The following is a 55,910-nucleotide window of genomic DNA, read 5'->3' as shown; positions in this document are numbered from 1 at the left end:
GGAAATGGGGATTTTCTCGGGCTCGTCCATCAGCGTCAGCAGCATGAAGACTTCATCGCCGAGCTGGTAGGACTTGTTGGTCGGCACAAACAGGCCGCCGTTGTTGATGAAAGGCATGTAGGCGGAATACAGCACCGCCTTGTCCTTGATGGTCAATGACAGGATGCCGTTGCGGCCCCCGGCAACTGCGTCGTTCATGGACTGCCCCCGATGGATGACCGCTTCATGGTAGCACCCCCTTCGCCGCCGAGGAAGCTGCGCTCCAGGGGCACCAGCAGGCTTTCCAGGGCGAGCTGGGGATTGGGGTTGGCACCGGCGACCGCACTGCGCCGCAGGGCGGCAAGCTCGTCCAGCACCCGCAGCCAGTCCCGGCCACCGCCGCGCAGCTGTTCGCGGCTCGCCCCGCGCAACTGCGACAGCAGCAGCGCCTCGATCTCGTCCAGCGCCTCCAGCAGGGGCCGCTCCCCGAGTGCCGCCGCCACCTGGGGCAGGCGAGCGCGCCCCTGCAGGTAGTCCGCGAGCAGTGTGCGCCGCGCACCCAGCGCCTCGGCGGCGTCACTGCGAAACAGGGCTTCGGCGCGCAGCGGGCGGCCAGCGGCCAGATCCAGGAGCGCCTGACTGCGCTCGCGCTGGCCGGTCAGCGGGTCCAGCCAGTCCAGGGCCTGGCCCGCCTCGGGCAGGGGCAGGGACAGACGCTGGCAGCGAGAGCGCACCGTCGCCGGCAGCGCGTGCAGGCGGTCCGTGACCAGGATCAGGAAGGTGTCTTCCGCCGGCTCCTCCAGGCACTTGAGCAGGGCGTTGGCGGCGGCGGTGTTCATGCGGTCGGCGGGGACCAGGGTAATCACCTTGCGGCGACCGAAGCCCGCGGTGCGCCAGGCAAAGGCGATCACCTCGCGAATCTGGTCCACCCGGATCACCTGCCCCTTGCCGCTGGGACCCACCCAGAGCCAGTCGCCGTGGCTGCCGGCGCGGCTGTGACGACAGGCCGGGCACTCGCCGCAATTGGCCGCATTGCGGGGCGCGTGGCAGAGCAGCCAGCGGGAGAGCGCAACCGCCAGACGCTGCTTGCCGACCCCCTCGGGGCCACTCACCAGCAGGGCGTGGGGCAACTGGTCGGCGACCAGCTGCGCCTGCCAGCGGGACCAGGCCTCGGCCTGCCAGGGCAGCGGCACGCTGATCGCGGGCAGGTTCTCCGGGCTCACGCGGGCAGACCGTGGTGAGCCGGCCAGCAGCTCATCAGCTCATCGCAGATGCCCTGCAACTGCGCCTCGACCGCGGGCAGCGGCTGGGCGGCGTCCACCAGGTGGTAGCGGCCACTGCTCTCCCGAGCCAGGCGCAGGTAGGTGTCGCGGACGCGCTGGAAAAAGGCCAGGGCCTCGCGCTCGAAGCGGTCGGTCGCGCCGCGCTGGGCCAGGCGCGCCAGGCCGACCTCGGGGGGTGCATCCAGCAACAGGGTGTAATCCGGCCGCAGCTCCCCCTGGACCAGGTGCTCGAGACTGCGCACCAAACTGGCATCGAGACCGCGACCGCCCGACTGGTAGGCGTAGGTGGCGTCGGTAAAGCGGTCGCAGAGCACCCAGCGCCCCGCCGCGAGGGCGGGCCGGATCACCGCTTCCAGGTGCTGTGCCCGGGCGGCAAAGATCATCAGCAACTCCGCCAGGGGCGCCACCGGCTCTTCCCGGGGGCTCAGGAGCACCTGGCGGAGGTCCTCTCCCAGTGGGGTGCCACCGGGCTCCCGCGTCACCACCAGGTCGACGCCGCAGGCCCGCAGACGGCGCTCCAGGAACGCCATGTTGGTGGACTTGCCCACGCCTTCCACACCTTCCACGGTGATGAACAGGCCTCGTGTTCCGTGCATGCGACTCCCTTGCTTGCTGTGTTACTGGCTGGACGGGGGCGGCGAGGAACGGTAGTCCTCGCGACGCGAAAGCTGGTATTTACGCACGGCCCGGCGATGGGCTTCAAGGGTGCTGCTGAAGACATGGCTGCCGTCGCCCCGGGCCACGAAGTAGAGCGACTCCCCCGCCGCCGGTTGCAGGGCGGCGCGAATGGCGGCGCGTCCCGGCAGGGCGATGGGTGTCGGCGGCAGGCCGTGGTGGCGATAGGTGTTGTAGCGGTTGCCGGCATCCTCGAGGTGACTGCGACGCAGATTGCCGTCGAAGCCCTCCCCCAGTCCGTAGATGATGGTCGGGTCCGTCTGCAGGCGCATGCCCCGCTGCAGGCGACGCACGAAAACCCCGGCAATCTCGCCCCGCTCCGCCGGCACGCCGGTTTCCCGCTCGATGATCGAGGCCAGGATCAGCGCCTCATAGGGGCTTTCCAGGGGCAGGCCCTCGGCGCGCCCCGCCCAGGCCCGGGCCAGCTCATCCTCCAGCGCGCGGTGCGCCCGCGCCAGGATCTGCAGATCGCTGTCGCCGCGCTCGTAGCGCCAGGTCTCCGGCAGAAACAGCCCCTCGGCCGCCGTGTGGGGCGCCACCAGCGCGAGCAGGGCCGGGTCCTCCGGGCCGCTGAGTACGACCCGCAGTGCCGGGGCCGCCGCCAGTCGCTGCAGGGCCTGGACCAGGGTGATGCCCTCGGGCAGAGTCACCTGGTACTGCACCACACGCCCGCTGGCCAGCAGCGCCAACAGCTCGCGCACCGACAGGCCCGGGCGCAGGCGGTACTCGCCATGGCGGATCCGCGCGTCATCGCCGCTGAAGCGCCCCCAGGCCCGCAGCAGCCAGGGTTGCGGCAGCCAGCCGGTCGCCTGCAGCCGACGGCTGATCGCGGCCAGGCTCTCGCCCTGCTCGATCACAAATAGCGCGCCGTCCTCCGGCAGGGGAAGCGGCGCATCCAGGCGCCGGTCAAGCCAGATCAACAGCAGGGCGGCGGCCAACATCGCGGCCAGCGCCAGGACCAGCGCGACCCGCAGCAGGCGGCGGAAAAGTGGGTTCATCGATCCAGGCGTTCCGCGTAGGCTGCCTGCAGTTGCCGGGTCACCGGCCAGTCGTCCCAGCAGCGCTCCGCCAGTCGCGACACCGCCCGCAGTCCGACCACCGCATTGCAGAGAAACAGCTCGTCGGCTGCCGCGAGGTCGGCCGGCCCCAGGGCCACCGGCTCCGCCTGCAAGCCACAGGCCTCTCCCAGCTCCTCGAGAATCAATTGACGACGGGTGCCAGCGATGCCGGCCTGCTCCAGGGTTGGCGTCAGCAGCCAGCGGTCGCGGACCAGGAAAAGATTGGCGCTGGTGGTGGATATCACGTCGCCCCCCTGCCCCAGCACCACCACGTCGTCGCAGCCGCGCTCGCGGGCCTCGCCTGCGGCGAGGACCTGCTCCAGGCGGTTGAGGTGCTTGATGCCGGCCAGGGCCGGCTGGCTGCCCCAGCTCAGCTCGGCCACCTCCAGTTCGGCGGCGGCCAGGGGGATCCGCGGGTCGCGGGCCAGCGCCTGGCAGCTGATAATGCAGCGCAGCTGCGCCGGCTCCGCCGGGACGTAGCCGGGCTCGCCGCCACCGCGCGTCACGGTGAGGCGCAGGCGGTGCCAGCCCTCCGAGGCACTGCCCTCACAGGCGGCCAGCAACTGGGCCTCCAGGGCAGGCAGGCTGTGCTCGGGAAAGCCCAGGCGAGCCATACCCCGCCGCAGGCGCTGCCAGTGCAGCCCCTGGAGCAGGGGGCGACCGGAGGCCACCAGCAGGGTCTCGAACAGCCCGTCGCCATAGAACAGGCCGCGGTCGGGCAGCGGCAGTGCCGCCGCCCGCTCGCCGTCAACCCAGTAGGCGGTTTCCGGCACCCGCGCCCTCCCCGGCCTCAATCCAGCTGGCTGAACAGCAGCGACCCATTGGTGCCACCGAAGCCGAAGGAGTTGGACAGCGCGTGGCGAATCCGGCGCTCCTGGGCGGTGTGGGGAACATAGTTGAGCGTGCAGCCCTCGTCGGGGTTGTCCAGGTTGATGGTCGGCGGCGCCACCTGGTCGCGCAAGGCAAGCACGGAGAAGATCGCCTCCACCGCCCCGGCGGCCCCCAGCAGGTGACCGATCATCGACTTGGTGGAGCTGACCGCGACATTGCCGGCGGCACTGCCCAGTACCGACTCGATGGCGCGGCTCTCGGCCACGTCACCCGCATTGGTCGAGGTGCCGTGGGCGTTGATGTAGTCCACCGCCGCCGGATCCATGGCGGCGTCCAGCAGGGCGTTGCGCATGGCTGCCGCGGCGCCGCGGCCGTCCTCTGGCGGCAGGGTCATGTGGTAGGCGTCGCCACTCATGCCAAAACCGGTGAGCTCGGCATAAATCCTGGCGCCGCGGGCGCGGGCCGCCTCGTATTCCTCCAGCACCATGACACCGGCGCCGTCACCGAGGACGAAACCGTCGCGGTCGCGGTCCCAGGGCCGCGAGGCGGCCTCGGGGTCATCGTTGCGGGTGGACAGGGCGCGGGCCGCGGCAAAACCGCCCAGGCCCACCGGGGTGGTGGCCATCTCCGCACCGCCCACCAGCATGATATCGGCGTCGCCCTGGGCGATCAGCCGCGCACCCAGGCCGATATTGTGGGTACCACTGGTACAGGCGGTGACGATGGCGAGGTTGGGACCCTGCAGGTTGTAGCGCATGGAGAGATTGCCGGCGATCATGTTGATGATCGAGCCCGGCACGAAAAAGGGAGAAATCTTGCGCGGACCCGAATTGGCCACGATTTCGCTGTTTTTCTCGATCTGCCCGATGCCGCCGATGCCGGAACCAATCGCGGCGCCGGCGCGGGGCGCCATCTCCTCGCTGATTTCCAGCCCGGCATCCTGCATCGCCTGGATCCCGGCGGCCATGCCGTACTGCACAAAGACGTCCATCTTGCGGGCGTCCTTGGCACTGAAATAGGGCTCGATATCGAAATTGCGCACACTGGCACTGAAGCGGGTGCTGTAGGCGGAAACATCGAAGGCCTCGATGGCTGCCGCACCACTCTTGCCGGCGAGAATGTTTTCCCAGGTTTCCGCCACGGTGAGCCCTACCGGCGTCACCATGCCCAGGCCCGTGACTACAACGCGTCTGCCTTTCACGGCGCGTACTCCTTGCAAACCAGATTCGGGGTGGCCCCAAAAAAGAAAAGCCGCTCCAGACTAGTATGAAACGGCTTTCCGGGTACTGCTTATGAGCAGGATGAACTCAGGCGAGGTTATCTTTGATGTAATCGATCGCCAGTTTCACGGTGGTGATTTTCTCGGCTTCCTCATCGGGGATTTCGGTTTCGAATTCCTCCTCCAGGGCCATCACCAGCTCAACCGTATCCAGGGAGTCTGCGCCGAGGTCCTCGACAAAAGAGGCTTCCGTGGAGACTTCTTCTTCCTTCACGCCAAGCTGCTCTGCGACGATCTTCTTAACGCGTTCTTCGATGCTGCTCATCTTGTTGGTCACTCCTGATATTTCAGTGCTTTTTTCAAACCTGGTCACCCGGCCCGAGCGCGCATTTTACTCGGTTTTGGGACCGAGTAATAACTTTTTTTGCCCGCGGCCGCTTACCGGGTCATGCCATATTCATGCCACCGTTGACGTGAATGGTCTCGCCGGTGATATACCCGGCCTGTTCGCTGCACAGGAACGCCACCAGGGCGGCGATCTCCCGAGCCTCACCCAAGCGCCCCAGGGGTATCTGGGACAGCAAGCTCTCCCGCTGTGCCTCCGGCAGGTCGCGGGTCATGTCGGTGTCGATAAACCCGGGCGCCACGCAGTTCACGGTAACCGAGCGCGAGCCCAGCTCGCGGGCCAGCGCCCGGGAGAAACCCTCGGCGCCGGCCTTGGAGGCCGCGTAGTTGCTCTGCCCGATGTTGCCCATCGCCCCGACCACCGAGGTGATGTTGACGATACGCCCCCAGCGCGCCTTGGTCATGCCCCGCAGGCAGGCCTTGGACACACGATAGAGGGAAGACAGGTTGGTATCCAGTACCGCCTGCCATTCGTCGGGCTTCATGCGCATGAGAATGTTGTCGCGGGTGATGCCCGCGTTGTTGATCAGTACCAGCGGGGCGCCAAAGCGCTCGGCAATCCCCTTGATGGTCTCGTCCACTGCCGCGGCATCCGCGACATCGAGGGTCAGCCCGGCACCCGGCCAGTTGCCCGCCTTCAGGTACTCGGTGATGGTTTCCGCGCCACTCGCGGTGGTGGCCGTACCCACCACGGTAAACCCGGCCTCCGCCAGGGCTTCCGCGATGGCCCGACCGATGCCCCGGGTAGCGCCGGTGACCAGTGCAACCTTGTCCGCTTGACTCATTCCTTGACTCCTTCCTGGCCGCCCAGTGCGGCGAGTGCCTGCTGCAGCGCCTCGGGCTCCTCCAGACTGAAACTTTCCAGCGACTTGTCGATGCGCCGGTTCAGACCGCTGAGGACCTTGCCCGGGCCGCATTCCACCACCTGGCGCACGCCGCTGTCTACCATCGTCTGCACACAGCGGGTCCACTGCACCGGGCTGTAGATCTGTTCCACCAGCAGCGCGCGGATACGCTCGGGGTCCGCCTCGGTCTGCGCATGCACGTTGTGCACCACCGGGACCAGCGGGGTCGCGATGCGCACATCCGCCAGCACCTGCTCCAGCTGTTCGCCGGCGGGCTTCATCAGAACGGTATGGAAAGGCGCGCTGACCGGCAGCGGCATGATGCGCTTGGCACCGGCGGCCTTGAGGGCTTCGCCCGCCGCCTCGACCGCGGCGGCGTGACCGGCGATCACCACCTGGCCCGGGGAGTTGAAATTGACCGCCGCGACTTCACCGCGGCCGGCATCCCGCACCTCGGCGCAGAGCGTGTTGATCTGCTCGTCATCCAGACCGATCACCGCCGCCATCGCGCCCTCGCCCACGGGTACCGCCGTCTGCATGAAGGCACCGCGCTGGCGCACCAGCCTGGCGGCGTCGCCGAAGTCCAGCGCGCCGGCACAGACCAGGGCGGTGAATTCCCCCAGGCTGTGGCCCGCCATGATCGCGGGAGTCGGGCCGCCCGCGGCCACCCAGGCGCGCCACAGGGCGACACTCGCTGTGAGCAGCACCGGTTGAGTGGTTTCGGTGAGGTTGAGCGCCTCCTGCTGGCCGTTCTGGACCAGATCCCAGACGTCGTAGCCGAGGGCGTCGCTGGCTTCGCGAAAGGTCTCGATGACAACCGGACTGGCCTCCGCGGCGGCGGCCAGCATGCCGACTTTCTGGGAACCCTGCCCGGGGAAAACAAAGGCACTGGAAGAATGCGTGGTCAAAATATCAGTCTCCGGAGCTTGCAGATACACGAACGGGAGCCGAAGCTCCCGTTGCGCATGGTATCAAATCACCTGCCTGGCGTGCTCTCGCGCGCCGGGCGGTCTCAGTCGTCGCTACCGGTGCTGACGACTTTCTTGCCGCGGTAGAAACCGTCGGCGGAGACGTGGTGACGGCGATGGGTCTCGCCGCTGGTCTGGTCGACGCTGAGGGTCGGGCCGGTCAGGGCGTCGTGGGAACGGCGCATGCCGCGGCGCGACCGGGATTTCTTGTCCTGTTGAACTGCCATGGGTTACTCCTGATGTGTATCGCCGCGCTTTAATTGCGCCAGTATGTCAAAAGGGTTGGGCCGCTTTTCCGCCCCGTCGTCGGCTTCCTTCTCCGCCTCCGTGGGCGCTGCATACTCGGCCAGCAGCGTGTTGCAATCCGCCTGCTCGTGGTAGCTGAAGGGCGGCAGGGCCAGAATCAGCTCCTCCGTCACCAGCGCCCGCAGGTCGCACTCCTCTTCCCCCTGGACCAGCGGGTCCAGATGCGACGGCAGGTGTCGCGCCTGCTCGTCGGTCCAGACCACCGCCAGCTCGCTGTCACTGCGGAGCGACAGCGGCATCGGCCGCAGGCAACGCTGACAGATCACCGAGACCCGGGCCTCGATGACAATGTGCAGCACGAAGCGACCCTCCTCGTCCCGGGATAAATCGAGACTGGCCTGGATCTCTCCGTCGTCGCCCGCCAGCAGCTCGCGAAACCGCGGCAGGTCGCGCGGCTGCAGGCTGCCCTGAACCGTCACGCCGCGCGACGCGGCCTTGCGCACATCCAGCGTGCCGGGAAGGGGTGCATTCAACATGGGCGCGCATCATAGGCGCGCTTTCACGCTTTGTCAAAAAAAACGATAGAATACAACCAGTTCAGGAAATCCTTCACAAAACAGGAAAATCCGTGCCCGAAACGCTCATTCTCGCCTCCACCTCCCCCTATCGGCGCGCCCTGCTGGAGCGCCTGCAGCTGCCCTTCCGCTGCGTGGCCCCGGAGGTCGACGAGAGCCCCCTGCCGGGGGAGTCGGCAGAGCAACTCGCCCTGCGCCTGGCCCGGGCCAAGGCCCGCGTGGTCGCAGACCGTTTCCCGGAGGCCCTGGTCATTGGCAGCGACCAGGTGGCCTGCCTCGACGGCCAGCTGCTGGGCAAGCCCGGCGCCTACCCGCGCGCCCGGGAGCAACTGCGGGCCAGTAGCGGCCGCAGCGTGGCATTCCACACCGGCCTGGCCCTGGCCCGCCGCGCGCCGGCCTTTGACCGGGCGGTGGTGGTGCCCTTCCGGGTGCACTTCCGCACGCTGAACGACGGCGAAATCGAGCGCTACCTGGCCCGGGAGGCCCCCTGGGACTGCGCCGGCAGCTTCAAGTGCGAGGGCCTGGGCAGCGCCCTGTTCCAGCGCCTGGAAGGCGACGACCCCACCAGCCTCGAGGGCCTGCCCCTGATCGCCCTGTGCGCCCTGCTACAGGAGGCCGGTCACGCGGTTCTCGACTGAGCCAGCCCCGCCACCACCGCTTCCAGCTCGGACAACCGATCGACAATCGCCACCGGGTGGTGGGCCCCGAGAGCCGCGTGGTCGTGCACCCCGTGGCTGATACCCACGGAAGCCATGCCCAGGCGGCGCGCCATGTCCAGGTCGTAGATCGAATCGCCCACCATCAGCGCCTGCTCCCGGGGCCGGCGCCGCTCGCGAAGAATTTCCGAAAGCATCCGCGGATCCGGCTTGGAGGCGGTTTCATCGGCACAGCGGGTGCTCTCGAAATAGCCCTGCATGCCCAGCCCCGCCAGCACCCGGTCGAGTCCGCGGCGCGTCTTGCCAGTGGCAATGGCCAGCTCGCAGCCGCTCCCGCGCAGGGCCTCGAGCAGCTCCAGCGCGCCCGCGTAGAGTCGCGCCGGACCGGGATCTGCCGCCACGTAGCAGGCCGAGTAGGCCGCCGCCAGCGCCTCCCGGTCCCGCTCACCGTGTTCCGGGTAGAGCACCGCCACGGCCTGGGGCAGTCCCAGCCCGACGATATGCCGGACGGCGGCCTCCGAAGGTATCGGCAGCGCACACTCCCGGGCCGCAGCCTGCATCGCCGCGACAATCTGCCCCAGGGAGTCGCAAAGGGTCCCGTCCCAATCAAATATAACCAACATAATTAATTACTTGCGAAGCTTTTCGAGAATTTGCTCGAGATCATCATCCAGGGGCGCCTGCAGGGCAATCCGGCCCACTTCCGGCAGCGAGAAACGCAGACTGGCGGCATGCAAGAACAGGCGCCGCAGCCCCAGGCTGCGCGCCAGGGCCTCGCCCCGCTCGTCCTGGTACTTTTCGTCGCCCAGCAGCGGGAACCCGGCGTGCCGGGCGTGCACGCGGATCTGGTGGGTGCGCCCGGTTACCGGCTGCGCCTCCACCAGGGTGGCCTCGGCAAAAGTTTCCACCACCGCGAAGCGGGTCAAGGAGGGCTTGCCCTCCCGGGAAACCCGAACCATGCGCTCGCCGGACTGCAGGTGGTTTTTCTCCAGTGGCGCCTCGACCTGGCGCAGCCCCCGGGGCCAGCGGCCAGGGACCAGGGCCAGGTAGCGCTTTTCCACCCCCTCGCCGCGCAGCAGGCGGTGCAATTCGCGCAGCACCGCAGGCTTGCGCGCCACCAGGATCAGGCCCGAGGTATCCCGGTCCAGGCGGTGCACCAGTTCCAGATAGCGGTCCTCCGGGCGCAGCTGACGCAGGCACTCGATCAAGCCGTAGTTGAGCCCACTGCCGCCGTGCACCGCCAGACCGGAGGGCTTGTTCACCACCAGCAGCCCGGCATCCTCGTAGACGATGCGCGCGCGCAACTGCTCCGCGCGGGCGTCGGAGACCACCGGGGGCGCCCCCGGTGGTGGCTGGTGCAAGGGGGGGATGCGCAACAGGTCCCCCGCCGCCAGGCGGTAGTCGGCCTTCACCCGACCGCGGTTGACCCGGAATTCGCCCTTGCGCAGGCCCCGGTAGATACGGGTGCGCGGTACGCCCTTGAGGATCTTCACCAGGTAATTGTCCAGGCGCTGCCCGTCCGCATCCTCGCCCACGGTGAGCTGGCGAACGGAGGCGGCCTCCCCGCCGGGCTCGGCGCCGCGGGGCGCCGCAGACGGGTGGCCGGCACCGGACGAGCGGGCCTTGCGTTGCCTGGGCTCAGAGCGCCCGGCGGGGGACTTGGCGTGACGTTTCATGCTCTCCCGTAAAATCTTGACAATTGAAGCACTTAGCTTTTGCTGATATAGTCCGGGGCGTGTCGCCGCGGTTTGGCTCGAAAAGCCCCCGGCGGACGCCCCCTCTGACAGCAGGGCCTGCCGACGCAACCGCAGCGCTCCAGGGGGAACGGGCACGCGTCAGAACACACAAAACGGATGTCATGGCTGCAGCTTGCCGGGCGCGCACTATCGAGCCGCCCCGCCCAGCGCGCGATGATACGGATGAACCGCGCAGTGACACTGCCGGGAACCAGAATCAGACAAGGCTTTGGGCAGCACGGTCGCGGTCATCAGGTGACGCGACACTATCAGAAGCCGACGTATCGCGCCAGCGCGTTGCGTCGTCGCTGCCAGCAGCGCCCCGACAGGCGTTGCACAGACACGCACACCTGATTGCTCAGAGTGGTACGGACGGTACTGTCGACCCGCGTGGTCGCCCAGGTACCGGGACGAACCGACCCGAGATGCCGCCTGGCCCAAGGCCGGCGCTGACAGCTGATTCCCTCCCGGCCAGGCCTGTGCGCAACAGGTATATGGCCTACTCATGAAGAAAATGCTCATCAATGCAACCCAGCCCGAAGAGCTGCGCGTTGCCCTCGTCGACGGACAGCGACTCTACGATCTGGATATCGAAAACCGCACCCGTCTGCAGAAAAAATCCAACATCTACAAAGGCAAGATCACCCGCGTGGAGCCCAGTCTCGAGGCGGCTTTCGTGGACTTCGGCGCCGAGCGCCACGGCTTCCTGCCCCTGAAGGAGATTGCCCGGGAATACTTCCACCGCGACCCGAGTGGCGGCGAAGGCCGGATGAAGATCAAGGAGGTGGTCAAGGAAGGCACCGAGATCATCGTCCAGGTGGACAAGGAAGAGCGCGGCAACAAGGGTGCAGCACTCACCTCCTTTATCAGCCTGGCGGGCCGCTACATGGTCCTGATGCCCAACAACCCGCGTGCCGGTGGCATCTCCCGACGCATCGAAGGCGACGACCGCAGCGAGCTGCGCGAGGCCCTCAACGCTTTGGAAATCCCCGACGGCATGGGCGTGATCATCCGCACCGCCGGGGTCGGCCGCAGTGCCGAAGAGCTGCAGTGGGACCTGAACTATCTGCTGCAGTTGTGGGAATCCATCACCAAGGCCAGCGACGACCTCAAGGCCCCCGCCCTCCTCTACCAGGAGAGCAATGTCATCATCCGCGCCGTGCGCGACTACCTGCGGGACGACGTCGACCAGGTAATGATCGACTCCGAGGACGCCTATCGCCAGGCCCTGGATTTCGTCAGCATGGTGATGCCCCGCTACAAGAACCGCATCCGCCGCTACGAAGACTCCATCCCCCTGTTCAACCGTTTCCAGATCGAGAGCCAGATCGAAACCGCCTTCCAGCGCGAAGTGCGCCTGCCCTCCGGCGGCTCGATCGTGATCGATCCCACCGAGGCCCTGGTGTCCATCGACATCAACTCGGCCCGCGCCACCAAGGGCACGGACATCGAGGAAACCGCCCTGCAGACCAATCTCGAGGCCGCCGACGAGATTGCCCGCCAGCTGCGCCTGCGCGACATGGGCGGCCTGGTGGTCATCGACTTCATCGACATGCTCGCCTCGCGCAACCAGCGCCAGGTGGAGAATCGCATGCGCGAGGCCCTGGAGATCGACCGCGCCCGGGTCCAGGTCGGCCGCATCTCCCGCTTCGGCCTGCTGGAAATGTCCCGCCAGCGCCTGCGCCCCTCCCTGGGCGAGACCAGCAACATCGTCTGCCCCCGCTGCACCGGGCAGGGCACCATCCGCGACACCAAGTCCCTGGCCCTGTCCATCCTGCGCCTGATGGAAGAGGAAGCGATCAAGGACCGCAGCGCCGAAGTACGCGCCATCGTGCCGGTGGATGTCGCCGCCTATCTGCTCAATGAAAAGCGCAGCGCCCTCTCGGAGATCGAGCAGGTCAGCCGCACACGCATCCTGGTCATCCCCAACCCGAACCTGGAAACGCCCCACTTCGAAGTGCAGCGTCTGCGCGATGACGAGGTTCCCGAGGACCGCCAGGTCAGCTACAAGATCGAAGTGGCCGTGCCCGAGGCCGATGTGGTCAGCGATGCCCACGCCGCCCGCCCGCCGGCACCCCAGCCCGCGGTCCAGGGCGTGACGCCCTCTGCGCCGGCACCTGCAAACCAGCGCGACGAGGCAGCGCCCGCCGCGGCCGAATCGGCCGCCGAGCCGAAAACCGACAAGCGCCCGCCCTCACGGCAGGCGGCGCCGATGCCCGCGGCCCCCAGTGCGGCAGCCAAGCCGGGACTGGTCGGCCGTCTGATGGCGGTACTGTTTGGCGACCCCGCCGCGGATAGCGCCAAAGCGGAAGCCGAAGCCACACCGGCCCAGGCGGAAACGGAAACCAGCGGCAAGTCCCGCAGCAGCGCCCGTTCGGGGAGTGCTGACGGCGAGCGCAGCAACAACAACCGGCGCAGCCGCGGCGGCCGTCGCCGCAGCGGGGGCCAGAGCAATCGCAGCCAGGGCAGCCGCACCCAGGAGGGCCGTTCCCAGGAGGGCCGTTCCCAGGAAAATCGCGACAGCGCCCCGCGCCCAAGCAGCGACGCGACAAGCGCAGCCAAGGACAGCACAAGGGACGCCGACAAACCCCAGGCACGCGGCGACGACAGCAGCGATGAAGCCCAGGGCAACGAGCAGGCGCCCAGCAAGTCGCGGCGCCGTCGCGGCGGACGCCGGCGCCGCCCGAGCCAGAATGCCGAGGCTCGCAGCAGTGCCGACAGCAGTAGCGATAACAGCGCTGACAGCAGTGCCGACAGCAGCGCCGTGGATGACAGCAGCCAGGACGCCTCCGAGGAAACCCGGGAGCGCCCGCGCAAGCGGCCCAGCGACATGAAGCGCGCCGAGCCGCGGCGTCGCCGTCGCCCGCGCCCCGAGGCTGAAAGTGCCAGCAGCGATGATGCCAGTGACAGCAGCGCCGCTGCCAGCGAGCAGGCGAGCCCCGAGGCAAAGCCTGCCGCGGCAGAAAGCCCCCGCGAACAGGCACCGCGCCAGCGCCCCACCCAGGCCAAGGGCCCGGACGAGTCCGCTGACGACAACAGCCTGGACTTCGAGGACGGGCACATCCCCGCCGCGGCGGTGACCCCGGTGCATATCCTGGCGGCCCAGGAAGCCGAAGCCGCGGCGAGCAAGCGCTCCGAAGCGGAAGTGGCTGCCACCGCCGAAGAGGTTCATCACCAGAGCGCACGCCGCGAAGAGCAGGCCTTTGCGGCACCCGCATCTGCCGGTGAAGGTGAAAAAGCCGCCCCCCCTGCGGCGCCGGAACCCGCCCCCGCCCCTGCGGTAGAAGAGGCAAGTGGCGAAACGCCGCCCGAGGCAGCAGCCGAGGAAGTGGCCGTCGAGAAGCCGGCAGCGGAGCAGTCGGCAAAGCAGGAGGTGGTAGAGGTGGCAGAGCCCGAGGTCGCCCAAACCGCGCCGGAGGCACCTGCCGAGGCGAAAGCGGCGGTGGCGGAAACCGCAGAGCAACAGCCGGAAGCCCCGGCGGCAAGCGTGCCGCCTGCCGCCCCTGCACCGGCAGCTGCTCGCGAGAGCAAGCCGGGCCGCGCCCCGTCCGCGACAGGTCGCGCCAGCAACGATCCGCGGGTGGCCCCGCGGCAGATCGGCAAGGTGGAGATCACCACCGGTCATCCGGTGCTTTTCCGCGAAGAGCAGGCACCGCCGGCCAGCCACAGCGGCCGCGTGGTCCCGCGGGCGAGCAACGACCCCCGCGGTCCGCTGCCCGCCTCCCCGGCCAGCGCCGAGAGCTGATGCCTGGCAGACACCGGGGGCCGACATATCCTGTGTCGCGCCCCTTGTGCCCCGCCGAAGGCTCTGTATAATCACGCGCTTCCCCGGCACGCCGGGGAATCACAATTGAATACGGTGGGCTGGCTGAGTGGTCGAAAGCGGCGGTCTTGAAAACCGTTGAGGGGCAACCCTCCCGGGGTTCGAATCCCTGGCCCACCGCCACTTTGAAAACCCCAGGCACCCGAGATGCCTGGGGTTTTTTCGTTTCAGGCAGTCATGGAACCCCATCAACCCCTCTTTGAGCCCCGGTCCAAACCGGACTGCCTTGAAGGCTGCACAGTTATCGAGCGGTGGTCTTGAATTGTTCGGAAAACTGAAAGATCAGGAAGCCGATCAAGGACAAAACGATGGCGACCTCGTAGCGGTTGTAGGCCACGGAAATGCCCAGGGCTCCGGTCAACCACAGGCCGGCGGCCGTCGCAGTGCCGTCCGCCTGGCCCGACCGCTTGACGATGGAGCCCCCGCCGATAAAACCCATCCCGGTAATGATGCCGTACATGACGCGGGCTTCTGCGTCTGATCCCTCGTAGACGTCCATGCCCACCAGCATGAAAGCACAACAGGCGATGGCGACCAGGGGGAAGGTTCGCAGTCCGGCAGCCTGGTCGCGGTACTCCCGATTGATGGCGACCGGCAGCGAGAGAATGAAAGCGATACCGATTTGACGGAGGTGGAGCAGTATCAGACCGACATCCACTTCAGGCAGTAGGGAGTCCACGATTCAATTCGCGTGGCTGGCAAACCATACCGGAAACCTGTGCGATGAACCTACCAACGGGTACAGTAGCTCAGTTGCTGGTGGCTTCTTCGATTTCATCGCCAGCCTGTTCGATATCTTCACCTGCTCCCTCGATGGTGTTGCAGGCGGAAACCAGGCCCACCAGGAATACGGCTCCGAGGACAGTACGGACCGCTTTTGACCAGTAAGATGACGTCATCCCGATACTCCTCATCCTTTAATTACTGCCCGAAAATTGGCCAGGCAGGCAAGGCTCAAGCTAGCAAGCAGGACTGCGGTTTGCAAACTGCGGAAGACAGTCGGGATTGCTTCCCTCGCGCAGCACCCCAAACCCGCCAACTGGCAGTCTTTTCTGTACACTGGGTCTCAGCACGCGAAGGAGACTTTGGTTGACCGCAAGAACCCAGCGGGAATACTGGGCCTTCTATTGGCCCCTGGCGCTCACCGGTGCGGCCACGCTGCTGGGTGTGCAGTTCCAGAACGCCTCACTGGCGCGCTTCCCCGACGCCGTCACCGAACTGGCCATCTTCGCCATCGCCCAGGCGGTGTTTTCGCTGTTTGGCACCGGCCTCGAGTTTACCCAGCACCTCTCCGCCCACTTCGCCCGCAGCCGCGCCGCGGCCCGGCAGACACTGCGCTTTGTCGTCCTTCTCGCCAGCCTGCTGGCACTGGGGATAGGCTGGATTGGCGCTACAGCACCCGGCCAGGCACTGGTATCACTGGCCTTCGGCGTGGACGGGGAGATGCTGGAGCGCGTCTGCCGCTACCTGGTGTGGCTGGCGCCGGTGCTGCTCCTGCACGCATTGCGACTGTACTACGTGGGCCTGCTGATCCAGGCCCGCCTGACCGGCCAGGTCACGGCACTGAATGCGATTTACCTGGTGGCCCTCGGAGGCTGGCTGGTAACGGGCTTCGCCCTCGGCGGTTCGGCGATTTCGGTGCTGGTCAGCGCACAGGCCGCGGCCACCCTGCTCCACGCAGTGCTCTCGAGACGCCAGGCCGGACGCCATCACCCCTTGCCGGAAACCGCCGAGCTGCCCCCCTCGGCCCGACGCCTGTTGCGCTTTTTCCTGCCGCTGGCCACCACCGGGGCCCTGTTCTCTCTCAGCCGGCCGATTCTCTACGCCTTTGTCGCGCGCCAGCCCGAGGGCGTGGCCATCATCGCCGCCCTCCGCGTCGGCTTCGATTTCGCTTTCCTGTTCCAGCAGGCGGCGAACCAATTCCGGCACTTCTTCGTCAGCTTTGGCCTGGATGACCTCGCGGGCAAGCGCCGCTTTATGCGCCGTGTGGCCCTGGGCCTGACCCTGGTCATGCTGACAGTTGCCCTCTCACCGTTGGGTGACTGGCTGTTGCGTCATGGCCTGGGGATCCAGGGTGAGGTGCTGCGGCGCGCCATGGACATCCTGCTGCTGATGAGCCTGATGCCGGGCATCATCATTTTGCGCAATTACTTCCACGGCATGCTGATCGCCCGGGAGCGTACCGGGGGGATGGCCTGGGCCAGCCTCTCACGGGTCATGGTTATCGCCGCGCTGGGCGCTCTAGGGGAAGCGACCGGCACCCTCGATCACCGCTTTGCGGTTCTCGCACTGCTTGGGGGTTTCAGTGTGGAAACGCTGGTAGTGTGGTTGCGTGCCAGGGGTTCAGGCGTCCGATAAGCCGGCCCGAGATCTGGCGCACATTACGCGCGCGCTGTGCTTGCCAGCGCCCCGGCCCTTATCCAGAATCGCCCGCATCCTCTCGGCAAACAGGGAAGCCCCTCATGGACCGACGCTCGATCGCCGCAGCACTCGTGTCATTATCCATCGCACTGGCGGCGCTACCCACGTGGGCGCAGTCGAGCGGCCTGCTGGAGTACGCACCGGCCGCCCTACAGGCAGTGCCGCTTCCCTCACTGATACTGTTTCCTGTCGGTCTGTTGTTGGCTCTGCTTGGCGCACGCAAACTGGGCAAGTCCGGCACACGCCATCGTACGGGTGCCCTACTCGTCCTGTCGGGCGCCCTCCTGGCAACAACCAGTGGGCTCCACGTCACGCGGGCCATCGCCTTGAACCCTGTTATTGAGCTGACACAAGCGAGTGGCGGGAGTGTAGCGGTCCCCGAGGGCAGCCAGGATTACCGCAACGCCAGCGGAATCAGACTGGAAATTCTCGCGGTCACGCCACCCGAGACCTACTGCGTGTCAAACCAGCCGGCCAATGCCTGTGTGCCGGGACTCCAGTTGGCCACCGGTGAAACTTGCCGCACCAGCTATACCTGTACGCCGCCCCCGGTCGTGTCCGCCGTGAATGATGCCGTCTCAGTCACCAACGGTGGCACCGGCCAGGCGAACATTCTGCTCAATGATCTCGGCGTCGCGCCACTGGCGGCCGTGTCCTTCGGCGATTCGCCAGCCAACGTCGGCACCTTTCCCGCCGACGGTGTCACGGTGGGGCTGTTTCCCGCCCCCGGCGGCGGCACACTGGACATCACACTCGACGCGGCAGGCGCGCTCACTGCAACTGCCAACGGCACCACCGGAAGCGGCGCGATCACGGTCTACTACGACTTGCAGGCGGGGGACAGCACGCATGACACCGGTCAGATCGGCGTGACCTTCGGCGATACGCCTGCTGCAGCGGACGATACCGCCGCAACACTCGGAGCGGGCAACGCCTATACGGCCGAGGTTGGCCTCACCCTTTCTGTCCCCGTGGGAAATGGCCTGCTGATCAACGACACTCTGGGCACCCCCGCGGCGACCCTGACCACCTGGGGTGGTGGCGATGCCAGCGCCACGGTGGATGTCGATGCCGGCGCCAGTCGCCCCTTCGCCGGCGGCACGCTGACGGTCTATGCAAACGGTTCCTTCGACCTGGTCAACCCCACCGTACCCGGCCTCTACCAGTTCACCTACCTTCTCGAAAACGGTGTCGGCACCTCCGAGGCCCAGGTGGAGATTCAGGTCGGATCACCGGCCTGATGACGATCGGCCTCGCCCTGCGTCTCCGGTAGCCAGCGCTGCACCAGCCGCCCCGCCTGTTCCAGGCTGCGGCAGTGACTGAGCCGCCCCGCTTCCCGGCGCAAGCCCGCGCGACGCATCTTGGTGATGATACGCGCGGGCAGGCCGACCATGATCAGTCCCACGCCGTTGCGCTGCAGGTCCTCGACCACCGACTGCAGGGCGATCATCGCGGTGACGTCAATGCTCGGCACGTCGCGCATGTCCAGGATCACCACGCGCAAGCGCTTGTCCACCAGCCAGAGTGAGGAGAGTGCCCGCTCCGCGGCGCCGAAGAACAGCGCCCCATTGATGTCGTAGAGGGCCACCTCCGCCGGCAGCTCGGCGGCAAAGCTGTCCCGCTGGGGATCGACCCGGCGACCGTGGCTGAGCGAGGCCATGCGACGAATGAACAGCGCCGCTGCCAGGCCCATGCCCACCCCGACCGCAAGCACCATGTCGAAGAGGACGGTAAGCCCAAAACATACCAGCAGGATGGACACATCCCCCGCCGGCGCCGAACGCAGCGTGTGCACGAAGTGACGCACTTCGCTCATGTTCCAGGCGGTCACCAGCAGCAGGGCCGCCAGGGCGGCCATGGGCACATGGCCGAGCAACCCCGCCAGGCCGATCACGGTGAGCAGCACCACACCGGCGTGGACCACCGCGGCAATGGGGGAACGCGCACCGCTGCGGATATTGGTCGCGGTGCGGGCAATCGCCGCGGTCGCGGTGATCCCGCCGAACAGCGGCGCCAGCAGATTACCCAGGCCCTGCCCGATCAACTCGGCATTGGGGTCGTGGCGCGTGCGGGTCAGCCCATCCGCGACCACGGCACACAGCAGCGACTCAATCGCACCGAGCATGGCGATGGCGATCGCCGGCCCGAGCAGCTCCTGAACCAGACCAAAACTCAAGCCGAGTGGCTCGCCGTCCGCCCCCGGCAGCTCCCAGGGCCAGGCGAAATGGGGCAGCACCGGAGGAATGCCCGAACCCGACAGCTCCCCCATCGACCAGGTAAAGCGGGAGGCGATCGTCGCCACTCCCTCGCCGGGCAGCCAGCCGCTCTGGTTGAGCAGCGCCCCCAGCACCGCGGCGGAGCCCAGCCCCACCAGGGGTGCCGGGACGCCGGTGCCGAGACGGGGCCAGAGAATCAGCACTGCCAGGGTAAACAGCCCGACTCCGAAGGCCACCGGATCCAGGGCGTGGAGGGAGCCGGCGATGTGCAGCAGATGCAGGTGAAAGGATTCATTGCCGTGGCGTACCACCAGGCCCAGGAAGTCCGGCACCTGCAGGGTGGCAATCACCACCGCGATGCCGGTGGTGAAACCCAGCACCACCGGGTAGGGGACAAAGCTGATCAGGCGACCCAGCCGGCCCAGCCCCATGGCGATCAGGATCAGCCCCGCCATCAAGGTCGCCAGCAGCAGGCCTCCCAGGCCGTGTTGCTGAACAATGGGCAAAAGGATGACGACAAAGGCGGCGGTGGGGCCGGAGACGTTGAAACGGGAACCCCCCGCGAGGGCGATCACCGCACCCGCCACGATAGCGGTGTACAGACCGTGCTGGGGCGGCACGCCGACGGCGATCGCGAGGGCCATGGAAAGCGGCACCGCGATGGTGCCCAGCGTCAGGCCGGCCAGAATATCCCGCCACAGGTCGCGGCGGTCATAGCCCTCGGCCAGGGCGCCACGCAGGCCGGTCGCCAGTGCTGGCAGCCGCGGCAGTGTCCGGTATCGCCGCAAGATTCCCTCCTAGACCGACTACGCACAGTCCCCTATCATACGCCAATCCCCCAGCGATTGTAGGGTCTTGTAAATCCGTTGGTTTTTGGAATTTTCATGGTTATCATGGGTCCAAGAATGAACCGCACCCACGGGTGTATTCTCAAGGAGTGGTAAACATGCAAGACAAGAGCCTGTACAACCTGAATACCGCAGGCATGGATTCGGTGGTCAGCACCAACAAGGTGCTGAAGAACACCTACATGCTGCTGGGTATGACCCTGTTGTTCAGTGCCATGACTGCAGGGATCTCCATGGCCATGGGCCTGGGCCAGGGCGCCGCCCTGGTGCTGATGCTGGTCGGCTTCGGCCTGCTGTTCGTGGTCCACAAGATGGCCGATACCAGCAAGGGCCTGCTGGCGATCTTCGCCTTTACCGGCGTCATGGGCGCCTCTATCGGGCCCTTGCTCAGCTACTACCTGGCACTGCCCAACGGCCCCTCGCTGGTGATGCAGGCCCTGGGCGGCACCGCCATCGTGTTCTTCGGCCTCTCCGCTTACGCCCTGACCACCCGCAAGGACTTCTCCTTCATGGGCGGCTTCCTGGTTGTCGGCCTGCTGGTCGCGGTCGTCGCCTCCATCGCCAATATCTTCCTGGCGATTCCGGCGCTCTCCCTGACCATCTCGGCCGCGGTGATCCTGATCATGTCGGGCCTGATCCTGTTCGACACCAGCCGCATCATCCACGGCGGCGAGACCAACTACATCCGCGCCACGGTCTCCCTCTACCTGAGCATCTACAACCTGTTTATCCACATGTTGCAGCTGCTCGGCGTCTTCGGTGGTGAAGACTGAGCGCGTGTCCAAACGCCTCCGCCAGCCCCGGCTCCGGCCGGGGTTTTTCGTTGTAGCGCTACAGCCGTGAATTACACCCTGCTGATCACCGCCTCGCCCACCGCCAGCCGCAGCGGGCTCACCGCCCTGCGCTTTGCCCGGGCGCTGCTGACCCGCGGTCACCAACTGCCATTGGTGTTCTTTCTCGACGAGGGCACCCGCACCGGCACCGCGGCGGCCAGCACCCCCAGTGACGAAACCGACCTGCTCGCCGGCTGGGTCGAACTCGCCGGAGACACGACCGAACTGGTTCTCTGTGTCAGCTCGGCACAGCGGCGCGGACTGCTGGACGCCACGGCGGCACAGCGGGAGGATAGTGAGGCCACGGTGCACCCGGCCTTCCGCCTGGGCGGCCTGGGTGAACTGGTGGAAGCCCTGGCGACCAGCGACCGGGTGGTGACCTTCGGATGAGCGCCCCCCGCCCCGCTACCCTGGTGATCAGCAGGCAGCCGCCCGGACACAGCCTGGCGCGCAGTGCGCTGGATACCACCCTGGCCCTGGCGGTCTTCGACCTGCCGGTGACCCTGCTGTTGCAGGGCGATGGCGTGCTGCAGCTGCTGCCGGAGCAGGACGGCAGCGCCCTGGGCGTGCGCAGCCTGGGCAAGCTGCTGGACAGCCTGCCCCTCTACGATATCGAGCAGGTGCATGTGGATGCCGAGGCCGCCGCCCGTCACGGCCTGCTGGCCGCGGGGCTCCCGGCGCATGCCCGACTGGTTGATGCCGCCGGCCAGCGCGACCTGCTGGCAGCCCACACGCATGTCCTGGGGTTCTGAGGATGACACTGCACACACTGAACTGCCCCCCGGGGCATCGCCAGAGCGAAGCCTGTCTCGAGGCACTGGCCCCGGGTGATGCCCTGCTGCTGCTGGGGGACGGGGTCTACCACGCCCTCGGCGACAGTGACGCCGCCGGGCGCCTGGCGCATCTCCCCTGCCCGGTCTGCCTGCTGGAGGCCGAGGCGCGGGCTGCGGGGGTGCTGTCGCGGCTGGCGAATGCAGCGAGGGTGATCGACGAGGACGGCTTCGTCGCCCTCACCGAAGAGCACCCGCGCCAGCTGGCCTGGTACTAAGGGGCAAGCCCGATGCTCGATGCCTCCGCCTTCGACCGCGACGGCTTCCTGCGCGACCGCCGGCAATGGACACCGGCCCTGGCCGCCGAGCTGGCCGCGAAGGAGAACATCACCCTGAGCGATGCCCACTGGGAAATCCTGCACCTGGTGCGCGATTACTACGCGCGCTTCGACAGTTCCCCCAACATGCGCCCGCTGGTAAAGTTCTGCGCCCGGGAACTGGGGCCCGAGAAAGGCAGGAGCATCTACCTGCTGTCCCTGTTCCCCGGTTCCCCGGCACGCCTGGCCAGCAAGATCGCCGGCCTGCCCAAACCCGACAACTGCCTGTAGAGAGACCGTGAACCCAGAGCACCCCTTTGCCCAGTACGTCCGCATTCTCGGGCGCGGCCGCACCGGCACCCGCGGCCTGAGCCGCGAGGAAGCCCGCGAGGCCTTTGCCATGCTGCTGCGGGGAGACGCCGATCCGCTGCAGGTGGGCGCCTTCCTCATGCTCCTGCGGGTCAAGGAGGAGACCGGTGACGAACTGGCGGGCTTCGTCGAGGCCTGTCGGGCCCAGCTCGCGCCCGCGCGGCCCCTGGGCAGTGCCACCCTGGACTGGCCGAGCTACGCCGGCAAGCGCCGGGAGCACCCCTGGTACCTGCTGGCGGCACTGCTGCTCGCCGGGTCGGGTCAGCGGGTCTTCCTGCACGGCGGCAGCGCCCATACCCCCGGGCGCCTGTACACCGACGAGGCGATGCGAGCCCTGGGCCTGCCCGTCGCGGATACCTGGCAGGCGGTCGCCGCGCAACTCACCGACGGGGGTATCAGCTACCTCTCCCTGGGCCAGTTCTGCCCGGATCTGGATCATCTGCTGGGACTCAAACCCGTGCTCGGACTACGCTCCTGCGTCAACACCCTGACCCGCATGCTCAACCCGCTGCAGGCCCCCTACAGCCTGCAGAGCGTCTTTCACCCGGCCTACGCCCGCCTGCACCGGGAAGCCGACCAACACCTCGGCCAGCCCCATGCCATGGTCTTCAAGGGCGAGGCCGGCGAGGCGGAGATCCGCCCCCACGCCGACAACCGCCTGACCTGGCTGCACGAGGATGCGACGGGGGAAACCACCCTGCCCCGGCGCCCCGCCGACAGCCTGCCCGCCAAGCGCGAGGTGACGCCCTCGGTGGCCCCCCTGCGCCGGCTCTGGCGCGGGGAAGAAGAAGATGCGCTGGGTCTCGCGGCGACGCTGGACACCACCGCCGCGGCCCTGCTCCTGCTCCACCCGGAACAATCGCCAGAGCAGGCGCGTGAACAGGCTGTCGCGCTCTGGGACCGCCGCGACCGCGGGAGGCTGCCGGCATGCCCCTGAGCCGCTTCCAGCCCGAGCACTACAACACCCTCCTCGCCGACAAGGTGGCGAAGACCGAGGCCCTGCTGGCCCCCTTCTCACCGCCCGCCGCGGAGGTTTTCCCCTCGCCCCGGGACGCCTTCCGCCTGCGCGCGGAATTCCGCGTCTGGCACCAGGGCGATCAGCTCGACTACGTGATGTTCCACCCCGACGCGCCCCGGGACCCGGTGCCGGTCAATCACTTCCCGATTGCCGGGCCGCGCGTCCAGGCCCTGATGGCGCCCCTGCGGGAACGACTGACGGTCAGCCCCCTGCTGCGGCGCAAACTGTTCCAGGTGGAATTCCTCACCACCACCAGCGGCGACGCCCTGGTGACCCTGGTCTACCACCGTCCCCTGGAGGACGACTGGCAGCAGGCGGCGGAGCAGCTGGTCGCGGATCTCGGCATCGCCCTGGTCGGCCGCAGCCGCAAGCAAAAGCGGGTCATTGGCCGCGACCATGTCACCGAATCCCTGGAGGTGGAGGGGCGCACCTGGTACTGGAAGCAGGTGGAGCAGGGTTTCACTCAGCCCAACGGCGCGGTCAACCGGGAGATGCTGCACTGGGCCTGCCGCTCTGCCCGGGGCCTGGGCGGCGACCTGCTCGAGCTCTACTGCGGCAACGGCAACTTCACCCTGCCCCTGTCCCGGCATTTCGACACTGTGATTGCCACCGAGCTGGCCAAGACCTCGGTCCGCGCGGCCCAGCACAACCTGGCACAGAACGCCGTCAGCAATGTGCAGCTGATCCGCCTGGCAGCGGAGGAAGTGACCCAGGCAATCCGCGGCGAGCGCGCCTTCCGGCGTTTGGCGGATCTGCCACAGGCCCTGGGAGACTACGACTTGCGCACCGTCTTCGTGGACCCGCCCCGGGCCGGGCTCGACCCGGCGACCGAGGCCATGGTGCAGGGCTTCGACAACATCCTGTATGTCTCCTGCAACCCGCAGACTCTGGCGGGCAACCTGCTGCGACTGACGGAAAGCCACCGGATCGCGGCTTTCGCCCTCTTCGACCAGTTCCCCTACACCGATCACATGGAGTGCGGGGTGCTGCTGCAGCGGCGCTGATCAGCAGCGGATGCCGAAGCCCAGCAGGGCGCGCAGCAAGACTTCGTCCAGGCGCTCGGCATCCTCGCCCTTGATCGACAAGTAGGGCAGGCCCAGCTCCTCGCAGGCCGCCTGGTTGCGCAGGCGCTCCGCCATGCGCGCGGGGCTGGCGTGCTCATCCCAGCAATCGATATACACGCTGCCCTGGGGCAGGTAGAAATCCGCCACCAGGTTCTCCTCCACCGGCAGCGCGCGTCCGGTGGCGTGGGCCAGCTGCGCCAGGTAGAGCCAGTCACAGACCTGGCGCTGCAGGGCGCTGTTCAGAACGTGCCCATCCAGCGTGCAGTTCTGGCCCGACGACGTCTCGGGCACACCGGCGAAGAGGTCATCCTCCCCCGCCACCGGGCTCGGCATTGGGCGCGCGGGGGGCGCCAGCCGCGACAGTTCGCGCTGGATCACCGGGTGATCGACCAGCTCGTGGGGCCAGCTGACGTAGAAGGCGCCGCTACTCTCGCTTTCCGCCTGCTGCCCGCCCAGGCGCTTGCCGAAATCGGTCAGCTCCCAGCCCAGCAGGGTATGCACCTGCAGGCCGAGCTCCGCCAGCGCCCGGTTGATCTGGCGCGGCTGCAGCTGCGGGAAGTAACGGCGCATCTGGCTGGCGGTGACCCGCTGGCTGGATTCGATCGCCGCCAGCAGGGGGTGCTCGGCCACCCGGGCCGGCCAGACGATATAGCGGCCAAAGCGGCGACTGTTCTGGTAGCGCCCACCCATGAACTCGCCCTTGGCAGTGAGCAGCCACTGCTCGCCGTGGCGGCGGATCCACTCGTAGTCGCGCAGGGTGGCGAACAGCTGCTGCACCGGCAGCTCCAGGCGCCGGGCCAGGGCCGAGGTGGAGACAAACTCCTCGCTCTCGGCCATGTGTCAGGCGCTGGCCGCGCCGGGGTAGCGGGCAGCCAGACCGGCGTAGACCTGCTCGGCAAAGTCGGTAGCACCCGTATCCAGCGCGGCGACCACCTCCACCAGGTGCTCGTTGTCCTCGCGGCCCTGCCACTGCTTGTGGTAAGTGCCCGTCTTGTAACCGTGGTCCTGGCGGAAAAAGTTGAGCACGTTCTTGCCCACGTAAGCGGTGTACAGCGACTCGAAGTCCATGTCCGCGGCGTGCAGCAGCTCCCAGAAACGCGCCGGCGAGAAGCCGCGGGTCTGCAGTGCGTGCAGTGCCAGGGCCTCGGTGGCCTCGCGCACCCCCAGCCCCGCCGGAGCAAAGCCCGCCAGCTCATCCGCCACCGATTCGGCGATCGCGCCCGTGGAGAGACCGGGCCGAAACAGCGCCGACAGCCCGAAGTGCCAGATATCCACCACTTCCAGCCGCACCTGCTGCAGGTCCGGCTCCTGGGCCTTCCACCACTTGTAGCCGTAGTGCTCCAGCAACTCGCCACACTCGACCCACAATGCCCGGTACCAGGCAAAATCCTGGCTGATCCAGTCGGGGTGAATGCGGGTATTCATGCGGTGCTGCATGTCCAGCATGGTGGTAAGGGCTTGTTCCACAGGGGCTCCTGTTGCAGTGTCGGACAAGGCGCAGAGCATAGCAGTGACGGCCCGCCCTGACGACATCCCCGGCGAGCAGCTGTCGCCCCGGTTTCCCGCCGGGGGCGCAAGCGGCTACCCTATGAGCACACTCTTGCGGCAGACAGCGGAGGCAAGACATGGCCAGTACCCGGACAGAACGCGACAGCATGGGCGAACTGGAGGTGCCGGCAGAGGCTCTCTACGCGGCCCAGACCCAGCGCGCCGTCAACAACTTCCCGATCAGCGGCCGGCGCATGCCCCCGAGCTTTATTCGCGCCCTGTTGCAGGTGAAGGCGGCGGCCGCCGCAGCCAATGTCGAGCTCGGCGAGCTGGACGCGCCCCTCGGTCAGGCCATCGAAGCCGCCGCCCGCGAGCTGGAAGCGGACCCGGATCTGCTGCAACATTTCCCGGTGGATGTGTTCCAGACCGGCTCCGGCACCAGCACCAACATGAATGCCAACGAAGTGTTGGCCACCCTCGCCTCCCGGCGAGCCGGGACCGCGGTCCACCCCAACGACCATGTCAACCGCGGCCAGAGCAGCAACGACGTGATTCCCACCACCCTGCACGTCAGTGGCGCCCTGGCGCTCCAGCGGGACCTCATGCCCGCCCTCGACCACCTCGAGGCCACGCTGCGCCGGAAGGGCGAGCGGGTCCACGACCAGGTGAAAACCGGCCGCACCCACCTGATGGATGCCATGCCGGTGCGCATGAGCCACACGCTGGGGGCCTGGGCCGACCAGGTCAGGGATTGTCGCGGGCGTCTGGAGCAGGCCTGCCAGGAACTGCAGACGCTGGCCCAGGGGGGCACCGCCGTGGGCACCGGCATCAACGCCCACCCGGGCTTCGCCAGCGCCTTCTGCCATGCCCTGAGCGAACGCAGCGGCCTGGCTTTCCGACCGGCGGAAAACTTCTTCACCCGCATCGGTTCCCAGGACAGCGCCGTGGCGGTCTCCGGCCAGCTGCGCGGCACCGCGGTGGCCCTGATGAAAATCGCCAACGACCTGCGCTGGATGAACTCCGGCCCCCTCGCGGGCCTGGGGGAAATCGAGCTGGAGGCCCTGCAGCCCGGCTCCTCCATCATGCCCGGCAAGGTCAACCCGGTGATTCCCGAGGCGGTTGCCATGGTCTGCGCCCAGGTCATGGGCAATGACGCCACCCTGGGCATCGCCGGGCAGTCGGGCAACTTCGAGCTGAACGTGATGCTGCCACTGATGGCCGAGCGCCTGCTCGACAGCATCGAACTGCTCGCCAATGCCAGCCGCCTGCTGGCGGACCGCGCCATCGACACCTTCAAGGTGCGCGAGGCGCAGTTGCAGGGGCCCCTGTCGCGCAACCCGATCCTGGTCACCGCCCTCAACCCGATCATCGGCTACCAGCAGGCGGCGGAAATCGCCAAGCGGGCCTATGCCGAGAACCGCCCCATCATCGAGGTAGCCGAGGAGGCCACCGAGCTGTCCCGGGAGGAGCTGGAAAACCTGCTCGACCCCGCGCACCTGGCCGACGGAGGACACGCATGAAGTTAACACCAGCCAGACCGCTGGCACATCGCGGTATCGCCACTCTGGCACACGGTGCCACCGCCCTCCTGCTGGGCGGCACGCTGCTGGCCACCTCTCTGACTGAGCCAGCGGCCGACAGCACCAGCGACACAGAGCGGGCCGCGAAACAGTTCACCTACGCCTGGCCCTTTACAGAAGATGACGCCATGCGCCCCCGCGGCGGCACCTCCCGGGGCGCAGAGCTGACCCTGGCGGACGCACCCAGTGAGGCCTGGCTGTCCCTGCAGGAAGCCGGCCTGGACAAGCGCGAGCGCGACCGCCGGGCCATCCTGGCCATGGCCGGCACCTATCGCGCCAGCTTCGACTTCCTCGAGACCGTGGGTTACACCCCGGACTTCAGCCCCGCCCGCCCCTACCAGTCCTGGGGCACCGAGCATATCTATGTGGTGGCAGACCGCCCCGACTTCATCAGCCTGCAGCACATCATGGTCATGCGCTTTCGCCAGCCAGACGGCACGGTCTCCGAGCCAATGGTGATGAAACACTGGCGGCAGGACTGGCGCTACGAGGATCGCGTGATCAACGCCTATGTCGGCAACCACACCTGGGAGCGGCGGGCATTCAGCGAAGAGGCGGTCGATGGCACCTGGTCCCAGGCGGTGTTCCAGGTAGACGACTCCCCGCGCTATGAGTCTATCGGCCGCTGGGTCCACACCGGCAGCTTCTCCGCCTGGGAGAGCGAGACCACCTGGCGCCCTCTGCCCCGGCGGGAATTCAGCGTGCGCGACGATTACCAGGTCCTCGCCGGTACCAACCGCCACACCATCACCCCCAGCGGCTGGGTCCAGGAGGAAGACAACCTGAAACTGGTGCTGGGCGCGGACGGCGAGCCTCGCGACGAACTGCCTTACCTGGCGCGGGAAGCCGGCCTGGCGCGCTATGAGCTGCTGAGCGGTTTCGATGTCTCTGCCGGCGATACCTACTGGACCCACACGGGCGCCTTCTGGCAGCTGGTGCGCGAGCATTGGGCCCAGCTGTTGTCAGAGCATGAACAGTTGACCTTGCGTTCCGAGGTCGACGGTCAGCGGCTGTTTGAGGTCATGTTTAGCTATGCGGAGGGCTTGGACGGACCGGAGGCGTTTGACCGCAGCGCCGCGGAAAACTTCGTGCGGGAAACGCTGGCCAGGTTCACCGAAACCCGAGCCCCTTGATGGCGGGAAAATCCTGCGAGCCCGGTGCAAAGACCAGGCTCGCAGCTTTCTGACGCTGGAGACCGCCGGTTCTTAGGCCCGGCGGCGGAGACGACTTCCAACGAGCCCGGCAAGGCCGGCACACAGCAGGCCGAGAACCCAGAACGGCAGAGCCGGTACGGGTTGTGACGGAGCCGCATTGGCAGCGAAGAGAATCCGCTCCCAGCTCGCGTCACCATTCAGGTTGTTGTCCCCGCAGCGGTAGCCGCTTTCTATAAAGCCCCCGCCCGTGTGAATGCACATGCGCAAATCACCCTGGGAGCTGGCAACATCGCAACTGTTTCGACTGACGGTCTCGCCCCCCGGCGCAAAACCCCAGCTATAATCGTCGCTGAAGTACCACTCCACGCCGTTGGCGTTATTGGTGACGTCGCCGGTACCCGCTTCAAAGGTGACATCGGCGCGAGACGCCTGGGCCAGCAAGGTCAGCGTATCCGACCCGGTGGGTGAACAGGCCATCATCAAATCGGCACCGGGGCAGTTGGCGAGCACATCGGCGACTGCCGAAATGTCGTCACCATCAAAGCCCTCGCGGAAACACTCGGTCCAGCCGCCGCCGGTCACTGTCGAAATCGGCACGGACTGCTGCACGCCGGTCGGTAGATAGGTAGCTTGCTGCGCGAAAGCACCACTGGAAAGCATTGAGACCAGGCATGCCAGGCCTACGGCAAACACCCCTTTGATTCGCATGATGAAACCCCCTGTTGTTTGATTTGTTGTTTTTTGACTGGTTGCAGTACAAAGGCACCACCCGCAACCGATTTCCGCCACGGGGCGCCTTATGCTTCGAAGGGTACCACAGGCAAGCCGCCAGGGTATCGCCGGCAGTTCAGGAGCAAAGGGATGTGTTTTGGTGCCCGGAGCCGGACTCGAACCGGCACGATCGCAATGATCGGGAGATTTTAAGTCTCCTGTGTCTACCAATTTCACCACCCGGGCGGAGAGGCGGCGCATGATAGCACAGCCGTAAGCGACCCGGGTGGCGTCCCAGCACTTCTGCGCTGGCACCTCGCAGGGCGCCCGCCATGCTACCGGGGCCCTTCGAGCGGCGTTACACTGCGCCCATGCGCAAACTCTGGCTGACGCTTGCTGTTCTCCTGCTGCTGCTTCCACTGGCGGCTGTCGCCATCCTGTGGCTCTCCCCCACGGCCCTCACCCAGGCGCTGCAGTGGGGCGTGACGCACCTCAGCCCCTACCGCCTGGAAGTGTCCGGGCTCGAGTTGATGCCCGGGGAGCGGCGTCTGCGCTTCGATGAACTCTATTTGCACCAGCAGGGCGCCAGCGGCGCGCCTCTGCTGGCCGTGCTCGACTTCGAAGGCGAGACCCGTTTCGCCGATCTCTGGGACGGCGAGTTGCGGCACACCGAGCTGTCCCTGGGCAGTGCCATCATTTACGTGTCCGCGCGAGACGCGGCAGCCGACCCCAGCCCGCGCGACTGGCTGCAGTACCTGCGCTGGCTGCCGCGACATTTTACGGTCGACCAGCTGCACATCATCAGCGACGCCGAGGACGTCAACATTCTTCCCTTCCTGGGCTTGCAGGGTGAGCGCCGGGACCGCGGCGGCTTTGTTGCCCAGGGGCAAGCCAACCTGCCCCAGCATGCCCTCAGCCTGAGCCTGGAACTCGGTGAGGTCCAGCGCGAGGACGAAGCGGCCAGCGTGACGGTGGCGGCGGCGCTTCTCAGCCCCGATGGCAGCCGGGCCCGTGTCGAGGGCGAATTCCGGGCCCTGGTCGACGACATTGCCTACGACTTGAGCCTCGACGCCCGCTACCCCTCCGTGGCGGATTTCCTCTCGGCATTCCCGGCGGCACCCGAACTGGCGGGCTCGCTGACCCTGGCGGGGCGCGTGCGCGGGGATGCCGCGGGTTTCGCCCTGACCGACGCCCGTTTTGCCCTGGACAACCTGCCGGACTACCGCTTCGAGGCCAGCGGCAGCCTCGCCGGTGCCACCGGGGAAGACCCCGCACTCTCGCTGATTGCCAGTGGCGAACTCGCCAACATGGATCTCCTGTTGACCTGGGTCGGTGTCGATCTGAGCCCGCTGGGCAGTGCCCGCGCCAGCATCGCCCTCTCGGGCCGCCTGGGCGCCCCCGCGGTGGATCAGATGACCCTGGTGACCAGCAGCAGCGAGGGGCTGTGGCTGTCGATCAACGGCAGCTCCGGGCCGGGCAGTCTGACCAGTGTCACGGTGCCGCGCGACAGTGACTTCCGCGTCTACCTGGACGCACCGAGCCTGGGCGTCCTCCAACCCTGGCTGGGGAGCGAGCTGCCCCTGGACCCGGGCCCCTGGGAGCTGACCGGACGCCTGCGCGAGCGGGACGGACAGCTGGCGCTGGAGGAGATCCGCGGGCGGCTGGGCACGCCGGAGCGCCTGCAGCTGACGGTCGACGGCAAGATCGGACAGGTGGACCTGACACGCCCCGCCGCGGCGGACGCACTGGCCGAACTGGATCTCCGGATCGGCGCCAGCAGCCCCGACCTGCAGCGCGCCCTGGCGCCACTGGGGCTGCCCTACCCCATCCCCAACCAGCTGCAACTGCAGGCCTCGGTGACAGCCAAGGGCGAGGGCAGCGCCCTGCGACTGCAGGACGGGACCGCGCAGGTGGGCCGGGGCGATTCCCGGCTCGAACTGGAGGCGCTGCAAATGCAGCTGACGGCCGCGTCCGGCTGGCAGCCACAACAGACTCGGGCAGACCTGCAGGTAAACGTGGCCGATGGGCGGCAGTGGCGCGACGAGTTTCCCCAGCTGCCCGACTATCCCCTGGCGGCGGAACTGAGCGGAACACTGCAACAGACCGATGCGCAGCGCTTCGAGTTGACGTCGACGCAATTGCAGCTGCAGGGGCCGGGGCTGGCCCTGAGCGCCCGCGGGCAGGCCCGCGGCTTGCCGCAGGCGCCGCGGGCCAATCTGAACGTGGCGGTGGCCACACTGGACAGCGGTGCACTGCTGCCCTGGCTGGCACCGCAGCTCACCCTGCCACTGAATTTATCCAGTCTCTCCGGGGAGTTTGCGCTCGAGGCGAGCCCCGACGCCCTGGCGATCAGTGCGCTACAACTCGGCAGCACGCCTGACTCGCCGCTGGCACTGGAATTGAGCGGTGCGCTCTCCTGGCAAAACCGGGGGTGGCAGGGCGAGATCGAGGCGGCCATCGCCAGCGAGGACCGGGCATTTCTGCAGACCCTGAGCGGTCTGCGACTGGCCCCCCTGAGCAGTGACCTGCGCCTCGACCTGGATACGCAGGCGATAGCCCTGACCGGCGACGCACGCTTTGGCGCAACACCGCTGGGCATCGACTTGCGCGCCACGCTGCAGGACCTGCAGCTGAGCGGACTGGACCTGGCACTGACCGCGCCGACGGTACACCTGGCGGACCTGGGCCTGCAGGCCGAGCTGGATGTCGACGAGGGCTACCGGCCGGCGCAACGCCTGGAAGCGGTCGAGGCCGAGCGGCGCAACCTGCAGGCGCTGCTCGACCGCCTGCCGCGCTATCCCGTGACACTGACCGCGCGCATCGGCCACCTGGAGGGCGAACAGAGTCGCTTTGACGATATCCGCATCCAGCTGAGCGGGCGCGACGGCAACTTCCTGCTGCAGGAATTCGACTTCCGCTACGACGATGCCCTGGCACAACTGCGCGGGGTCGTCGACATCAGTGTCAGCCCCCCCGGACTGAGCGTTGCCGGGGACGCCCGGAGCATTCCGCTGAACAGCCTCACCCGCGACCTCGGCTTTGACAACGACATCACCGGGACCCTGCACCTGCGCACCGGCATCAGCGGCGAGGGGCTGGATCTCGACAGCCTGCTGGCCAGTGCCGACGGCAGCCTGTCCCTGGCCCTGGAGGACGCCACCATCGAGGGCGCGGCCTACGATGTGCTCGCCACCGACCTGCTGGCCTGGCTGTACTCGGGGGCGGCGATGGAGGAATCGACCGTGATCGAGTGCACCATGGCGGACTTCCAGTTCCGTGACGGGGTCGCCAGCAGCGACAACCTCTACGCCGCCTCGGCACGGATGGTGGCCACCGGTCGCGCACGTTTCGACCTGGGCAAGCGCACCCTGGATGTCGCACTGACTCCCCGCTCGCGCTCGCGGCGCCTGGAGATTCCCTCGCAGATCACCCTCAAGGGCGACATGGCCAGCCCGCGCACCTGGATTTCCCCGGTCACCACCACCCTGGACCTGACCACGGAAATCGTTTCGCTGCTGCCGCGCATGCTGCTGCGCTTGTTCGGGCTGGGCAGTGGTGACCGTTTCGCCGACCGCGACTGCCGTCTGCCGGACCCTGCCGGGGACCGCGGCGACTGAAGGCTTCGTGCTACACTGGCGCGCAAAACAAGACCGGAAACCATCCCCCATGGCAGCACCCCGCGGAGAGTTCAGCTCACGATTCGGATTCATCATGGCCGCGGCGGGCAGCGCCGTCGGCCTCGGGAATATCTGGGGTTTCCCGACCCAGGCCGCGAGCAATGGCGGCGCGGCCTTTTTGCTGATCTACCTGCTGCTGGCCTTCACCCTGGCCTACCCCGCGCTGATGGCCGAGCTGATCATCGGGCGCCACGCCCACGCCAACGCGGTCAACGCCCTGCGGCTGATCTCACCGGGCAGACTGATGCAGCGCATCGGGGTCGGCACCGGCCTGGTGGGCCTGGTGGTGGCGAGTTTCATCCTGAGTTTCTACAGCATCATCGCCGGCTGGATGCTGGCCTATACCCTGGCGTCGATCGCTGAACTCGCCGGGCTGGACGCCCTGGTCGCCTGGCTCCGGGACTTCAGTCTCGGCCGCAACCTGCTGTTCATGCTGGTATTCCTGGCGTTGACGGTGGGGATCATCTCGGAGGGGGTCAAGGAAGGGATCGAGCGCTGGTCCAGCCGGCTGATGCCGATGCTGCTGATCAGCCTGGTGCTGCTGGTGATCTACGTGCTGACCCTGGACGGCGCCATGGCGGGCCTGCGGGTCTATCTACTACCGGACTTCGAACGCGCCCTGGAGCCGGGCCTGATCATCAAGGCCCTGGGCTCCGCCTTTTTCTCCCTCTCCCTCGGCGTGGGCACCATGCTGATCTACGGCTCCTATATCAGCGATCGCGAGAACCTGCCCCTGGTCGGCGGCCTGGTCACCCTGGTGGATATCTGTATCGCGGTCACCGCCGGCTTCCTGGTGCTGCCGGCGATGTATGTTGCCCTGCACAACGGCGTGGAAATTTTCACCGCCAGCGGCGCACTGATTTCCGAGGACACCCTGATCTTCACCGTGTTGCCGGCGCTGTTCGACAGCATGGGCATCGCGGGGATTGTCGTGTCCCTGGTGTTCTTCTTCCTGATGAGCATCGCCGCGCTGACCTCCTCGATCTCCATGCTCGAGGTACCCGTCGCCTATACCATCGAGCAGCACAATGTCGGCCGCAAGCCCGCGGTGGTGGTCATCGGCCTGATTATCGCGGCGGTCAGCGCGCTGATTCTGCTCAACTTCGACAGCCTATTCGGCCTGGTGGTCACCGCCACCACCCGCTACAGCCAGCCACTGCTGGGCTTCATGTTCTGCATTTTCGCCGGCTGGGTGTGGCATCGCGACAACCTGCTACAGGAACTGCGGCGGGGTTATCCGGAGGTCGAACAGGGCTGGTTCTGGAAAATCTGGCCCTGGTACGTACGGGTCGTCTGCCCGGTCATCATTCTGGCCATTTTCGCCCAGTCGCTGACCTGAGGGCCCGCGACGCATGCCACAGCGTGCTCTCTGGACAGCGCACACCGGGCAGGCTGCTGCCAACGGGATGCTCCGCTCAGGGGCGATCCCCGCGGGCAAAACGGGAGAGGAAAAACACGCCGTAGCCAAGACTGCCGGCGACGAAGATCAAGGCCACCCAGTCACCCGTCTGCAGGTACATCCAGGCACTGAAGACCAGCATGACGGTCGCCAGTACCATGCCCACCTTGCGCGCTGTTGGCCCCACGATATGTCCTCCACAATTGGCATTTGCCCATGAACGGGTTAGGCTTGCCCGAGCTTTCCACCACGCGATGATACCATTCCCATGATGCGCTTTCTGCTCACCTTCCTGGCGATTCTTATCGGCCTGTTCACCCTGGAAATGCTGACACCGGTGCAAAACGCCGTGATCCAGCCTTTCACGGCCTCCCTCGCCAGTCTCAGCGCCGCGCTGATCACACCGCTGGATGGCGATGTGATCGCCTACGGTCGCGTGATTGCCCACACCGTCAACAATTTCGCCGTGTCGATCGAGGCCGGCTGCAACGGGGTCGAGGCCGCGATCGTCCTGATCGCCGCGGTCATCGCCTTCCCCGCACCCTGGAAATTGCGCGTGATGGCCATCCTGCTCGGGTTTCTCACCATCCAGGTAATGAACATCGCCCGCATCATCAGCCTGTTCTACCTGGGCCAGTGGGACGTGGAACTGTTCAACTGGACCCACCTCTATCTCTGGCCGGTGCTGATCATGCTCGACGTGCTGGTCGTGTTCCTGGTCTACCTGCGTGTGCTGGAGCGCCGGCGCGACAGCTCGGCGGAGGTCGCGGCATGAGTGTCTACCGCTTCGTCGGCCTGGTCATCCTGCTCATGCTCCCCTGCTTTGCGCTGTGGTATGCACTGGGCAACCTGACACCTGCCCCCGGGCTCTGGCTGGGCCAGGCACTGCTCTCCTGGAGCCTGCCGGGGGTTGTCGACGAGGTGGTGTTTCGCGGCCACGAACTGCTGGTGATGACCAACTTCGGCGAGGCTGCGGGGCAGGTCGTGCCACTGGACCGGGGTGAATACCAGCTGGGCTACCCGATCAATACCCGTGCCCTCACCTATTGCATTCCCTTCTACGCGGCCTTGCACTTCGCCGCGCGCGTGCCCCAGAGCCTGTCGCGTTTCGTCACGGCCCTGTTTGCCCTGTGGGCACTGATAGCCCTGGGGATCTTCGCGGTGGGATTGAAAAACCTGATGCTGGGCCTCGGTGACACCCTGTTCACCGAGGCGCTGTTGCCGCTGCCGCCCCCCGCGGTCATCGCCCTGCTGTTCCAGTTTTTCACGCTGATCATGCCCACCGTCGCGCCGGTGCTGTTGTGGGCCTGGGCCAGCCGGGACAGCGGCCTGCTCGAGGGCATGCTCAGGCAGCGCCGGCCATCTCCTCCCTGAGTTCCGCCGCGGACTCGCACAGGCGCGCGTAGTCCTCCGCGTGATTCTCCAGCACCGCCTCGAGCGCTTTTTCCATCAACCAGCGAGCCTGGCAGGTATAGGCGTAGATGCAGGCGTGCACCGCGGCATCGTGCCAGTTCTCCACCGAGCAGCTGGCGGAGTACTCCTCGAAATGCGAGAGCGAGCGAATCAGATCGGCGATGTGACGGGGGCATTCGCAGTCCAGGGCCGAGTCGAGCTTGCGCGCGGCACTCAACTGCAGCTCGCTGAACTGCCTGGGCTTTGCCGTCATCAGCTCGCCGAGATTGCCGTCCCCCACCCGCGCCGTCTTTTCCGCCCCCAGGCGGGCCAGCTCAAAGGCAATGAAGGATGACTCCGGCGGAAAGGTGCAACTGACGATCGACTGCTCCTCCAGGGTCTTCAGCCAGCGCTCGCTGGCAAACTCGTAGACCACAATCACCCGGTGCGCCCCCAGGCGCTCCTGCAGCTCACTCAGCTCCCGGGTCTGGCGATTGCCCAGACTGGCGCACTCCACCACCAGGGCGTCGGCGTGCTCGACCTCCGCCAGCAGCGTTTCTTCGATATCGCTCAAGGAGACACGCAGCAGCAGGGCCTCCACGGCGGCCACACAGCCCTGGTGGGCATCCAGCCACTCACACAGGCGATTGCCGACGAAGACCACCCGAGGCTTGCTTGGCGGGATCGCGCTACCGCGCCCGTCCCGGCGCTGACGCAGCAACATCTCCAGGGTCTTGCGCTCGACCGAGGCAATTTCGCCGATACGCGAGCCGCTGCTGACCAGGGCGGCAACCAGCTGCAGGTGCTCGAGATCCGCCTGGGTGTACTGGCGGCGGCCGGTGCCCGACTTGTGGCTAGCCCCCAGGCCGTAGCGCCGCTCCCAGACCCGAAGGGTGTCCGGTTTCAGCCCGGTGAGCCGGGCAACCGTACCAATACCATAGAGGGGGCGGGTTTCAACAACTGACTGTGTCATGACGTAGACCTCATCGCGGGTTTGGCAGATATACGCGCCCCCCCTCGAAACGGATTGAATGACCAGGACTTGTCGTGATTCTGGCTGGACAATGACCAGATTCAGAGCACCACCGGCCACTGCGTTCCGTATAAGGTGGTGCAAGCCTGACATGAGGGAGATGTCGTGGATAGCTGGAAAGTGGAAGGAGACGAAAGCGAACTGGAGCAGCTCTTTGCCGAGTCGCGCCGCTATGCCCTGCTGAGTGCGGAGCAGGAGCGCGAGATCGACGGCAGCAAATGGCGCGCCGTGGAGGCCCTGCAGCATGTCTTCCTGGACAGTGAGGGCGCCCGCGCCTGGCTGACGGATTTCCTCGACGCCCTCGGCACCCAGGCGCTGGAAGTCGCCGGTTTCGGCAACCGCGAGCACCACTTCCTGCTGCGGCGGGAGGCCGGACAGTACCTGCCGGGGGCGCGCCTGGCCCCGGCCCGGGAGCTGCTGCGCGCAACGCTGGCCACGCCCGGGCAACGCGGTGGCGCTGACCAGCTGGCGGAACTGGCCTTCTCGGCCAGCCTGACCGCCGGCATCGGCAACCTGATCATGCGGCACCAGGGCACCGCCGTACGCTGTGCCGTCGCCGACGCCCTGACCGACTGGCTGCCCGACGTGCAGGTGGGACACAGCCGCTACCAGCTGTCGGGGGAGGCCCGCCAGCAGTTGAAGCTGGCCCTGTCGCGCTATAACCAGGCCCGGGACACGCTGGTACTGCACAATCTGCGCCTGGTCTACGCCATCGCCGGCAAGTCGGTGGGCAAGGGCATCGCCTATCGCGACCTGATCCAGGAAGGAACGCTGGGGCTGATCCGCGCCGCGGAAAAATTCGAGGCGCGCAAGGGCTACCGCTTCAGTACCTACAGTTACAACTGGATCTCCCAGGCCATTCGCCGCTACCAGCAGGACGGCGCTGCGCTGATACGCTTTCCCAGCCACGTGCGGGACCAGATTGGCCGTGTCTACCGCGAGCGGGAAGCCCTGCGCGCCGGCTCCGGCAACGAGCCCGGCGAGGCCCTGCTGGCGGAAGCCGCCGGCATGGAGACAAAGCAGGTCCGTGCCATCCAGCAGCTGCGCAATATCACGGTGTCCCTGGACGCGCCCGCCTGGGAGGATGACGACGACACCCTGCTCGACCAGCTCACCGATCAGGGTGACATCGAGCCGGACGGACAGGCCTCAACGCGCTCTCTGCACCGCCATCTGCTGCGTGAGCTGGAGCAGCTCGACCCCACCGAGCGGCAGGTGGTGATTGCCCGCTGGGGACTCCACCGGGGGCGACCGCTGTCCCGGGCCGAGGTCGCCGAGCAGTTGTCTGTCAGTCGCGAGTGGGTGCGGCAACTGGAGCGCTCCGCCCTGGACAAGCTCGCCCGCAATCCGGCGCTGCAGGAGACCGCCCGGGACTGGGTGATTACCTCCTAATCTGGCGCCCCGCCGCCGTAGATGGCGGCGAGGGCGTCTCGGATCTGCGGGAAGCCAAACCCGAAACCCGCGTCCTCCAGGGCAGCGGGAATGACATGGGCGCCTTCCAGCAACAGCTCGTCGGCCATCTCGCCCAGGGCCAGCCGCAATACCGGCGCCGGAGCCGGCAGGGTGAGCCAGGTCCGGAAGTGCTCGCGCAGGGCATCGCACAACTGCCGCTGACTGACAGGCGCCGGCGCGGTGAGGTTGAAGGCGCCCTCGCAGGCGGGATGTGCCAGCAGGAACTGCATCGCCGACACCACATCGCTGCGGTGCACCCAGCTCAGGACCTGGTGCCCCGAACCCGGCCAGGAGGCGACACCCAGGCGGAAAGGCAGGACCATCTGCGACAGCGCGCCGCCACCCTGATCGAGCACCACCCCGAGGCGCAGGCGGCAGACCCGGGTTCCCAGCGCCGCTGCCTCCTGGGCAGCGGCCTCCCAGGCCTGGCACAGCTCGCTGCCAAAACCGCTGCCGGGTGGGCTCGACTCGTCCAGTTCACTCTGTTCCGGGTGGCCGTAGTAGCCCACGGCGCTGCCGCTCAGCAGGATCCGCGGTGGCTCCGGCAACTGCTGCAGGGCGGCGACCAGGTCCCGGGTGAGCTCCACCCGGCTGTCCCACAGGACCTGCCGCCGCGAGCGGGTCCAGCGCCCCTCCGCCAGGGAGGCCCCCGCCAGGTTGATCACGCCATCCAGGGCGGCGGCTTCGCGAACCAGGGTGTCCAGCGTGTTGACATAGCGACAGCGATCGCTCGAAGCCAGGTTCTGCTGGCGGGTGAGTATGGTCAGCTGATGGCCCTCGGCCAGCAGGCTGTCCCGCAGCGCCTGCCCGATAAACCCGGTGCCGCCCGTCAGAAGTAAGTGCATAGACTGTTCCTCCACTTTCTGTACAGTACGCAGCACCTTCGCCGTGGATCAAGCGCCGATGCCTCTCATCCGAACGCCCCCGACCCGCGTACTAGCCGCATGACTGCACTTACACTCTATCTGTTCCGCCACGACCTGCGACTGCGCGACCTGCCCGGCCTGCACAAGGCCGCCGAGCGCGGCAGGGTTCTGCCACTCTACATCCTGGATGAGGCGGCCGCCGGGGATTTCGCCCCGGGTGGCGCCAGCCGCTGGTGGCTTCACCACAGCCTGCGCGCACTGCAGACACGCCTCGCGGAGCGGGGCGGCACGCTGCTGCTGCGCCGTGGCGCCAGCGCCGACATCCTGCGCGAACTGATCGAGCGTACCGGTGCCGATGCGGTGTATTTCAGCCGCGGCTACACCCCCTGGGAGCGCGCACTGGAGGGCGAGCTGCACCGCGAGTTGACCGAGCTGGGGATCGACTGCCGGCGTTTTGGCGGCAGCCTGCTGCACGAGCCGGAACACATCGCCAACCAGTCCGGGGAGCCCTACAAGGTCTTTACGCCCTTCTGGCGCGCCTGTCGCCGCGCCAGCGAACCGGCAATGCCCCTGCCCGAGCCCGACGCGGTCGACTGGGCCGAGCCGCCCTCGCCGGGCGACGACCTGGAGGACTGGCAACTGCTGCCGGACAAGCCGAACTGGGCAGCCGGCTGGGAGACACTGTGGACACCGGGCGAGGACGGCGCCAGCGAGCGGCTGGCCCGTTTTCTCGGCGAACGCCTGGAGGATTACGCCAGCGGCCGCGACTTCCCGGCGCAGGAAAGCACCTCCCGGCTCTCCCCCCACCTGCATTTCGGCGAACTGTCCCCGCGCACCCTATGGCACGCCGTGCGCGCCGCGGCGGAGCAGCACCCCGGGCTGCACAAGCCCGCCGACAAATTCCTCAGCGAGCTGGGCTGGCGGGAGTTTTCCGCGCACCTGCTGTTTCATTTCCCGGCCCTCGTGGACAGCCCTTTCCGGCCCGACTTCCGGCACTTTCCCTGGGGTGGCAGCAAGCCCCGGCGGGAAACCTGGCAGCAGGGGCGCACCGGCTACCCCGTGGTGGATGCCGGGATGCGCGAACTGTGGCAGACCGGCTACATGCACAATCGCGTGCGCATGATTGTCGCCTCCTTCCTCACCAAACACCTGCTCACCCACTGGCAGCGGGGTGAACGCTGGTTCCACGACACCCTGGTGGACGCGGACATGGGCAACAACCTCTGCAGCTGGCAGTGGGCGGCGGGGTGCGGGGCCGACGCCGCGCCCTATTTCCGCATTTTCAACCCGGTACTGCAGGGAAAGAAGTTCGACCCCGAGGGGCACTACGTGCGCCGCTGGGTACCCGAGCTCGCCGCCCTGCCCGACCGCCATCTGCACGCCCCCTGGGAGGCCCCGGCCAGCGTACTGCAGGAGGCTGGCGTCACACTCGGCGAGGACTACCCCGAGCCCGTGGTGGACCACCGCGAGGCCCGGGAGACGGCTCTCGGGGCCTGGCAGACACTGCGGGAACGCGCACAAAACGCCGACTGAGCGGTGGAAATTTTTGCCCGTCGGGTCGATACTGCAGCGATGCCAAACCACCCGCAACAGGAGAACTGATCATGCCGACGCTCAGCACACGCCGCGCCCCCTGGCTCGCCTGCCTGGGCCTGCTGGCCCTGCCCGCCGCCGCCGATATTGCCGAGGTGGTCGATGGCGAGGGCAATCGCATGCGTTTTGAATACCAGGATCAGCAATTGCGCATCAATCCCGCCGACCAGGAGGGCTACATGATCGTGCGCGACGGGCGCACCTACGTGGTCCAGGACAGCGACGGCCAGATCATGGTGCTCGATCTGAGCCAGGCCATGTCCATGTTCGGCGGCATGGCCCGCGCCGCCACCCCCGAGACCGTGGATGTCCGGGTGGAATCCCTCGAGGCCACCGGCCGCGAAGAGACGGTCGCCGGCATTCCCGGCGAGGTCTGGCGCCTGCGCTACATCGACGAAGACGGCCAGACCCGGGAAACCGACATGGTGCTGTCCGAGGATGCGCGCGCCCGCGGCTTCCGCGACGCCGTCTTCCTGATGGCAAAATCCATCGCCGATTCCGTGGACATGGATCTCGAGGGCACCGACAAGCTGCAGCAGCAACTCGCCAGCCGCGACCTCGGTGTGCTGCGCTACGGCCAGGACATGCGCATCACCAGCCTCGACACCACCCGCGTGGACGATGCGCGCTTCGTGCTGCCGGCTGAGCCCACCGATCTCTCGGGCCTGGGTAATCTCTTTGGTGGCGGCCAGCAGGGCGGCGCCAACGGCGGTGGCCTGGGCAGTCTGTTTGGCGGCAATGGCGGCAGCGACACGGCGGAAGACGGCGGCGAGAGCGCGGACGATGCCGGCAACGCGGTGGAGAATGCCACCAAGGAAATCGGCAAGGCCTTCGGCAAGCTCTTCGGCAACTGAACCTGAGCGTGTTGCTTTTCCCCCCGCGTCCTGTATGCTCTGCGCCTTTTTTGGCCCCGGGACGCATGTTGACCACGCCGCCGTAGAACGCATCCCCTCCCCCTCGCGCCGGATTCCAGCGGAATTCCGGGCGCGACCCCCTGGCCGCGCCGCGGCTGCATCCCGAGATCCCGACCTGCGCCCCGCGCCAGGTCACCCAGCACAACAGGATACCCATGATTGCATCGATCCAGCGGGACTGGTTTTCCAATGTCCGCGCCGACCTGCTCGCCGGCCTGGTAGTCGCCCTGGCCCTGATTCCCGAGGCCATTGCCTTCTCCATCATCGCCGGTGTCGACCCCAAGGTGGGCCTCTACGCCTCCTTCTGCATCGCCGTGGTCATCGCCTTCGTCGGCGGACGCCCCGGGATGATCAGCGCCGCGACCGGCGCCATGGCCCTGCTGATGGTCACCCTGGTCAAGGAACACGGCCTGGAGTACCTGCTCGCGGCCACCCTGCTTACCGGGGTACTCCAGATCGTCGCCGGTTTCCTGCGTCTCGGCGATTTGATGCGCTTCGTGTCCCGCTCGGTGGTCACCGGCTTCGTCAACGCGCTGGCTATCCTGATCTTCATGGCCCAGCTGCCGGAGCTGACCAATGTCACCTGGCCGGTCTACGCCATGACCGCGGGCGGCCTCGGCATCATCTACCTGTTTCCGCTGCTCCCCGGGATCGGTCGCTCCCTGCCCTCGCCCCTGGTTTGCATCGTGGTGATGACCGCAATCGCCATGTTCCTCGACCTGGACATCCGCACGGTGAGCGACATGGGCGAGCTGCCGGACACCCTGCCGGTCTTCCTCTGGCCGGATGTGCCCTGGAACCTGGAGACCCTGCAGATCATTCTGCCCTACGCCATTGGCCTGGCGACCGTGGGTCTGCTGGAGTCGATGATGACGGCGGCGATCGTGGATGACCTGACCGACTCCAGCAGCGACCGCAACCGCGAGTGCAAGGGTCAGGGCGTGGCCAATATCGCCTCCGGCCTGCTCGGCGGCATGGCCGGTTGCGCGATGATCGGCCAGTCGATCATCAACGTGAAATCCGGTGGCCGCGGCCGTCTGTCGACCTTCACCGCAGGGGGCCTGCTGCTGATCATGGTGGTCTTCATGGACGACTGGATCGGCCAGATCCCCATGGCCGCCCTGGTGGCGGTGATGATCATGGTCTCCATCGGCACCTTCTCCTGGGAGTCCCTGAAAAACTTGAAGACTCACCCGCTCTCCTCCAACATCGTCATGATCGCCACAGTTGCGGTGGTGGTGGCCACCCACAACCTGGCCATCGGGGTCTTCGTCGGTGTGCTGCTGGCCTCCCTGTTCTTCGCCAACAAGATCGGCCGCTTCATGGTGGTGAAGAGCGAGCTGGAAGACAGCGAGGGCAATCACCGCCGCTACCGGGTCGTCGGGCAGGTGTTCTTCGCCTCGGCCGAAGACTTCATGGCCGCCTTTGACTTCAAGGAGGTACTGGATACGGTCACTATTGACCTGAGCCAGGCCCACTTCTGGGACATCACCTCGGTGGGCGCCCTGGACAAAACCGTGATTCGCTTCCGTCGCGAGGGAACCGCGGTCACTATAGAGGGCATGAACGAGGCCACCCGCACGGTGGTCGACCGCTTCGGCGTACACGACAAGCCAGAGGAAGTGGAAAAGCTTCTGGCGGGACACTAATCACAACGGGGGTGCGCTAGCGTGACACAACAGATTACAGCCTGCATCGACGGCTCGACCATTGCCACCGCGGTCTGCGATACCGCCGCCTGGGCCAGCAGCGTCCTCGATGCGCCGCTCAAGTTCCTGCATGTGCTGGAACGCTCGGCGTCACCCGCTGCCGGCGAGGACCTCTCCGGCGCCATTGGATTGGGCAGCCGGGAAACCCTGCTGGCGGAACTCACCGAGCTGGACGAGCGCCGCAACCGCCTGGCCATCGAGCACGGCAAGCACATCCTGGCCTCGGCCCTGGAGCGGGCCGAGGCCCAGGGCGCCCGCGAGATCAGCGCCGAACAGCGCCACGACCTGTTGCTGGACGCCCTGCTCGAGTACGAGGCGGACACCCGCCTGTTTGTCATCGGGCGCCAGGGAGAGGACCACCCGGCGCAGTCCGCGGTAATCGGTTCCCACGTGGAAAACGTGGTGCGCGCCATCCACACCCCCATCCTGATGGCGACCGGCCAGTTCTCTGCCCCCACCAGCTATATGCTGGCCTACGACGGCAGCAAGACCGCCGATGCCGCCATCGCCCGCATCGCCAGCAGCCAACTGCTGCTGGACCTGCCCGGGCACGTGGTCATGGTAGGTGACGACTCCGGGGACAACCGGGTGCGCCTCGAGCGGGCCGCGGGCACATTGACCGGCGCCGGCCACCGGGTGGAAGCCCACCTGGTCCAGGGCGGGGTTATCGAGGCCCTGATGCAGTTCCAGGAAACCCACGGCATTGAGCTGAAGGTCATGGGCGCCTACGGCCATTCACGGATTCGCGAATTCTTTGTGGGTAGCAACACCTCGCGCATGCTCGCCAGCAGTACGGTACCAGTCCTGATTCTTCGCTGAGGCAACTTCCCATGACGACATGCCACGGGTGGCTCATCACACTGCGGAACGCCCTCCTGGCGACGGCAGCACTGCTTGCCGCCGCTGTCGCCACGGCGCAGTCCAACGTTTCACTGGACAGCCCCCGGGGCAATTACCAGGGCGCCGACAACATCCACTGGTACCAGCAATCCTCGCTGATCGCCGAGGAATACCGCTCGCTTCCGCCCCTGGCCGGCAGGGAGTTCCTCTGCAACCAGGACGACAGCAGCGTCGACTGCTTTGGCGACCGTCAGAAAATCCCCCAGGATGCCTACTACGCCCAGGGCGACGTACCCGTTACCGTCTCGGTACTGGTGGACTCTCGCCAGACCCCGGGCTTCGACTTTCCCTTTCGCCGCGCCATCGATGCAGTCCGCCGGACCAACGATGCCTTCAGCCGCTCCGGTGTCAACGCGCGGCTGCTGATCAGCGGCATTCGCTATTTCGACTTCTCCGCCCGCGGCTATTCCTTCAACCCTTCGACGCTCTACGACCAGCTCTACGAGCGCGAAAGCACCTTCATCAACAATCTCGCCTACAACGACGGCGCCGACGTGTTGCTGGTGGTCAGAAATTCCGAGGGCCGAAACCCGGATGGCAGCTGTGGCGTAGCCACATTGGGCATGGCACCGCCAGCCGACTACCTGGTTCCCATGGCGATCCTGGTGGCCGAACACGGCAATCCGCGCTTCCAGGACGGCTGCTCCGAACTGGTCGCCCCCCACGAGTTCGGACACGTCTTCGGCCTGGGCCACGAGCGGAGCGCCGGTGATACCGAGCCCCACCTCCTTTTCGGGCGCCCCTACGTGAGCCCCTTCAGCGGTCGCGCCACCATCATGCGCTCCTTCAGCTTCAACCAGGTCCCTTTCTTCTCCTCGCCGCTGCTGAGGGTCCAGCGCGAGAGCTTTGGCGACCCCGACACGGCGAACGCCACCCAGGCACTCAATCAGGCCGCGACCAATACGGCCCTGTACTGGGAAATCCGTTGGGGCGATCTGCGCGAGAGCGCCTTCAGCCTGCCGGCGCCCAGCCCCGGCGAGGGGGGAGAAACGTCCACGCAGACAGCAATTCCCGGTGGCCTGCGCATACCGCCCAAGGCGATCGAAAACTGGGCCGCCACAGCGAGCGAATGAGGCAAGCGCCCTGCCGTCGCGCACCCGATTTCCAGCACCAAACTGTCCTGCGCCGGCCCCGACGTGAAAGTTGAGCACATGGCAACTACACTCGGGGAGAACCCGGAATTCAGCAGGAGGCGACAATGCGCACCCGTGACGATTCTCTGGACACCCGCCGGCGCTTCATGGCACTGGTCGGCGGTGGCCTACTCTTTACCCCGCTGTTCGGCCTGAGGGGCTGTGGCGGCAAGGAGGATGCCAACCGCCCCGTCATGGGCGCCGCTGGCGACGCCAACACCCTGACGACCAAGGGCTCCGCAGGCACGCAGAGCAACAACACACCCCCGGTGGAAGGACCAAGCTCTAGCGCCAACACCAATACCAACAACCAAAGCGCACAGCAGGCCAGCTCCCAGCCCTCAGGTGCAGACGGCTCCATGCCCAGGGTCAGTGAAGACGACCCGCAGGCCAAAAACCTGGCCTATGTTCACAATGCCGAGGATGTCATAGCCAGCGAGCAGCCTCGATACCAATCGGGCCAGCACTGCGGCAATTGCCAGCTCTACCAGGGAAGCTCGGGCGAGGAATGGGGGGCATGCCCCTTGTTTAGCGGCAAGCAGGTGAAGAAAACCGGCTGGTGCAATGCCTATGCGCCGGCGGCGGGCTGACGCTGTCTGGCCAACGATTCTGTACGCGCAACCACAAGGTCTGCGTGTCAGGGGAGATCAGTAACCGGAAAGTAATGGAGGCTCGGGTCGGAATCGAACCGGCGTATACGGAGTTGCAGTCCGCTGCATAACCACTCTGCCACCGAGCCTTGATTGTATAACGCTGCCCGGCCGGGCGGCGCAAAGCCTTGCGCTTTTGGAGCGGGAAACCGGGTTCGAACCGGCGACCTCAACCTTGGCAAGGTTGCGCTCTACCAACTGAGCTATTCCCGCGCTTTCAGACACTCACGTCAGCTGTCGTGAGGGCGCCTATTCTAGGCTCTGCGCAGCCGCTGTCAAGTTGGTTTCGCAAGGAATTGCCGCCGGACACGATCAAGACGCGTCGCGCATGACCTGCCAGGCGGCCCGCAGGTAGATCACCATCGACCACAGGGTCAGCGCGGCGGCGACATAGAGCAGCAGGTAGCACAGGGCCAGCAGCCAGCCACCGTGGATCGCCGGGTTGATCGCCAGCAGGCCGATGATCGCCACCATCTGAAAGGCGGTCTTGACCTTGCCCACGTAGGACACCGCCACCGAGGTGCGCTGCCCCAGCTCGGCCATCCACTCCCGCAGCGCGGACACCACGATCTCGCGGCCGATGATGACACAGGCGGCCAGAGTGAACAGCGGTGTGTCGTGGCGCTCCACCAGCAGCACCAGGGCGACGGCAACCATCAGCTTGTCGGCCACCGGGTCCAGGAAAGCCCCGAACGGTGTCATCTGCCCCAGGCGGCGCGCGAGATAGCCATCCAGCCAGTCGGTGACCGCGGCCAGGGTAAAGATCGCCGCGGCCACCAGCAGGTGGTGGCTGAAGGGGGTGTAAAAGACCGCCACCAGCACCGGGATCAGCAGGATGCGCAGCAGGGTCAGGGTATTCGGAATATTGACGTGCAAAGCCTTGGGTTCTCCTGTCAGCCACCGGCACCGTGCAGGTGATCATAAATCTGCTGGGCCAGCCTCGCACTGATGCCCGGCACTTTTTTCAGTTCTTCCAGGTTCGCGTTGCCAACCCCCTGGGCGCTGCCAAAATGCCGCAGCAGTTCACGGCGGCGCCGGGCGCCCACCCCCGGAATTGCCTCCAGGGTCGACTGCTGGCGGGCCTTGCCGCGGCGAGCGCGGTGTCCGGTAATGGCGAAGCGGTGCGCCTCGTCGCGCACAAACTGGATCAGGTGCAGCGCCGGCCGGTCGGCGCGCAGGTGCATCTCCTCGCGGGAGGCTCCGCGCACCAGGGTCTCAAAGCCCGCCTTGCGGGTGCTGCCCTTGGCCACACCCACCACCTCGACCGATTCGATGCCCAGCTCTGCCAATACGCCCATGGCCTGAGCGACCTGACCCTTGCCGCCGTCGATCAGCAGGAGGTCGGGCAATACGCCCTCGCCACTGCGCAGTCGCCGGTAGCGCCGTTCCAGGGCCTGCTGCATCGCGGCATAGTCATCCCCAGGCGTGATGCCCTCGATGTTGAAGCGGCGGTAGTCCGACTTGCGCGGCCCATTGTCGTCGAAGACGACGCAGGAGGCCACCGTCGCCTCGCCACTGCTGTGGCTGATGTCGAAACACTCCAGGCGCCCGGGTGTCGCCTGCAGCCCCAGGGCGGTCTGAAGGTCAGCCAGGCGCGCCCGGGTCGACTCGCTGTCGGCCAGCCGCGCCTGCAGGTTGGAGCGCGCCGTCTGCCCCGCCAGCTGCAGCCAGCGCGCCCGGGCATCCCGCACCCGGGACGCAATGCGCACGCGGCGCCCGGCGCGCACCGAGAAGGCCTCGGCGAGGCTCTCGTGCTCCTCCGGCATGACGTTGACGATGACTTCCGGGGGTATCGGCCGGTCGCCCGCCAGATAGAACTGCGGCAGGAAGGCCGTCAGCACCTCCGCCGGCGACTCGTCCAGTTTCAGCGGCGGGTACCAGGTGCGGCTGCCCAGGACCTGGGCGTTGCGCACAAACAGCACCTGGACACAGGCCACCCCGGCGGCCGTTTCCACCGCCATCACGTCGAGGTCGCCGTGACGGCCCTCGATCCCCTGGCTGGCCTGGACATGCTGCAGCTGCGCCAGCTGGTCCCGCAGTACGGCGGCCTTCTCGAAAGCCAGCTCCGCCGCCGCCTGCTCCATGTCGTCAGCCAGGCGCACCATCAGCTCCCGGGACTTGCCGTTGAGAAACAAGCGGGTCTTCTCCACCTGCTCGGCGTAGTCTTCCTCGCTGACCAGGCCGACACAGGGGCCAGTGCAGCGGTTGATCTGGTACTGCAGGCAGGGCCGCGAGCGGTTGCTGAAGAAGCTGTCCTCGCACTGGCGCACCTGGAACACTTTCTGCAGGAAGTGAAGCGAGTCGCGCACCGCGGCGGCACTGGGATAGGGCCCGAAGTAGGCGCCCTTGCGGCGTTTTGCCCCCCGGTGCAGGCTCAGTCGCGGGAAGCCGTCCTCGGTGGAGAGGAAGATGTAGGGATAGGATTTGTCGTCCCGCAGCAGGATGTTGTAGGGCGGCTTGTGACTCTTGATCAGGTTGTGCTCGAGCAGCAGCGCATCCACTTCCGTCGCGGTCACCGTGACCTGAATGTCGGCGATACGCGCCACCAGCGCCATGGTCTTCTCGGTCAAACCGCTGGCCCGGAAGTAACTGCTGACCCGGCTGCGCAGGTTGCGCGCCTTGCCGACGTAGAGCAGCCGGCCCTCGGCATCGTACATCTGGTAGACCCCCGGCCGGGTGGTCAGGTGGCGCAGAAAGGACTCGCTGTCGAACTGGCTCACGGCCCGCTCCCGTAGCAGCGCGGCTCGATCTCCAGCTCGACACCGAAACGCGCGCGCACGCTCTCGGCAATTGCCGCCGCCAGGGCCAGCACGCGGGCAGCGCTGTCGCCCCCGCGATTGACCAGCACCAGGGCATGGCGCGGGTGCACGGCAATGCCCTCGCGCTCGATCCCCTTCCAGCCCGCCTGCTCGATCAGCCAGCCGGCAGCCAGCTTGCGCCGCCCCTCCCCGGCCTCGAAGACCGGCAACCCCGGACACGCGGCCTGCAAATCCTCCGCCTGTTCCAGGCTCACCACCGGGTTCTTGAAGAAACTGCCGGCATTCGGCTCCCGCAGCGGGTCGGGCAACTTGCCCCGCCGCAGGGCCACCACGGCGTCGAAGACCGCCTGCGGCGTGATGGCCTCGATGGCCGCGGGCAGGCGATCGCGCAGGCCCGGATAGGAGACCTCCAGCGGCAGATCACGGGAGAGCTGCAAGTCCACCGCGGTGATGACCACGCGGTCGCGCAGGGCGTGCTTGAAGATGCTGTCGCGATATCCGAAGCGGCACGCCGCCCGGGACAGGGTCACTGGCTCGCCGTCGGCAATGCGCACCGCATGTACCGCGTGCACGAAGGGCGCCAGCTCCCGCCCGTAGGCACCGATATTCTGGACCGGGGCGGCACCCACGGTGCCCGGGATCAGCGCGAGGTTTTCCAGGCCGCGCCAGCCACAGGCCACCGTCCAGGCCACCAGCGGGTGCCAGGACTCCCCGGCAGCCACCCGCAGCAGGCCCCTTCGGTCCAGCCAGCGGCAGCCGCGAAGGCGCAGCAGCAACACGTGGGCGGCCAGTTCCTCGGCCAGCACCACGTTGCTGCCCTCCCCCAGCGGCAGCACGGGAAGGCCGCTCTGTCGCGCCTCTACCAGTGCCCGCTCCAGGTCCGCCGGACTGTCGATCACCGACAGGGCCGCCGCCCGGCTGCGCAGGCGCAGGGTATTGCGACGCTGCAGTTGTCGCTCAGCGTGTAGCACGGCGCTCCAGTTCAGCCAGCAGCCCCTCGCTGGCCAGCTCCACCAGGTCCAGGACATGGGAAAAACCGTCATCGCGGCCATAGTAGGGATCGGGGACCTCGCGCACGGGCTGCCCGGGGGCATAATCCAGGAACAAGCGGATGTCGCCGGCGTAGTCCAGGGGCGCCGCGTCGCGCACATCCGCCAGGTTGGATTCGTCCATGACCAGGATATGCTCGAAGGTGTAGAAGTCCTGCCACTGTAGCTGGCGAGCGCGCAGGGGAGCGAGGTCGTAGCCCCGTGCCGACGCTGCCGCCATCGCCCGCGCATCGGGAGACTTGCCGATATGCCAGCCCGCCGTGCCACAGGAGTCGACTGGCAGCAATTCGGGCAGCGCGCCGCCGGCGGCGACCCGCTCGGCCAGGCGCGCGCGAAATACCCCCTCCGCGGTGGGTGAACGGCAGATATTGCCCAGGCAGACGAAAAGCACGCCGGAGAGGGTCGCTTCGCTCATGCCCCGGCCTCCAGCTCGGCACGGACTCGCTGCAGATCTGCCGCGGTGTCCACCCCGGCGGGCACCGGCGCACAGGCCGGGGCGACGTGGATGCGCTCGCCCTGGGCCAGGGCCCGCAGTTGCTCCAGCTGCTCCAGCTGCTCCAGCTCCGCCGGTGGCCAATGGACGAAGCGGTGCAGGAACTCGCAGCGGTAGGCGTAGAGCCCCAGGTGCCGCCACCAGTGTCCGGGGGGCAGCGCTGCCGCATCCGCCGCCATCGCGTCGCGGGGCCAGGGCAGCGGCGCGCGACTGAAATACAGCGCCAGGCCGCGGTCGTCCATGACCACCTTCACCGCGTTGGGATTGCGCAATTCCTCCAGCTGCAACAGCGGCACACACAGGGTGGCCACCCCAGATTCAGGGTGCGCTGCCAGATTGGCGGCGACCTGGTCGATCACCGCCGGCGGGATCTGCGGTTCATCCCCCTGCACATTGACCACGATCGCCCCCGGCGCCAAGCCCAGCTGCTGGGCGACTTCCTGCAGGCGATCGGTACCCGAGGCGTGGTGCCCGGCGGTCATGCAGACCTCGGCGCCAAAATCGCGCGCGGCGGTGGCGATACGCTCGTCATCCGTGGCGATAACCACCCGCCCCGCAGCGCTCTGGCAGGCCTGTTCCCAGACACGCTGCACCATGGGCTTGCCGGCCAGGTCTTCCAGGGGCTTGCCCGGCAGGCGCGAGGACCCGTAGCGGGCGGGAATGACAACAATAAAACTCATGCTCTCTCCGGCGGGCTTCAGGGGGCGACCCGCAGTGCGGCCACCGCGTCGGGCAGCGCCGCGGGCAGCGTCGCGCTGATGCGCAGGTACCACTGCCCGGGGGTCGCAAATGCGCGGCATTTTACCGCGTCCTTCTCGGTCATGATAAGCGGCGCGTCATCCAGCGGCGCGAGGTCGGACGCGCTGAAGGGGTGATGATCGGGAAAAACCACTGGGCGCACGCGGTAGCCCCGCGCGCGCAGGCTGTCGAAGAACTGCTCCGGCTGGCCGATACCGGCCACGGCGTAGACCGCTTGCGGCTCGGGTGGCTGCCCGGTCTCGCCGGGGCACAGCGGATAGAGGCCGTCGACGACATAGCGCACACCGTCCGCGGCACCGTCACCGCCGCGATGGAGCACCCAGGACACCGAGCGCAGGCGCGAGGGCGGCTCCCGCAAGGGGCCGGCGGGCAGACACCAGCCGTTGCCAAGCCCCCTGACGGCGTCCATCACCACGATTTCCAGGTCCCGGTGCAGCGCGTAGTGCTGCAGGCCGTCATCGCAGATGACCAGGTCGACCGCCGCCTCGGCCAGCAGCGCGCGCACCGCCGCGGGACGGTCCGGGTCCACCACACAGGGCGCACCGGTGCGGTGGTGGATCAACAGCGGCTCATCGCCACACTCTGCGGAAAGGCTGTCCGCCCCAACCCGGTGCGGGAAGCGCGCCCCCGCGGCGGCACCGTAACCGCGGCTGACCACGCCAGGCCGCAGCCCGCGGGCCTGCAGGGCCTCGACCAGGGCGATGACGACCGGTGTCTTGCCGGTGCCACCCACACTCAGGTTGCCCACCACCACCACCGGCACGGGCGCCCGCCAGGGCCGTCCGGGGCCGCCCTGCCAGTACCAGCGCCGGGCCGCGGCCACGGTGCGAAACAGCAGCTCCAGGGGGCGCAGAAGCCACAGCCAGGGAGCGCCCGCGTACCAGGCCCGCGTGAGGCCGGATTCCAGGCCTGCCATCAGGCGGCGAATTCCTGGTGGTAGAGCTGCGCGTAGAGTCCGCCCTCCTCCAGGAGTGCCTGATGGCTGCCCTGGGCGATGATCCGGCCACCATCCATGACCACGATGCGATCGGCGTGTTCGACGGTACTCAGGCGGTGGGCAATCACGATGGTGGTGCGATTGCGCATGATCACTTCCAGCGCCCGCTGGATGCGGTGTTCGGACTCGTTGTCCAGAGCCGAGGTCGCCTCGTCGAGCACCAGCAGCGGCGCATCCTTGAGTATGGCTCGGGCGATCGCCAGACGCTGGCGCTGACCGCCACTGAGGCCGCCGCCGTCGTCACCGAGGCGAGTGTCCAGGCCCTCGGGCAGCTGGCGAATGAACTCCATCGCGTGGGCCGACTCGCAGGCGGCCTCGACCTCCTCGCGACTGGCGCTTGCCAGGTCGCCGTAGGCGATGTTGTTGTAGACCGTGTCGTTGAACAGCACCGGATCCTGGGACACCATCGCCAGCTGCCGCCGCAGGTTGTCCAGCCGGTAGTCCTGGATCGGCACCCCGTCGAGCAGGATGGCCCCGCGCTCCATGGGGTAGAAGCGCGCGAGCAGCTGGATCAGCGTACTCTTGCCGCTGCCCGAGCGGCCCACCAGGGCCACGGTCTCGCCGGCGCGTATGTCGAGGTTGATGTCCTGCAGCACATCCTCGACGCCACCGGGGTAGGCAAAGCTCAGGTGTTCGATGCGCAGGTCGCCCCGGGCCCGGGAGGTGACGTACTGCCCCCGGTCCTGTTCCTCCTCCATGTCCAGCTGGGCGAAGATGTCCTCCGAGGCAGCCAGGGCCCGCTGGATGATGCTCTGCACGCTGCTGACCTGCTTGATCGGCTTGCCCAGCTGCCCGGCGGCGGTGAGGAAGGCCACCAGGGAGCCCGCGGTAAAGCCGGCGAGAATCTCGGGGTCGAGGGCGAACCAGATCAGGGCCGCCAGGGCGATCGCCAGCATGGTCTGGATCACCGGGGTGCTCAGGGCATCGGCAAAGGCCAGCTTGAGGCTCTGGTTGCGGTTGTAGGCGCTGGCCTGCTCGAAGCGATCGCCCTGTTGCCGCTGGCCGCCGAACAGGCGGATCTCGCGGTAGCCGCCAATGCTCTCCCCGGAGACCTGGGTCACGTCGCCCATGGAGGCCTGGATGCGCCGGCTGTAGCGCCGGAAGTGCTTGCCCACCACCGACACCACCAGCGCGATAAAGGGCGCCACCAGCAGAAACACCAGGCACAGGCGCCAGTTCAGGTAGAGCATGTAGCCCAGCAGGCCGAGCACGGTCATGCCCTCGCCGATGATCACCTTCAGGGCGCGGGTGGCGGCACCCGTCACCTGCTCGACGTTGAAGGTGATCTTGGATACCAGGATGCCCTGGCTCTGGCGGTCGTAGTAGGCACTGGGTGCCACCAGCATCTTCTCGAACAGCTGGCGGCGCAGTACGTGCACCAGGTTGCGCGCCACGTGGTTCATGAAATAGGTGCCGGCGAAGTAGCCCATGGCGCGGGTGAAGGCGATGGTCACCGCCGCCAGGGGTACCGCCACCCGGGCAAACTCCAGTGCACTCTGCCCGGTTTCCCCGGCGAGCTTGTAGGCGGTACGGGAGACCACGCCGCCCTCGGCGGCGGGGCGGCCGTTGAGGGAGTCGAGCAGGAATTGCATCAGGTCGGCGAGCATGACATTGCCGAGGGAGTAGATCAGGAAGCCGCCGATGCTGAACAGGAAGAGGTACCAGTAGGGCACCACGTAGGCCAGCAGGCGCCGGTAGAGCTGCCAGTCCGAGAGGGTGCCCTGGCGCTCGGGTGCCACCGCCGGATTCATCGCCCACCTCCCGCCGGCTCGCGGGTCGCGATACTCAGGCGCGCAAAGCCCATCTGCCCGGCCGCGTCCATGGCCAGCACCACCGCCGCGTGGGGCGCCTGGGCATCGGCGGCGATCACCAGCGGCAGGGTGGTGTCCCCCGCGGAGGTGTCATAGAGCGCGGCCTGCAGGGTGCGGAAGCGCCGGTCCGCCACCGGCTTGCCGTTGACCCGGTAACTGCCGTCCTCCGCGACCAGCACTTCCACTGGCTGCGTCACCGTCTCCCGCGCTGTGCCCTCGGCCTCCGGCAGGTCGATGGTGAGCTGGGTTTCGCGGGTAAACGTCGTCGAGACCATGAAAAATATCAGCAGCAGGAAGACCACATCGATCAGTGGGGTCAGGTTGACGCCGAGCTCGGCGCTGCGCTGGCGGCGGAATTTCAAGCCCGGCCACCCGCGCGCTCGTCATTGTGCAGCGCATCCACCAGCTTGATCGACTCCTGTTCCAGGTTGATCACAATGGCGTCGATGCGCCCGCTGAGGTAGCGGTGCATGGCGAGTGCCGGAATCGCCACCACCAGCCCCGCGGCGGTGGTGATCAGCGCCTCGGAGATGCCCCCGGCCAGGGCGCTGGCGTTGCCAGTCCCCTGGGCCATGATCTCGGCAAACACCTTGATCATGCCGACGACGGTACCCAGCAGACCCAGGAGCGGGGCAATGGCGGCAATCGTGCCCAGGGTGTTCAGGTAGCGTTCCAGTTCGTGGATCACGTGACTGGCGGCTTCCTGGATACTCTCTTTCATCACGTCCCGACCGTGGCCGGCATTGCTCAGGCCCGCCGCGAGAATGCGCCCCAGGGGCGAAGACTGTCGCAACTGGCGCAGACGGTTGCCATCGAGCTCTCCGGCCTTGAGCTGCTTCCACACCGTCGCCAGCAGATGCGGCGGAGCAATCTTGCGGGGATTGAGGGTGTAGAGGCGCTCGATGCAGATGGCCAGGGCGACCACCGAGCACAGCAGGATCAACACCATCAGCCAGCCGCCCGCGGTTACCAGTTCCAGCACGTTGCCATCCCGTCTCGCCAGCCAAAAACGCATTATACGCCCCGCCCCGGCCCCGACAACAGCGCTCAGCGCCCCCACCAGAAGCGTCGCGCCAACTGGCGGTGGGCAACAAGCCGCGGGCGGGCCGCCGGTTCGATCACCCATTCCACGGCGCCCTGCGCCGCCGTGCTGTAGCTGACGATATCCCGGGCCGCGTAGCGCGCCACCACCGACGCCGCCGGGTGCCCAAAGGGATTGGCCCGGCCATGGCTGTAAACCACCTGCCGCGGGCGCACCGCTTTCAGCCAGGCCCAGGAGGAGGAGCTGGCGCTCCCGTGGTGCGGGGCCAACAGCCACTGGCTGCCCAGGGCGCTGCCCCAGTAGTCCACCAGGGCCCGCTCCCGCCGGGCATCGATATCCCCGGCAAGCAGCCAACGCTGCCCCCAGAGGGAGGCCTGCAACACGCAGCTGCCGGCATTGCGCGAGGCCGGCACTTCCCCCGGAGCCGGCGCCAGAATGCGAAACCAGATGCCCGGCCCCCAGGACCAGCTGTGGCCGGCACGACAGCGGGAAACGGCCCCATCGAAGGCGGCAGATGGCAGGTCCGCCCCCAGGAGCAGCCGGTCGATCTCCAGGGCGGCCTCGAGATCACCCACGCCCCCGGCGTGGTCGGCGTCGCCGTGGCTGAGCACCAGCTGGTCGAGGCGTCGGATGCCGCGCCCCCGCAGCACGGGTAACACCACCGACCTCGCGGCCCAGGGACTGCCGGTGTCGTAGAGCAGCGCCCGCCGTTGGTCGTGAATCAGCACCGCCGTGCCCTGCCCCACGTCCAGCGCCAGCACATGCACAGCCCCCGCGCCCGCCACCCGGTGCTCCCGCAGCGGCAGTAGCAGGGGCAGCAGCAACAGGCTGCAGGCCAGGCGCCGCGGCCAGTCAAGGGGGAGTACCAGCAGTCCGAGGCCGATCACCGCGAGCAGGACGGCACCAGGGCTCATCTGCAGGGGCAGCGTCAACGGTATCGGCATCAGGGTCTCCGCCCGCTGCATGACGGAGAGAACCAGCTCCAGTACCCTGCCCGCAGCCTGCCAGAAGCACGTGGCCAACATCGGCTGCACAGGCCACACCAGGATACCGGCGAGCACCGGCGGGACCACCGCCACCGCGGTCAGCGGTACCAGCAGCGCGTTGGCCAGGGGGGCTACCAGGCTGGCGGCGCCGAACCAGACAGCGCCGAGGGGAAACATCACCAGGCAGATAAACAGGTGGGCCAGCCCC

At 67.3% G+C, this 55,910-nt stretch carries 56 protein-coding genes and 4 tRNA genes (2 of these 60 only partly in view); 25 read left to right on the top strand and 35 right to left on the bottom strand.

The features are described 5' to 3' along the window. The 11 genes from ACYVGS_RS07745 to ACYVGS_RS07695 form a co-directional block, all read right to left on the bottom strand. On the bottom strand, positions 1-198 hold the 5' portion of the coding sequence (locus ACYVGS_RS07745) for a PilZ domain-containing protein (protein ID WP_460588092.1). 156 nt of this gene lie to the left of the window's left edge; 198 of the gene's 354 nt are visible here — the first part of the coding sequence; it begins with the start codon at positions 196-198; the stop codon falls past the left edge of the window. Beyond that, a complete protein-coding gene (holB, locus tag ACYVGS_RS07740) occupies positions 195-1,202 on the bottom strand; it encodes a DNA polymerase III subunit delta' (RefSeq protein ID WP_460588091.1) in 1,008 nt (335 codons plus the stop codon). The genes ACYVGS_RS07745 and holB overlap by 4 nt, the downstream gene beginning before the upstream one ends. Then, a complete protein-coding gene (gene tmk, locus ACYVGS_RS07735; protein ID WP_460588090.1) occupies positions 1,199-1,858 on the bottom strand; it encodes a dTMP kinase in 660 nt (219 codons plus the stop codon). The genes holB and tmk overlap by 4 nt, the downstream gene beginning before the upstream one ends. 21 nt (positions 1,859-1,879) lie before the next feature. Beyond that, complete coding sequence (gene mltG / locus ACYVGS_RS07730) at positions 1,880-2,935, bottom strand: endolytic transglycosylase MltG (protein WP_460588089.1); 1,056 nt, start codon at positions 2,933-2,935, stop codon at positions 1,880-1,882. Continuing rightward, on the bottom strand, positions 2,932-3,768 hold the full coding sequence (gene pabC, locus ACYVGS_RS07725; protein WP_460588088.1) for an aminotransferase class IV: 837 nt from the start codon (positions 3,766-3,768) through the stop codon (positions 2,932-2,934). The genes mltG and pabC overlap by 4 nt, the downstream gene beginning before the upstream one ends. A gap of 17 nt (positions 3,769-3,785) precedes the next feature. Further along, the gene (gene fabF / locus ACYVGS_RS07720; RefSeq protein WP_460588087.1) at positions 3,786-5,027 is read right to left on the bottom strand and encodes a beta-ketoacyl-ACP synthase II; all 1,242 of its coding nucleotides are present in this window, start codon (positions 5,025-5,027) and stop codon (positions 3,786-3,788) included. Positions 5,028-5,133: 106 nt separating this feature from the next. Beyond that, positions 5,134-5,370, bottom strand: a complete 237-nt coding sequence (acpP, locus tag ACYVGS_RS07715; protein WP_460588086.1) for an acyl carrier protein — start codon at positions 5,368-5,370, stop codon at positions 5,134-5,136. 121 nt (positions 5,371-5,491) lie between these two features. Further along, positions 5,492-6,235 (bottom strand): beta-ketoacyl-ACP reductase, encoded by a 744-nt coding sequence (gene fabG, locus ACYVGS_RS07710; protein ID WP_460588085.1) that lies wholly within the window; start codon positions 6,233-6,235, stop codon positions 5,492-5,494. After that, positions 6,232-7,203: an ACP S-malonyltransferase gene (gene fabD / locus ACYVGS_RS07705; RefSeq protein WP_460588084.1), complete on the bottom strand. Its 972-nt coding sequence runs from the start codon at positions 7,201-7,203 to the stop codon at positions 6,232-6,234. The genes fabG and fabD overlap by 4 nt, the downstream gene beginning before the upstream one ends. Before the next feature lie 104 nt (positions 7,204-7,307). Further along, positions 7,308-7,490 carry a large ribosomal subunit protein bL32 gene (gene rpmF, locus ACYVGS_RS07700; protein ID WP_460588083.1) on the bottom strand — a complete coding sequence of 61 codons (183 nt, stop codon included), beginning with the start codon at positions 7,488-7,490 and terminating at the stop codon, positions 7,308-7,310. A 3-nt stretch (positions 7,491-7,493) separates the two neighbouring features. Continuing rightward, complete coding sequence (locus ACYVGS_RS07695; protein WP_460588082.1) at positions 7,494-8,045, bottom strand: DUF177 domain-containing protein; 552 nt, start codon at positions 8,043-8,045, stop codon at positions 7,494-7,496. A 92-nt stretch (positions 8,046-8,137) separates the two neighbouring features. On the opposite strand from ACYVGS_RS07695, the gene ACYVGS_RS07690 reads away from it, so the two are divergent. After that, the gene (locus ACYVGS_RS07690; protein WP_460588081.1) at positions 8,138-8,722 is read left to right on the top strand and encodes a Maf family protein; all 585 of its coding nucleotides are present in this window, start codon (positions 8,138-8,140) and stop codon (positions 8,720-8,722) included. Here the strand turns inward: ACYVGS_RS07690 and ACYVGS_RS07685 are convergent. Next, positions 8,704-9,363, bottom strand: a complete 660-nt coding sequence (locus ACYVGS_RS07685; protein ID WP_460588080.1) for an HAD family hydrolase — start codon at positions 9,361-9,363, stop codon at positions 8,704-8,706. The genes ACYVGS_RS07690 and ACYVGS_RS07685 overlap by 19 nt on opposite strands. Positions 9,364-9,369: 6 nt before the next feature. Further along, the gene (rluC, locus tag ACYVGS_RS07680; RefSeq protein WP_460588079.1) at positions 9,370-10,416 is read right to left on the bottom strand and encodes a 23S rRNA pseudouridine(955/2504/2580) synthase RluC; all 1,047 of its coding nucleotides are present in this window, start codon (positions 10,414-10,416) and stop codon (positions 9,370-9,372) included. 565 nt (positions 10,417-10,981) lie between these two features. Between rluC and rne the strand changes: the two genes are divergently transcribed. Together rne and ACYVGS_RS07670 are read left to right on the top strand one after the other, a co-directional pair. Then, positions 10,982-14,221, top strand: a complete 3,240-nt coding sequence (gene rne / locus ACYVGS_RS07675) for an Rne/Rng family ribonuclease (RefSeq protein WP_460588078.1) — start codon at positions 10,982-10,984, stop codon at positions 14,219-14,221. Between the two features lie 113 nt (positions 14,222-14,334). Next, positions 14,335-14,422 (top strand) — tRNA-Ser (locus ACYVGS_RS07670). Between the two features lie 118 nt (positions 14,423-14,540). Here the strand turns inward: ACYVGS_RS07670 and ACYVGS_RS07665 are convergent. Together ACYVGS_RS07665 and ACYVGS_RS07660 are read right to left on the bottom strand one after the other, a co-directional pair. Next, positions 14,541-14,978 carry an MgtC/SapB family protein gene (locus ACYVGS_RS07665; RefSeq protein WP_460588077.1) on the bottom strand — a complete coding sequence of 146 codons (438 nt, stop codon included), beginning with the start codon at positions 14,976-14,978 and terminating at the stop codon, positions 14,541-14,543. A 70-nt stretch (positions 14,979-15,048) separates the two neighbouring features. Beyond that, positions 15,049-15,198: an entericidin A/B family lipoprotein gene (locus ACYVGS_RS07660; RefSeq protein WP_460588076.1), complete on the bottom strand. Its 150-nt coding sequence runs from the start codon at positions 15,196-15,198 to the stop codon at positions 15,049-15,051. Positions 15,199-15,388: 190 nt separating this feature from the next. On the opposite strand from ACYVGS_RS07660, the gene ACYVGS_RS07655 reads away from it, so the two are divergent. Together ACYVGS_RS07655 and ACYVGS_RS07650 are read left to right on the top strand one after the other, a co-directional pair. Continuing rightward, positions 15,389-16,657: a hypothetical protein gene (locus ACYVGS_RS07655; protein WP_460588075.1), complete on the top strand. Its 1,269-nt coding sequence runs from the start codon at positions 15,389-15,391 to the stop codon at positions 16,655-16,657. Positions 16,658-16,761: 104 nt separating this feature from the next. Further along, positions 16,762-17,961, top strand: a complete 1,200-nt coding sequence (locus ACYVGS_RS07650; RefSeq protein WP_460588074.1) for a midcut-by-XrtH protein — start codon at positions 16,762-16,764, stop codon at positions 17,959-17,961. Here ACYVGS_RS07650 and dauA read toward each other — a convergent pair. Beyond that, positions 17,940-19,724, bottom strand: a complete 1,785-nt coding sequence (dauA, locus tag ACYVGS_RS07645; protein WP_460588073.1) for a C4-dicarboxylic acid transporter DauA — start codon at positions 19,722-19,724, stop codon at positions 17,940-17,942. The two genes, ACYVGS_RS07650 and dauA, sit on opposite strands and share 22 nt — an antisense overlap. Before the next feature lie 158 nt (positions 19,725-19,882). Between dauA and ACYVGS_RS07640 the strand changes: the two genes are divergently transcribed. The 7 genes from ACYVGS_RS07640 (at position 19,883) to trmA (ending at position 24,095) form a co-directional block, all read left to right on the top strand. Further along, positions 19,883-20,557, top strand: coding sequence for a Bax inhibitor-1/YccA family protein (locus ACYVGS_RS07640; protein ID WP_460588072.1), 675 nt, complete (start codon positions 19,883-19,885; stop codon positions 20,555-20,557). 66 nt (positions 20,558-20,623) lie between these two features. After that, positions 20,624-21,007, top strand: a complete 384-nt coding sequence (gene tusD / locus ACYVGS_RS07635) for a DsrE/DsrF/TusD sulfur relay family protein (protein ID WP_460588071.1) — start codon at positions 20,624-20,626, stop codon at positions 21,005-21,007. Next, entirely contained in the window at positions 21,004-21,369 is a 366-nt protein-coding gene (locus ACYVGS_RS07630; protein WP_460588070.1) for a DsrE family protein, read from the top strand. Before tusD ends, ACYVGS_RS07630 begins: the two co-directional genes overlap by 4 nt. Before the next feature lie 2 nt (positions 21,370-21,371). Continuing rightward, the gene (gene tusB / locus ACYVGS_RS07625) at positions 21,372-21,665 is read left to right on the top strand and encodes a DsrH/TusB family sulfur relay protein (RefSeq protein WP_460588069.1); all 294 of its coding nucleotides are present in this window, start codon (positions 21,372-21,374) and stop codon (positions 21,663-21,665) included. A 12-nt stretch (positions 21,666-21,677) separates the two neighbouring features. Beyond that, entirely contained in the window at positions 21,678-21,995 is a 318-nt protein-coding gene (locus ACYVGS_RS07620) for a TusE/DsrC/DsvC family sulfur relay protein (RefSeq protein WP_460588068.1), read from the top strand. Positions 21,996-22,002: 7 nt separating this feature from the next. Next, entirely contained in the window at positions 22,003-23,010 is a 1,008-nt protein-coding gene (locus ACYVGS_RS07615) for a glycosyl transferase family protein (protein WP_460588067.1), read from the top strand. Next, positions 23,001-24,095 (top strand): tRNA (uridine(54)-C5)-methyltransferase TrmA, encoded by a 1,095-nt coding sequence (gene trmA, locus ACYVGS_RS07610; RefSeq protein WP_460588066.1) that lies wholly within the window; start codon positions 23,001-23,003, stop codon positions 24,093-24,095. Before ACYVGS_RS07615 ends, trmA begins: the two co-directional genes overlap by 10 nt. On the opposite strand, the gene ACYVGS_RS07605 is transcribed toward trmA, so the two are convergent. After that, on the bottom strand, positions 24,096-24,992 hold the full coding sequence (locus tag ACYVGS_RS07605; protein ID WP_460588065.1) for a hypothetical protein: 897 nt from the start codon (positions 24,990-24,992) through the stop codon (positions 24,096-24,098). It abuts the gene before it with no gap. Between the two features lie 3 nt (positions 24,993-24,995). After that, a complete protein-coding gene (locus ACYVGS_RS07600; RefSeq protein WP_460588064.1) occupies positions 24,996-25,622 on the bottom strand; it encodes a dUTP diphosphatase in 627 nt (208 codons plus the stop codon). Positions 25,623-25,780: 158 nt separating this feature from the next. Between ACYVGS_RS07600 and ACYVGS_RS07595 the strand changes: the two genes are divergently transcribed. Next, positions 25,781-27,163: a class II fumarate hydratase gene (locus ACYVGS_RS07595; protein WP_460588063.1), complete on the top strand. Its 1,383-nt coding sequence runs from the start codon at positions 25,781-25,783 to the stop codon at positions 27,161-27,163. Beyond that, positions 27,160-28,356, top strand: coding sequence for a DUF6607 family protein (locus ACYVGS_RS07590; protein WP_460588062.1), 1,197 nt, complete (start codon positions 27,160-27,162; stop codon positions 28,354-28,356). The genes ACYVGS_RS07595 and ACYVGS_RS07590 overlap by 4 nt, the downstream gene beginning before the upstream one ends. A gap of 72 nt (positions 28,357-28,428) precedes the next feature. Here ACYVGS_RS07590 and ACYVGS_RS07585 read toward each other — a convergent pair whose 3' ends face one another. After that, entirely contained in the window at positions 28,429-29,085 is a 657-nt protein-coding gene (locus tag ACYVGS_RS07585) for a hypothetical protein (protein ID WP_460588061.1), read from the bottom strand. A 161-nt stretch (positions 29,086-29,246) separates the two neighbouring features. Beyond that, positions 29,247-29,334, bottom strand: a tRNA-Leu gene (locus ACYVGS_RS07580). A 125-nt stretch (positions 29,335-29,459) separates the two neighbouring features. Between ACYVGS_RS07580 and ACYVGS_RS07575 the strand changes: the two genes are divergently transcribed. Then, entirely contained in the window at positions 29,460-32,705 is a 3,246-nt protein-coding gene (locus ACYVGS_RS07575; protein ID WP_460588060.1) for an AsmA family protein, read from the top strand. A gap of 49 nt (positions 32,706-32,754) precedes the next feature. Further along, the gene (locus ACYVGS_RS07570; RefSeq protein ID WP_460588059.1) at positions 32,755-34,104 is read left to right on the top strand and encodes a sodium-dependent transporter; all 1,350 of its coding nucleotides are present in this window, start codon (positions 32,755-32,757) and stop codon (positions 34,102-34,104) included. Between the two features lie 76 nt (positions 34,105-34,180). Here ACYVGS_RS07570 and ACYVGS_RS07565 read toward each other — a convergent pair whose 3' ends face one another. Further along, positions 34,181-34,351 carry a hypothetical protein gene (locus ACYVGS_RS07565; RefSeq protein ID WP_460588058.1) on the bottom strand — a complete coding sequence of 57 codons (171 nt, stop codon included), beginning with the start codon at positions 34,349-34,351 and terminating at the stop codon, positions 34,181-34,183. Positions 34,352-34,432: 81 nt separating this feature from the next. On the opposite strand from ACYVGS_RS07565, the gene xrtH reads away from it, so the two are divergent. Both xrtH and ACYVGS_RS07555 read left to right on the top strand, forming a co-directional pair. Then, complete coding sequence (xrtH, locus tag ACYVGS_RS07560; protein WP_460588057.1) at positions 34,433-34,939, top strand: exosortase H; 507 nt, start codon at positions 34,433-34,435, stop codon at positions 34,937-34,939. Further along, positions 34,936-35,538: an exosortase H-associated membrane protein gene (locus ACYVGS_RS07555; RefSeq protein WP_460588056.1), complete on the top strand. Its 603-nt coding sequence runs from the start codon at positions 34,936-34,938 to the stop codon at positions 35,536-35,538. The genes xrtH and ACYVGS_RS07555 overlap by 4 nt, the downstream gene beginning before the upstream one ends. On the opposite strand, the gene ACYVGS_RS07550 is transcribed toward ACYVGS_RS07555, so the two are convergent. Next, on the bottom strand, positions 35,510-36,529 hold the full coding sequence (locus ACYVGS_RS07550; protein WP_460588055.1) for a MerR family transcriptional regulator: 1,020 nt from the start codon (positions 36,527-36,529) through the stop codon (positions 35,510-35,512). The two genes, ACYVGS_RS07555 and ACYVGS_RS07550, sit on opposite strands and share 29 nt — an antisense overlap. Positions 36,530-36,694: 165 nt before the next feature. Here ACYVGS_RS07550 and ACYVGS_RS07545 point away from each other — a divergent pair, with 165 nt between their 5' ends. Continuing rightward, a complete protein-coding gene (locus tag ACYVGS_RS07545; protein ID WP_460588054.1) occupies positions 36,695-37,981 on the top strand; it encodes a sigma-70 family RNA polymerase sigma factor in 1,287 nt (428 codons plus the stop codon). On the opposite strand, the gene ACYVGS_RS07540 is transcribed toward ACYVGS_RS07545, so the two are convergent. Beyond that, positions 37,978-38,886, bottom strand: coding sequence for an epimerase (locus tag ACYVGS_RS07540; protein ID WP_460588053.1), 909 nt, complete (start codon positions 38,884-38,886; stop codon positions 37,978-37,980). The genes ACYVGS_RS07545 and ACYVGS_RS07540 overlap by 4 nt on opposite strands. A 99-nt stretch (positions 38,887-38,985) precedes the next feature. Between ACYVGS_RS07540 and ACYVGS_RS07535 the strand changes: the two genes are divergently transcribed. The 6 genes from ACYVGS_RS07535 to ACYVGS_RS07510 all read left to right on the top strand — a co-directional run bounded on the left by ACYVGS_RS07535 (position 38,986) and on the right by ACYVGS_RS07510 (position 45,746). After that, positions 38,986-40,440 (top strand): cryptochrome/photolyase family protein, encoded by a 1,455-nt coding sequence (locus ACYVGS_RS07535; protein WP_460588052.1) that lies wholly within the window; start codon positions 38,986-38,988, stop codon positions 40,438-40,440. A gap of 71 nt (positions 40,441-40,511) precedes the next feature. Beyond that, the gene (locus ACYVGS_RS07530) at positions 40,512-41,354 is read left to right on the top strand and encodes a hypothetical protein (RefSeq protein WP_460588051.1); all 843 of its coding nucleotides are present in this window, start codon (positions 40,512-40,514) and stop codon (positions 41,352-41,354) included. A gap of 215 nt (positions 41,355-41,569) precedes the next feature. Continuing rightward, entirely contained in the window at positions 41,570-43,063 is a 1,494-nt protein-coding gene (locus ACYVGS_RS07525) for a SulP family inorganic anion transporter (RefSeq protein ID WP_460588050.1), read from the top strand. A 21-nt stretch (positions 43,064-43,084) separates the two neighbouring features. After that, complete coding sequence (locus ACYVGS_RS07520; protein ID WP_460588049.1) at positions 43,085-43,942, top strand: universal stress protein; 858 nt, start codon at positions 43,085-43,087, stop codon at positions 43,940-43,942. Between the two features lie 11 nt (positions 43,943-43,953). Then, positions 43,954-45,096, top strand: coding sequence for a zinc-dependent metalloprotease family protein (locus tag ACYVGS_RS07515; RefSeq protein ID WP_460588048.1), 1,143 nt, complete (start codon positions 43,954-43,956; stop codon positions 45,094-45,096). A gap of 125 nt (positions 45,097-45,221) precedes the next feature. Then, positions 45,222-45,746, top strand: a complete 525-nt coding sequence (locus tag ACYVGS_RS07510; RefSeq protein ID WP_460588047.1) for a high-potential iron-sulfur protein — start codon at positions 45,222-45,224, stop codon at positions 45,744-45,746. A 75-nt stretch (positions 45,747-45,821) separates the two neighbouring features. Here ACYVGS_RS07510 and ACYVGS_RS07505 read toward each other — a convergent pair. The 12 genes from ACYVGS_RS07505 to ACYVGS_RS07450 form a co-directional block, all read right to left on the bottom strand. After that, positions 45,822-45,895: transfer RNA gene (locus ACYVGS_RS07505), tRNA-Cys, on the bottom strand. Positions 45,896-45,943: 48 nt separating this feature from the next. Next, a tRNA-Gly gene (locus ACYVGS_RS07500) sits at positions 45,944-46,019 on the bottom strand. Positions 46,020-46,118: 99 nt separating this feature from the next. Beyond that, entirely contained in the window at positions 46,119-46,682 is a 564-nt protein-coding gene (gene pgsA, locus ACYVGS_RS07495) for a CDP-alcohol phosphatidyltransferase class-I family protein (protein ID WP_460588046.1), read from the bottom strand. 17 nt (positions 46,683-46,699) lie between these two features. Then, the gene (gene uvrC, locus ACYVGS_RS07490; protein ID WP_460588156.1) at positions 46,700-48,463 is read right to left on the bottom strand and encodes an excinuclease ABC subunit UvrC; all 1,764 of its coding nucleotides are present in this window, start codon (positions 48,461-48,463) and stop codon (positions 46,700-46,702) included. Positions 48,464-48,522: 59 nt separating this feature from the next. Then, on the bottom strand, positions 48,523-49,536 hold the full coding sequence (murB, locus tag ACYVGS_RS07485) for a UDP-N-acetylmuramate dehydrogenase (protein ID WP_460588045.1): 1,014 nt from the start codon (positions 49,534-49,536) through the stop codon (positions 48,523-48,525). Further along, the gene (locus tag ACYVGS_RS07480; protein WP_460588044.1) at positions 49,523-50,029 is read right to left on the bottom strand and encodes a low molecular weight protein-tyrosine-phosphatase; all 507 of its coding nucleotides are present in this window, start codon (positions 50,027-50,029) and stop codon (positions 49,523-49,525) included. Before ACYVGS_RS07480 ends, murB begins: the two co-directional genes overlap by 14 nt. Continuing rightward, complete coding sequence (kdsB, locus tag ACYVGS_RS07475; protein ID WP_460588043.1) at positions 50,026-50,787, bottom strand: 3-deoxy-manno-octulosonate cytidylyltransferase; 762 nt, start codon at positions 50,785-50,787, stop codon at positions 50,026-50,028. The genes ACYVGS_RS07480 and kdsB overlap by 4 nt, the downstream gene beginning before the upstream one ends. Positions 50,788-50,804: 17 nt before the next feature. Continuing rightward, positions 50,805-51,782, bottom strand: a complete 978-nt coding sequence (gene lpxK, locus ACYVGS_RS07470; protein WP_460588042.1) for a tetraacyldisaccharide 4'-kinase — start codon at positions 51,780-51,782, stop codon at positions 50,805-50,807. Then, positions 51,782-53,614 (bottom strand): lipid A export permease/ATP-binding protein MsbA, encoded by a 1,833-nt coding sequence (msbA, locus tag ACYVGS_RS07465; protein ID WP_460588041.1) that lies wholly within the window; start codon positions 53,612-53,614, stop codon positions 51,782-51,784. The genes lpxK and msbA overlap by 1 nt, the downstream gene beginning before the upstream one ends. Beyond that, a complete protein-coding gene (locus ACYVGS_RS07460; RefSeq protein WP_460588040.1) occupies positions 53,611-54,036 on the bottom strand; it encodes an ExbD/TolR family protein in 426 nt (141 codons plus the stop codon). Before ACYVGS_RS07460 ends, msbA begins: the two co-directional genes overlap by 4 nt. Next, positions 54,033-54,656, bottom strand: a complete 624-nt coding sequence (locus ACYVGS_RS07455; protein WP_460588155.1) for a MotA/TolQ/ExbB proton channel family protein — start codon at positions 54,654-54,656, stop codon at positions 54,033-54,035. The genes ACYVGS_RS07460 and ACYVGS_RS07455 overlap by 4 nt, the downstream gene beginning before the upstream one ends. A gap of 65 nt (positions 54,657-54,721) precedes the next feature. After that, a protein-coding gene (locus ACYVGS_RS07450; protein ID WP_460588039.1) for a DNA internalization-related competence protein ComEC/Rec2 crosses the window boundary here: on the bottom strand, positions 54,722-55,910 show its 3' portion. It continues 1,178 nt past the right edge of the window; only the last 1,189 of its 2,367 coding nucleotides appear in the window; its start codon lies off the right edge, out of view — the gene reads right to left on this strand; the stop codon is at positions 54,722-54,724.

The organism is Haliea atlantica, assembly GCF_054779855.1.
The sequence above is the reverse complement of the archived record's forward strand: the minus strand, read 5'-3'. Positions and strand labels throughout refer to the sequence as shown.

Coding starts and splice junctions, on each gene's coding strand:
- tmk (WP_460588090.1), bottom strand. CDS start 1,858: ATGCACGGAACACGAGGCCTGTTCATCACCGTGGAAGGTGTGGAAGGC.
- mltG (WP_460588089.1), bottom strand. CDS start 2,935: ATGAACCCACTTTTCCGCCGCCTGCTGCGGGTCGCGCTGGTCCTGGCG.
- acpP (WP_460588086.1), bottom strand. CDS start 5,370: ATGAGCAGCATCGAAGAACGCGTTAAGAAGATCGTCGCAGAGCAGCTT.
- fabG (WP_460588085.1), bottom strand. CDS start 6,235: ATGAGTCAAGCGGACAAGGTTGCACTGGTCACCGGCGCTACCCGGGGC.
- rpmF (WP_460588083.1), bottom strand. CDS start 7,490: ATGGCAGTTCAACAGGACAAGAAATCCCGGTCGCGCCGCGGCATGCGC.
- ACYVGS_RS07695 (WP_460588082.1), bottom strand. CDS start 8,045: ATGTTGAATGCACCCCTTCCCGGCACGCTGGATGTGCGCAAGGCCGCG.
- ACYVGS_RS07685 (WP_460588080.1), bottom strand. CDS start 9,363: ATGTTGGTTATATTTGATTGGGACGGGACCCTTTGCGACTCCCTGGGG.
- rluC (WP_460588079.1), bottom strand. CDS start 10,416: ATGAAACGTCACGCCAAGTCCCCCGCCGGGCGCTCTGAGCCCAGGCAA.
- rne (WP_460588078.1), top strand. CDS start 10,982: ATGAAGAAAATGCTCATCAATGCAACCCAGCCCGAAGAGCTGCGCGTT.
- ACYVGS_RS07660 (WP_460588076.1), bottom strand. CDS start 15,198: ATGACGTCATCTTACTGGTCAAAAGCGGTCCGTACTGTCCTCGGAGCC.
- ACYVGS_RS07650 (WP_460588074.1), top strand. CDS start 16,762: ATGGACCGACGCTCGATCGCCGCAGCACTCGTGTCATTATCCATCGCA.
- ACYVGS_RS07640 (WP_460588072.1), top strand. CDS start 19,883: ATGCAAGACAAGAGCCTGTACAACCTGAATACCGCAGGCATGGATTCG.
- ACYVGS_RS07630 (WP_460588070.1), top strand. CDS start 21,004: ATGAGCGCCCCCCGCCCCGCTACCCTGGTGATCAGCAGGCAGCCGCCC.
- tusB (WP_460588069.1), top strand. CDS start 21,372: ATGACACTGCACACACTGAACTGCCCCCCGGGGCATCGCCAGAGCGAA.
- ACYVGS_RS07620 (WP_460588068.1), top strand. CDS start 21,678: ATGCTCGATGCCTCCGCCTTCGACCGCGACGGCTTCCTGCGCGACCGC.
- trmA (WP_460588066.1), top strand. CDS start 23,001: ATGCCCCTGAGCCGCTTCCAGCCCGAGCACTACAACACCCTCCTCGCC.
- ACYVGS_RS07605 (WP_460588065.1), bottom strand. CDS start 24,992: ATGGCCGAGAGCGAGGAGTTTGTCTCCACCTCGGCCCTGGCCCGGCGC.
- ACYVGS_RS07595 (WP_460588063.1), top strand. CDS start 25,781: ATGGCCAGTACCCGGACAGAACGCGACAGCATGGGCGAACTGGAGGTG.
- ACYVGS_RS07590 (WP_460588062.1), top strand. CDS start 27,160: ATGAAGTTAACACCAGCCAGACCGCTGGCACATCGCGGTATCGCCACT.
- ACYVGS_RS07585 (WP_460588061.1), bottom strand. CDS start 29,085: ATGCGAATCAAAGGGGTGTTTGCCGTAGGCCTGGCATGCCTGGTCTCA.
- ACYVGS_RS07575 (WP_460588060.1), top strand. CDS start 29,460: ATGCGCAAACTCTGGCTGACGCTTGCTGTTCTCCTGCTGCTGCTTCCA.
- ACYVGS_RS07570 (WP_460588059.1), top strand. CDS start 32,755: ATGGCAGCACCCCGCGGAGAGTTCAGCTCACGATTCGGATTCATCATG.
- xrtH (WP_460588057.1), top strand. CDS start 34,433: ATGATGCGCTTTCTGCTCACCTTCCTGGCGATTCTTATCGGCCTGTTC.
- ACYVGS_RS07555 (WP_460588056.1), top strand. CDS start 34,936: ATGAGTGTCTACCGCTTCGTCGGCCTGGTCATCCTGCTCATGCTCCCC.
- ACYVGS_RS07550 (WP_460588055.1), bottom strand. CDS start 36,529: ATGACACAGTCAGTTGTTGAAACCCGCCCCCTCTATGGTATTGGTACG.
- ACYVGS_RS07540 (WP_460588053.1), bottom strand. CDS start 38,886: ATGCACTTACTTCTGACGGGCGGCACCGGGTTTATCGGGCAGGCGCTG.
- ACYVGS_RS07535 (WP_460588052.1), top strand. CDS start 38,986: ATGACTGCACTTACACTCTATCTGTTCCGCCACGACCTGCGACTGCGC.
- ACYVGS_RS07530 (WP_460588051.1), top strand. CDS start 40,512: ATGCCGACGCTCAGCACACGCCGCGCCCCCTGGCTCGCCTGCCTGGGC.
- ACYVGS_RS07525 (WP_460588050.1), top strand. CDS start 41,570: ATGATTGCATCGATCCAGCGGGACTGGTTTTCCAATGTCCGCGCCGAC.
- ACYVGS_RS07515 (WP_460588048.1), top strand. CDS start 43,954: ATGACGACATGCCACGGGTGGCTCATCACACTGCGGAACGCCCTCCTG.
- ACYVGS_RS07510 (WP_460588047.1), top strand. CDS start 45,222: ATGCGCACCCGTGACGATTCTCTGGACACCCGCCGGCGCTTCATGGCA.
- uvrC (WP_460588156.1), bottom strand. CDS start 48,463: ATGTACGATGCCGAGGGCCGGCTGCTCTACGTCGGCAAGGCGCGCAAC.
- ACYVGS_RS07480 (WP_460588044.1), bottom strand. CDS start 50,029: ATGAGCGAAGCGACCCTCTCCGGCGTGCTTTTCGTCTGCCTGGGCAAT.
- kdsB (WP_460588043.1), bottom strand. CDS start 50,787: ATGAGTTTTATTGTTGTCATTCCCGCCCGCTACGGGTCCTCGCGCCTG.
- lpxK (WP_460588042.1), bottom strand. CDS start 51,782: ATGGCAGGCCTGGAATCCGGCCTCACGCGGGCCTGGTACGCGGGCGCT.
- msbA (WP_460588041.1), bottom strand. CDS start 53,614: ATGAATCCGGCGGTGGCACCCGAGCGCCAGGGCACCCTCTCGGACTGG.